The sequence below is a fragment of the Plantactinospora sp. KLBMP9567 genome, assembly GCF_033446045.1.
In the GTDB taxonomy this organism is placed as follows: Bacteria; Actinomycetota; Actinomycetes; order Mycobacteriales; family Micromonosporaceae; genus Plantactinospora.
The window spans coordinates 1-57,671 of record NZ_JAWQRR010000014.1 but is presented as its reverse complement, the minus strand read 5'-3'; the positions used below and the strand labels follow the sequence as shown (position 1 = coordinate 57,671).

General features: G+C 71.2%; 38 protein-coding genes (1 of these 38 running past the window's edge). 16 read left to right on the top strand and 22 right to left on the bottom strand.

The window, feature by feature from the left end; genetic code table 11:
• A protein-coding gene (locus tag R6Y94_RS11065; RefSeq protein WP_318395726.1) for a glycoside hydrolase crosses the window boundary here: on the top strand, positions 1-1,093 show its 3' portion. 374 nt of this gene lie to the left of the window's left edge; 1,093 of the gene's 1,467 nt are visible here — the last part of the coding sequence; its start codon lies beyond the left edge, outside the window; the stop codon is at positions 1,091-1,093.
• Between the two features lie 92 nt (positions 1,094-1,185).
• Entirely contained in the window at positions 1,186-2,703 is a 1,518-nt protein-coding gene (locus R6Y94_RS11060) for an RICIN domain-containing protein (protein ID WP_318395725.1), read from the top strand.
• A gap of 67 nt (positions 2,704-2,770) precedes the next feature.
• On the opposite strand, the gene R6Y94_RS11055 is transcribed toward R6Y94_RS11060, so the two are convergent.
• Positions 2,771-3,064, bottom strand: coding sequence for a hypothetical protein (locus R6Y94_RS11055; protein ID WP_318395724.1), 294 nt, complete (start codon positions 3,062-3,064; stop codon positions 2,771-2,773).
• On the bottom strand, positions 3,061-4,155 hold the full coding sequence (locus R6Y94_RS11050; RefSeq protein WP_318395723.1) for a type VII secretion target: 1,095 nt from the start codon (positions 4,153-4,155) through the stop codon (positions 3,061-3,063). Before R6Y94_RS11050 ends, R6Y94_RS11055 begins: the two co-directional genes overlap by 4 nt.
• 277 nt (positions 4,156-4,432) lie before the next feature.
• Here R6Y94_RS11050 and R6Y94_RS11045 point away from each other — a divergent pair, with 277 nt between their 5' ends.
• The 3 genes from R6Y94_RS11045 to R6Y94_RS11035 are packed head-to-tail and all read left to right on the top strand — an operon-like array spanning position 4,433 to position 7,348.
• A complete protein-coding gene (locus tag R6Y94_RS11045; protein WP_318395722.1) occupies positions 4,433-5,590 on the top strand; it encodes a sensor histidine kinase in 1,158 nt (385 codons plus the stop codon).
• A complete protein-coding gene (locus R6Y94_RS11040) occupies positions 5,583-6,707 on the top strand; it encodes a hypothetical protein (RefSeq protein WP_318395721.1) in 1,125 nt (374 codons plus the stop codon). The genes R6Y94_RS11045 and R6Y94_RS11040 overlap by 8 nt, the downstream gene beginning before the upstream one ends.
• Before the next feature lie 5 nt (positions 6,708-6,712).
• Complete coding sequence (locus tag R6Y94_RS11035; RefSeq protein WP_318395720.1) at positions 6,713-7,348, top strand: response regulator transcription factor; 636 nt, start codon at positions 6,713-6,715, stop codon at positions 7,346-7,348.
• A gap of 101 nt (positions 7,349-7,449) precedes the next feature.
• Here the strand turns inward: R6Y94_RS11035 and R6Y94_RS11030 are convergent, their stop codons facing one another.
• The 3 genes from R6Y94_RS11030 to R6Y94_RS11020 form a co-directional block, all read right to left on the bottom strand.
• On the bottom strand, positions 7,450-8,682 hold the full coding sequence (locus tag R6Y94_RS11030) for a cytochrome P450 (protein ID WP_318395719.1): 1,233 nt from the start codon (positions 8,680-8,682) through the stop codon (positions 7,450-7,452).
• 298 nt (positions 8,683-8,980) lie between these two features.
• Entirely contained in the window at positions 8,981-9,637 is a 657-nt protein-coding gene (locus R6Y94_RS11025; RefSeq protein ID WP_318395718.1) for a response regulator transcription factor, read from the bottom strand.
• Positions 9,637-11,001 carry a sensor histidine kinase gene (locus R6Y94_RS11020; RefSeq protein ID WP_318395717.1) on the bottom strand — a complete coding sequence of 455 codons (1,365 nt, stop codon included), beginning with the start codon at positions 10,999-11,001 and terminating at the stop codon, positions 9,637-9,639. The genes R6Y94_RS11025 and R6Y94_RS11020 overlap by 1 nt, the downstream gene beginning before the upstream one ends.
• A 108-nt stretch (positions 11,002-11,109) precedes the next feature.
• Here R6Y94_RS11020 and R6Y94_RS11015 point away from each other — a divergent pair, with 108 nt between their 5' ends.
• Together R6Y94_RS11015 and R6Y94_RS11010 are read left to right on the top strand one after the other, a co-directional pair.
• A complete protein-coding gene (locus R6Y94_RS11015; RefSeq protein WP_318395716.1) occupies positions 11,110-12,039 on the top strand; it encodes an ATP-binding cassette domain-containing protein in 930 nt (309 codons plus the stop codon).
• Positions 12,036-12,824: an ABC transporter permease gene (locus tag R6Y94_RS11010; RefSeq protein WP_318395715.1), complete on the top strand. Its 789-nt coding sequence runs from the start codon at positions 12,036-12,038 to the stop codon at positions 12,822-12,824. Before R6Y94_RS11015 ends, R6Y94_RS11010 begins: the two co-directional genes overlap by 4 nt.
• Positions 12,825-13,366: 542 nt before the next feature.
• On the opposite strand, the gene R6Y94_RS11005 is transcribed toward R6Y94_RS11010, so the two are convergent.
• The 6 genes from R6Y94_RS11005 to R6Y94_RS10980 form a co-directional block, all read right to left on the bottom strand.
• Positions 13,367-14,380 (bottom strand): alcohol dehydrogenase catalytic domain-containing protein, encoded by a 1,014-nt coding sequence (locus R6Y94_RS11005; protein WP_318395714.1) that lies wholly within the window; start codon positions 14,378-14,380, stop codon positions 13,367-13,369.
• A 228-nt stretch (positions 14,381-14,608) separates the two neighbouring features.
• Positions 14,609-15,340: a tetratricopeptide repeat protein gene (locus R6Y94_RS11000; protein ID WP_318395713.1), complete on the bottom strand. Its 732-nt coding sequence runs from the start codon at positions 15,338-15,340 to the stop codon at positions 14,609-14,611.
• A gap of 267 nt (positions 15,341-15,607) precedes the next feature.
• Positions 15,608-16,369, bottom strand: coding sequence for a GNAT family N-acetyltransferase (locus tag R6Y94_RS10995; RefSeq protein ID WP_318395712.1), 762 nt, complete (start codon positions 16,367-16,369; stop codon positions 15,608-15,610).
• Between the two features lie 91 nt (positions 16,370-16,460).
• Complete coding sequence (locus R6Y94_RS10990; protein ID WP_318395711.1) at positions 16,461-16,919, bottom strand: hypothetical protein; 459 nt, start codon at positions 16,917-16,919, stop codon at positions 16,461-16,463.
• A 122-nt stretch (positions 16,920-17,041) separates the two neighbouring features.
• Complete coding sequence (locus R6Y94_RS10985; RefSeq protein ID WP_318395710.1) at positions 17,042-17,851, bottom strand: alpha/beta hydrolase; 810 nt, start codon at positions 17,849-17,851, stop codon at positions 17,042-17,044.
• Between the two features lie 59 nt (positions 17,852-17,910).
• Entirely contained in the window at positions 17,911-18,846 is a 936-nt protein-coding gene (locus tag R6Y94_RS10980; protein WP_318395709.1) for an AraC family transcriptional regulator, read from the bottom strand.
• 87 nt (positions 18,847-18,933) lie between these two features.
• Between R6Y94_RS10980 and R6Y94_RS10975 the strand changes: the two genes are divergently transcribed.
• From R6Y94_RS10975 to R6Y94_RS10965, 3 genes are all read left to right on the top strand, one after another.
• On the top strand, positions 18,934-19,593 hold the full coding sequence (locus R6Y94_RS10975; protein ID WP_318395708.1) for a class I SAM-dependent methyltransferase: 660 nt from the start codon (positions 18,934-18,936) through the stop codon (positions 19,591-19,593).
• 189 nt (positions 19,594-19,782) lie between these two features.
• Positions 19,783-20,619: a class I SAM-dependent methyltransferase gene (locus tag R6Y94_RS10970; RefSeq protein ID WP_318395707.1), complete on the top strand. Its 837-nt coding sequence runs from the start codon at positions 19,783-19,785 to the stop codon at positions 20,617-20,619.
• Positions 20,620-20,662: 43 nt separating this feature from the next.
• The gene (locus R6Y94_RS10965; protein WP_318395706.1) at positions 20,663-21,301 is read left to right on the top strand and encodes a TetR/AcrR family transcriptional regulator; all 639 of its coding nucleotides are present in this window, start codon (positions 20,663-20,665) and stop codon (positions 21,299-21,301) included.
• Between the two features lie 215 nt (positions 21,302-21,516).
• Here R6Y94_RS10965 and R6Y94_RS10960 read toward each other — a convergent pair whose 3' ends face one another.
• On the bottom strand, positions 21,517-24,378 hold the full coding sequence (locus tag R6Y94_RS10960) for a helix-turn-helix transcriptional regulator (protein ID WP_318395705.1): 2,862 nt from the start codon (positions 24,376-24,378) through the stop codon (positions 21,517-21,519).
• 280 nt (positions 24,379-24,658) lie between these two features.
• On the opposite strand from R6Y94_RS10960, the gene R6Y94_RS10955 reads away from it, so the two are divergent.
• The 4 genes from R6Y94_RS10955 (at position 24,659) to helR (ending at position 32,887) form a co-directional block, all read left to right on the top strand.
• Positions 24,659-28,051: a glycosyl hydrolase family 18 protein gene (locus tag R6Y94_RS10955; protein WP_318395704.1), complete on the top strand. Its 3,393-nt coding sequence runs from the start codon at positions 24,659-24,661 to the stop codon at positions 28,049-28,051.
• Positions 28,052-28,259: 208 nt separating this feature from the next.
• Complete coding sequence (locus R6Y94_RS10950; RefSeq protein ID WP_318395703.1) at positions 28,260-28,481, top strand: hypothetical protein; 222 nt, start codon at positions 28,260-28,262, stop codon at positions 28,479-28,481.
• 719 nt (positions 28,482-29,200) lie between these two features.
• Positions 29,201-30,715 (top strand): MDR family MFS transporter, encoded by a 1,515-nt coding sequence (locus R6Y94_RS10945; RefSeq protein ID WP_318395762.1) that lies wholly within the window; start codon positions 29,201-29,203, stop codon positions 30,713-30,715.
• Positions 30,716-30,733: 18 nt separating this feature from the next.
• Positions 30,734-32,887 carry an RNA polymerase recycling motor ATPase HelR gene (helR, locus tag R6Y94_RS10940; RefSeq protein ID WP_318395702.1) on the top strand — a complete coding sequence of 718 codons (2,154 nt, stop codon included), beginning with the start codon at positions 30,734-30,736 and terminating at the stop codon, positions 32,885-32,887.
• Positions 32,888-33,016: 129 nt separating this feature from the next.
• Here helR and R6Y94_RS10935 read toward each other — a convergent pair whose 3' ends face one another.
• Entirely contained in the window at positions 33,017-34,132 is a 1,116-nt protein-coding gene (locus tag R6Y94_RS10935) for a MerR family transcriptional regulator (RefSeq protein ID WP_318395701.1), read from the bottom strand.
• Between the two features lie 102 nt (positions 34,133-34,234).
• Here R6Y94_RS10935 and R6Y94_RS10930 point away from each other — a divergent pair, with 102 nt between their 5' ends.
• Positions 34,235-35,521 (top strand): MFS transporter, encoded by a 1,287-nt coding sequence (locus tag R6Y94_RS10930; protein WP_318395700.1) that lies wholly within the window; start codon positions 34,235-34,237, stop codon positions 35,519-35,521.
• A gap of 167 nt (positions 35,522-35,688) precedes the next feature.
• Here the strand turns inward: R6Y94_RS10930 and R6Y94_RS10925 are convergent, their stop codons facing one another.
• The 9 genes from R6Y94_RS10925 to R6Y94_RS10885 form a co-directional block, all read right to left on the bottom strand.
• Positions 35,689-36,696 carry an alpha/beta hydrolase family esterase gene (locus R6Y94_RS10925; protein WP_318395699.1) on the bottom strand — a complete coding sequence of 336 codons (1,008 nt, stop codon included), beginning with the start codon at positions 36,694-36,696 and terminating at the stop codon, positions 35,689-35,691.
• Positions 36,697-36,708: 12 nt separating this feature from the next.
• A complete protein-coding gene (locus R6Y94_RS10920; RefSeq protein ID WP_318395698.1) occupies positions 36,709-38,445 on the bottom strand; it encodes a hypothetical protein in 1,737 nt (578 codons plus the stop codon).
• Positions 38,442-39,419, bottom strand: coding sequence for a hypothetical protein (locus R6Y94_RS10915; RefSeq protein WP_318395697.1), 978 nt, complete (start codon positions 39,417-39,419; stop codon positions 38,442-38,444). The genes R6Y94_RS10920 and R6Y94_RS10915 overlap by 4 nt, the downstream gene beginning before the upstream one ends.
• Positions 39,349-40,131, bottom strand: a complete 783-nt coding sequence (locus R6Y94_RS10910) for an alpha/beta hydrolase (RefSeq protein WP_318395696.1) — start codon at positions 40,129-40,131, stop codon at positions 39,349-39,351. Before R6Y94_RS10910 ends, R6Y94_RS10915 begins: the two co-directional genes overlap by 71 nt.
• Positions 40,128-40,415, bottom strand: a complete 288-nt coding sequence (locus R6Y94_RS10905) for an acyl carrier protein (protein WP_318395695.1) — start codon at positions 40,413-40,415, stop codon at positions 40,128-40,130. The genes R6Y94_RS10910 and R6Y94_RS10905 overlap by 4 nt, the downstream gene beginning before the upstream one ends.
• 31 nt (positions 40,416-40,446) lie before the next feature.
• Positions 40,447-44,919, bottom strand: coding sequence for a beta-ketoacyl synthase N-terminal-like domain-containing protein (locus R6Y94_RS10900; protein WP_318395694.1), 4,473 nt, complete (start codon positions 44,917-44,919; stop codon positions 40,447-40,449).
• Positions 44,920-44,921: 2 nt separating this feature from the next.
• Complete coding sequence (locus R6Y94_RS10895; RefSeq protein WP_318395693.1) at positions 44,922-51,662, bottom strand: SDR family oxidoreductase; 6,741 nt, start codon at positions 51,660-51,662, stop codon at positions 44,922-44,924.
• Between the two features lie 317 nt (positions 51,663-51,979).
• Positions 51,980-53,143, bottom strand: a complete 1,164-nt coding sequence (locus R6Y94_RS10890; RefSeq protein WP_318395692.1) for a hypothetical protein — start codon at positions 53,141-53,143, stop codon at positions 51,980-51,982.
• A 590-nt stretch (positions 53,144-53,733) separates the two neighbouring features.
• Positions 53,734-55,356 carry a sigma-70 family RNA polymerase sigma factor gene (locus R6Y94_RS10885; protein WP_318395691.1) on the bottom strand — a complete coding sequence of 541 codons (1,623 nt, stop codon included), beginning with the start codon at positions 55,354-55,356 and terminating at the stop codon, positions 53,734-53,736.
• Between the two features lie 718 nt (positions 55,357-56,074).
• Here R6Y94_RS10885 and R6Y94_RS10880 point away from each other — a divergent pair.
• Positions 56,075-57,511 carry a non-reducing end alpha-L-arabinofuranosidase family hydrolase gene (locus tag R6Y94_RS10880; protein ID WP_318395690.1) on the top strand — a complete coding sequence of 479 codons (1,437 nt, stop codon included), beginning with the start codon at positions 56,075-56,077 and terminating at the stop codon, positions 57,509-57,511.
• Positions 57,512-57,671: the final 160 nt, after the last annotated feature.

Here is a 57,671-nt window from a genome sequence, read left to right as displayed (position 1 = left end):
CGAGGACCCGGCGTCGTCGGCGTGGAACTGGAACGTCGACGCCAAGCAACGCGCCGCGCTGGCCAAGGCGGTCCAGCGAGGGGCGATCGCCGAGCTGTTCGCGAACTCCCCCATGTGGTGGATGTGCCTCAACCACAACCCGTCCGGCGCCGCGAACGGCGGTCTCAACCTCCAGTCGTGGAACCACCGTCAACACGCCCTGCACCTGGCGGTGACCGCACGCTACGCCCGCGACCGCTGGGGCGTCACCTTCCGCACCGTGGATCCCTTCAACGAACCGTCGTCGAACTGGTGGCGGGCCGACGGCACGCAGGAAGGATGCCACATCGACGCCACCACGCAGCGCAGTGTGCTGGCCAACCTGCGCACCGAACTGGACCGGCAGGGCCTGACCGGTGTCGCCATCTCGGCGTCCGACGAAACCAGCTACGACCTGGCCCGTAACACCTGGAACAGCTTCGACGCCGGCACCAGGGCGGTGGTACGGCAGGTCAACGTGCACGGATACCAGGGCGCCAGTGGTCGACGCGATCTGCTGTACAGCGACGTACGGGCCGCAGGGAAGATTCTCTGGAACTCGGAGGCCGGCGACAGCGACGGTACCGGTATCACCATGGCGCGCAACCTGTGCCTGGACTGGCGCTGGCTACATCCGACCGCGTGGTGCTACTGGCAGGTGATGGACCCGAGTGCGGGCTGGGCGGCCATCCAGTACGACTTCAACACCCTGCGTGCCGGCGCCGTACAGCCGAAGTACTACGTACTCGCCCAGTTCACCCGGCACATCCGCCCCGGCATGCGGATCATCGACACCGGCGTGGACCACGCCGTCGCCGGGTATGACCCCGGCGCTCGCCGGCTGGTCATCGTGGCCGTCAACCCGGGGGCCGCCCAGACCCTCACCTTCGACATGTCCGGCTTCGGCCAGGTGACCGGTGGCTCCGGCGGCCTGGTACCGCGCTGGTCCACCGTGCCGGCCGGCGGTGACCGGTACACCGAACGCCAGGACACCCGGGTCGACGGCAAACGGGTCAGTGTCGCCTTCCCCGCGGCATCGGTGCAGACCCTCCAGGTCGACGGCGTCACTGAGTAGCGCGCGACCGGACCCCGACCGGTCACCTGTCGCACCGCGACGAGATCTCAGGGATTTTCCATGGACCTGTTGCAGCGGATCAGGAGTTGAACATGTTCGTCGTTGAACGGCCCGCCGGGCTGGGCCGTCGTCCCCGTCGCCTCGGCGCCGCGCTGGTCGGCACGGTACTCGTCGCCGGGCTCACCGCGCTCGTCCCCAGCCAGCAGGCCAGCGCCGCCACGATCGACCCGTTGGCGTACTACCAGATCGTGTCCCGGCACAGCGGAAAGGCGGTCGAGATCGCCGGCCGGTCCACCGCGGACGGAGCGGCCGTTCAGCAGTGGGCCCGGACCGGTCAGACCAACCAGCAGTTCCAGTTCGTCGATGCCGGCGGCGGCTACCACAAGCTGCGTGCGCGGCACAGCGGCAGCCTCGTCGACATCTCGGGCTCCTCCACCGCCGACGGCGCCGATGTCGTGCAGTGGCCCGACAACGGCGGTACCAACCAGCAGTTCCGGGTCGTGGATACCGACAGCGGGTACGTCAAGCTCGTCAACCGCAACAGCGGCAAGGCTCTGGAGGTGTGGGACTGGTCGACCACGGACGGCGGCCGGATCTCGCAGTACACCGACACCGGCGGCGCAAACCAGCAGTGGCAACTCGTCCGCACCGACGCGCTCCCGCCCACCACCTACGCCGGCTACCTGTTCAGCTACATGACCGGCGAGGGTAGCGCCAACGGCGAGCAGATCTACTTCGGGTTGAGCCAGGGCAACGACCCGGTCCGGTGGCGGCAGCTCAACGGCGGACAGCCGGTCCTCACCTCGAACGTCGGCACCAGGGGTGCGCGGGACCCGTTCATCATCCGCGCTCCGCAGGGCGACCGCTTTTACCAGATCGCGACCGACCTGCGCATCTACGGCGGCGGCGACTGGGACGCCGCGCAGCGCACCGGCAGCAAGTCCATCGTGGTCTGGGAGTCCACCGACCTGGTGACCTGGAGCGCCCCCCGGCTGGTCCGGGTCTCGCCCGACACCGCCGGCAACACCTGGGCGCCGGAGGCCTACTACGACGACAGCATCGGCCAGTACGTGGTCTTCTGGGCTTCGAAGCTCTACGCCGCCGACGACCCGAACCACACCGGCAGCAGCTACAACCGGATGATGTACGCGACCACCCGCGACTTCCGCACCTTCAGCCCCGCACAGGTCTGGGTGGACAAGGGCTACTCCACCATCGACTCCACGCTCATCAAGGACAACGGCAGCTACTACCGCTACACCAAGGACGAGCGCAGCTCCTCCCAGTCGGCGTGCGGCAAGTTCATCCTGGCCGAGCGGTCCGCCACGGTCCTCAACCGAAACTACTCGTTCGTCCGGGAGTGCATCGGCCAGGGCTCGCTGAGCCAGGGCGAGGGGCCGCTCGTGTTCAAGTCGAACACCGAAAACCGGTGGTACCTCTACATCGACGAGTACGGCGGCCGGGGCTACATCCCGTTCACCACGACCGACCTGGCGACCGGCCAATGGAGCATGGTCTCCGGCTACACGATGCCCGGTCGGCCTCGCCACGGCACCGTCCTCCCGCTGACCCAGGCCGAGTACGACGGCCTCGCACGACGCTGGGGGTGAGTGGCGCGGAGCCGTCGGATATCTCCGGGCACCGAGGTAGGCCGACGCTCTGGGGCACGACGCCGGCTCAGCGCTGGTCCTGGCGGACGCCACGCTCACGGTCCTCGCTGGCCGGATCGACGTCCTGGACATGATCGCGCCAATCGGTCAGGTGATCGAAGTGCCGGCTCAGTACGCACGCGTACGCCTCGGACCGGGCAACCTCGCGTAGGCTGACCTGTCCCTCCAGGACCTCTCGGGCGAACCTCCGCATCTCCTGGTCCGGCGCACGGTCCCGGAGTTGGCGTAAGCCCGCCAGCAGCACTCGGGCGGCCTGCTGGTCGCCCCCGGTCATCGTCACCAGCTCGTCGTAGACGGTCACGGTTGCCTCGGGTGGTCGTACGGTTGGGCGGGCAGCTTCAACGACTTGAGCGCGTCCAGGTCGGTCAGGGCCTTCACCGCTCCGGCGATGGCCTGCAGAGCGGTGGTGGCGGCCTGGATCTTGCCGGATGCCTTCTGGATCAACTGCTGGATGCGCAGCACCTGTGAGGCGGCCAGCGTGCCGCCGGCCCAGCCGCCGATCCCGGTCCAACTCGTCAGCGCACCCAGGCCGGCGCCGAGTCCGCCGACCAGCACCGCGTCGGTGATCGCGCTGATGATCCCGGCAACCTGGTTGGCGAGCAGCCACACACCCTGCGCGGCCTCCTGGTACTGCGCGGACACCTCGCGCAGCACGGACTGCGCTCGGTGGCATGCAGCCGCCACCTCGGCGAAGTACGCCGTCGCGCCGCTCGCCGCGTTGCCGGTCCAGTACTGGTCGACCTCGTCCGTGGCGTGCCGGATATTGCGGCCCACCTCGGCCAGACACGCACCCAACCGGTCCAGGGCGAGGCCGTAGCGGGCCAGCGCTCGCCAGTCACCGGTGAACGGTGTGGTCAGCGATCTGATGACGTCGTAGCCGAGGGTCTCGCGGAGCAGCCAGTTCAGCCAGGATGCCGGACTGACAGGTTCGAAGACCGCGTTCAGGTCGAGGTACCCGTTGCCGACGCTGGCTTCCGGCTCACCGGGGTCGGTCAGGTGGTGCGTGGGGTCGCTCCCGGCGTACAGCGGCCCGTGCGGGACCGTGGCCGTCTCGCGCCAACCCGGCGGCTGGTACCACGCCACAGGCGCGGCGTAGCCGCGGTCCAGTTCGGCGGCGGCGGCAATGTCGGTGTTGACGTAGTAGTGCGCGGCGGAGAACAGCTCGAAGGCCGACTCGCTCAGCAGGTCCTCCAGGTGGCGCAGCGCATCGACGAGGTCGTCGCTCGCGCTCTCGTGGGCGGAGCGGAAGAGGCTGATCAGTCCCTCTTCCTGCCAGCTGAAATCGGCGTATCCGTAGATGTAGGACCGGGCCGCAAACACATCCCGGCCGAGGTCGCCGATGCGCGAGGCGAACGATTCGAGACCGGTTGCCTCAACGCGCAATGTGCTCATGCCGCTCCCCGCGTCGCCGTGCCTGGTTCGTCCTCGCGTGTCGAGTCGGCGCCGTGAGCCGGCGCACGGTGCCAGCCAGCGCCTCCGCATCCGGTACAGCACCGTCCGGGCGGCGCAGTCGGCCCGGCGGCAGCGCCGCCGGGGAGGCGTATGACGGCTATCAGGGTATTGACGTACGGACCTGAGCTGTGTCAGGTGAACACCCCACACATGTTCGTTCTCAGTACCGCTGGCGGCGTTAGAGTGTCTGCCGGCCATGCCTTCAAGCTGAGGGGCGGTGGGCACGGTTCCAGGCTTCGGTGATGTGGTGAAGGCGACCGACGGTCGGGAGTCGTTGGTGCTCCTGTCGCGGTTCGGCCGGCGCTTCGCGGCCGTTGTCCGGGTCGCGATCTTCGGGCCGGTCGCCGTCATCGGGCTGCTTCGTGCCACGGACGAGCACGTGGCGTCGACAGCACTGGTGGTCGGCGGCGCCGCGGTGTGGAGCGCAGTGTACGTGTGGTGGCTGCTCCGACGGACGGACCTGTGGGGAGCCGGGGTGGACGCCGCGGTCATGGCCCTGGTGTGCCTGAGCATCTTCTGGACGGACGCGGCGGAGCACGAGAACATCGGTTGGATACGCCTGCTGGTCAGCTTCGCCTGCGTGACCTATCAGTGGTATACGCCGCTGGCGTACGGCATCGCGGCGACCGCGGTGGCTGCCGGGACGTTGCTTGCCGTCGTGCTGAGGTCGGATGCGGCGGCGAACGTGGTGCACGCCGCGATCTGGGTGCTGGCGATCGCGACGCTGTCCCGGGTGGCGTGGCTGCTCGTGGAGCAGGGAGCCCGCAGCGCGGATCGTCTGGCCCGGGACGCGGAGAACGCGCGCAGGGCGCACCAGGTCGCGGCCGCGGTCCGGGCCGACGAGCGGGAACTGGTCAACGCGCTGCATGACACCGCTGCCACGACTCTGTTGATGGTGGGCGGCGGTGAGGTGCCGGCCGGGAACGAGTGGCTCGCGCCACGGGCCCGGCGGGACCTGGAGATGTTGCGTGCGTACGGCGAGCAGGTGGGTTCTCACGCCGATCTGGTGCAGTTCCTCGGCGCGGAGGTGGAGGCGGTGAACCGGCTGCCGGTACACCTCTCGACCCCCTCGGACCTGCTGGTGCCCTACCGCGTCGGCCGCGCGCTGGCTGACGCGGCGCGCGAGGCGATGAACAATGCCGTCCGGCATGCCCGCGCACAGGAGATCACGGTGCGGCTGAGTGGAGGGCCGGCACGGTTGCGGCTGGATGTCGCCGACGATGGCGCGGGCTTCATCCCCGAACAGGTGCCTGCGACCAGGCGAGGCCTGCGGGACTGCATAAGCGGCCGCTTGGCCGCGATCGGCGGTACTGCGACGGTCACCTCCCGGCTCGGCGAGGGCACGCTGGTGCGGCTGGAGTGGCACGGTGGATGACGATCCCCGGGAGGCGATCGAGCGAGCCACCCGAGCCCAGCTGATCGCTCGGCTGCGGTTCGGGGTCCTGGCCGTCGCAGCGAGCGGTCTGCTGCTGCTGAGCCTGCCCAACATTCTGCGGCACTGGACGTGGTACGAGCCGGCGTGGGTGCAGATATGGGCGTTCGCCTTGCTCGCCGGGCTACTGTCCGTCGAGGCGCTGCTGGTGGCCCGTGGCCGACTGTGGCCGGTGGCGTGGCGATGGCCGGCCGTGGCGGTGGTCCTGCTCTGTTCAGCGCTGTCGTACGCGGCGCTGCCCTACGGCCACGCGGCCTTGGCCGGTGACTGGATCTTCGGCGAGGCGACCTGGGTCGGCCTGGTGATCCTGCTGAGTCAACCGCTGCGGGTCCATCTCGGATTTCTCGGCGCCCACTGGAGCGTGGCGCTGGTGAACGTCCTGTTGTCCAGCGACGGCGATCGGGCCATGCTCCTGCGGTTCGCCACGGGGTCGATCGGGGTCATCGGCTACCCGATGTGCATGGCGATAGCTGCCGCCGCGTTCCGGAACATCGCCGCGTCGGCGGCCGCCGCCAAATGGGAAACCGAGCGGATATCGGTCGCGGAGGCCGCAGCGGTCGAATCACACCGACGGCGGCAGCAGCGGCTGGCCGACCTGGGCCACAGCACGATCCCGTTGCTGGAAGGGCTGTCCAGCGGACGGCTCGACCCCCTCGACCGACAGGTCCGCCGCGCTTGCGCGATCGAGTCGGCCCGGATGCGGCGGTTGTTCGCCGAGGTCGACAACGCGCAGAACCAGCTCTTGCACGAGCTGCGGCACTGCGCGGATGTCGCGGACCGCAAAGGCGTACTCGTGGAGCTGGACGCCCGAGGCCAATGCCCGGACCTTCCGCTGCCGGTCCGTCGCGACCTCACCGAGGCCCCGCTCACCATGCTGGCCACGGCGGCGTCGTGGGCGCGGGTCACCGTCATTGGCACTCCCGACCTGGTGTCGGTCAGCGTCGTCGCCGACTGCGGCCAGGTCGACCTGCCGCCGCCCGAGGTGCCGGGGGTACGGCTCGACACGTTTCGCAACGAGGAGAAGCTGTGGGTGGAGGTGCGATGGCGGGCGGGCCCATAACGGCAGTGATCGTTGACGACCATGTAGCGATCGCCGCAGGCGTGCGCTTCTGGTGCAGCCAGGCGCGGCCACCGATCGAGCTGATCGACGCGGAGGCCCGATTGGCAAACGTGTGGACGGGCCCGGGCGCAAAGGCCGACGTGGTCATCCTCGACCTGGAACTGATGCCCAAGACGCCCGCCTTCGGCGAGCTGAGCCGGCTTGTCGACCACGGTCGCCGGGTCATCGTCTACTCCCAGCACACCGACAGCCGTACGGTGCTCAAGTGCGTGAACCTCGGCGCGCTCGCGTACCTGACCAAAACCGAGGGCCAGGAGCACCTGGTACCGGCCATCCAGGCGGCCGCGAACGGCAAGCCGTACACCGCGCCTTCGCTCGGCGGAGTGCTGATAACCGACGATGATCCGGGCCGCCCCCGGATCTCCCGTCGGGAGGCCGAGGTGTTGCGCGCCTGGTTCGCCTCCTCCTCCAAGGAACTCGTCGCCGCCAGGCTGAACATCAGCGTGAAAACCGTGGACACGCACATCGAGCGGGTACGGGTCAAGTACGCCAATGTCGGCCGGCCGGCCCGTACCAAGAGCGAACTCGTGACCCGAGCCCTCCATGACGGCCTGATCACACTCGACGAGCTGGACGAGTAAGCCGTCACGAACTGGACCGGCCGACGTACCGCGACCCGCCCGGACCTGCCCGGCAAGGTTGCCGGCCGACACCTGTGCAGACTCTGGAGTTGGCTCCGGGGTCAGGGGGCGAGCCGGACGGGCAGCGTGCGGTACCCGTTCGAGACGAAGGACTCCAGCGGAAGCAGCTCGCCCGGCTCGGCGGCCAGGGTCAGATCCGGAAAACGCTCGAAGAGCGCGGGGAGCGCGATCGCGGCCTCCAACCTGGCCAGCGGCGCGCCGAGGCAATGATGCACGCCGTGGCCGAAGGCCAGATGCTCCTTGGCCGCGCGGGTGACGTCGAACCGGTCGGCGTCGCCGCCGTGTACGAGCGGGTCACGTCCGGCCGCCCCGTAGCAGGCGAGGATGGCCTCGCCCGCGCGTAGCCTGACGCCGTCACCGACGTCGATGTCCTCGACGGCGAAGCGCAGCGGCAGGTTCGGCACCGGCGCCTGGTTGCGTAGCGTTTCCTCGATCACCTCCTCCCAGCTGACCCGCCCGCTGCGGACGAGGCCGAGTTGGTCGGGGTGGGTGAGCATCGCGACAACCGCGTTGCCGAGCAGGTTGACGGTGGTCTCGTGGCCAGCGCTCACGAACAGCCCCAGCGTGTCGACCAGTTCGTCCTCGGACAGCGACGACCTGTCGTCGCGGGCGGCGATCAGGGCCGAGGCGAGATCGTCGCCGGGTCGCTGGCGCTTCTCGGCGATCAGCTCCCGGAGGATCTGCTGCAGGCGTGGGAAGGCGGCGACGGTCTCCTCGGGCGCCTTACCGATGTTGAACAACGCGTCCACGCACCGGGACACCTCCTCGCGGGTGGCGTCGTCACTGATGCCGAACAGCTCGCAGATCACCGTGACCGGCAACTGGTAGGCATAGCGTTCGCGCAGGTCCACCGGCCCATCCGGGGGTAGGTCGGCCAGCTCGGTCAGCAGGTCGCCGGTGATCGCCTCGACACGCGGCCGCAGCGCGGCGATCCGGCGTGCGGTGAAGGCGCCGGCGACCAGCCCGCGCAGCCGCCGGTGATCGGGACCATAGGCGCTGAGCATGTTGCGGACGGCCACCCACGGGAACAGTGGCCAGTCTGAGGAGATCTCGCCGTTGATCCATGCCGGCCAGTGCTGGTAGGCGTCCTTGGACACGCGCGGGTCGACGAGCAGGCGCTTGAGCAGCCCTTGGTCGCTCACCGCCCAGGCCCGCACGCCGCCAGGCATCTCGACGCGGGCGACCGAGCCGATTCGGCGGATGCGCTCCGCGTCGCCGAGGATGTCGCGACCAGTGGGGTCGATGGCGAAGGTACCGACGTCAGGGGCGTCCATAAGCCCTCTCCAGGATGATGGTTGGCGGGGGGGGTGCTGCTGACCCTCGTGCGGCGCGGGGTCCCGAGCGGCACGGTGCCGGATCCTGCCGGCGGAGGACGCCACGTGCGCATCGGTCACATCGACAAGTATCGACCGAGTTGCACCGGTCATCCAGGGAAAGGTTCCTCCGGAATGAAACGGACCCGTTCCAGGCGCGCGGCAGTGTACGCAGCGGTCATGCCGAACCCGGTCGACCGCGGCAAACCGGGCAGCACGATCCATGTCATCTGGGACGCAGGCCAGGCGCGGAACGTGGTCACGACAGGCCGGCCTGGTGGGCGAGGACGGCGGCCTGGACCCGGTTCTGCGCGTCGAGCTTGATGAGGATCGAGCTGACGTGCGCCTTCACGGTTCCCTCGACGACGTGCAGGGAGCGGGCGATCTGGCCGTTGGAGTGTCCGGCGCCGAGCAGCGCGAGTACCTCGCGTTCCCGCTCGGTCAGCGACCCGACGCGCCGTGCCGCATCGGCGGCCCGGCGGCGGTGGCTGTCGCGGTAGGTCCCGATGACCTGCCGGGCGATGGCCGGCGAGAGGAAGGCGGCTCCGTCGCTGACGGCGTGCACCGCGGCGATCAGTTCGCGCGGGTCGGCGGCCTTGAGTAGGAACCCGGCGGCGCCACCGCCGAGCGCCCGCGCGATGTACTCCTCCTCGCCGAAGGTGGTGAGCATCACGATGCTGGTGGTCGGTACCGTGGCGGCGATCGCGTCGGCCGCGGCGAGTCCGTCGAGAACCGGCATCCGGATGTCCAGCAGCGCGATGTCGGGACGGTGGGCGCGGCACAGCTCGACGGCTCGGCGTCCGTCGGCGGCCTCGGCAACGACCTCGATGCGGTCGTCGGTGTCCAGGATCGCCCGGACACCGGCGCGGATCATGGCCTCGTCGTCGGCCAGCAGTACCCGGATCGGGGTCACCATCACACCTTTTCCATCCGGTCCTTGGCGACGAGTACGTCTTCGTCGCTGAAACAGAGTCGGTAGACGCCGGCGGCGTCGCTGAACAGGCTGGCACCGGCCTGGAAGTAGCTGCAGGTCGAGCCGGCCGGTTTCGGCGGCTCGTTCAGGATTCGCGGCAGCGGGTCGATCTCGCGTGGCGGCAACCGCGGCTGGATCTGTGCCCGCGTCTGGCCGAGCCGCAGGTGTTGGTACAGCTCGTCGGAGAGCCCGACGCGTGCGACGGTGTACATCTGCAGGATGGCGAGGGCCGCGACGAGCAGGAGCGCGGCGCCGAGCGGAAGGGCGGCGGACTGCATCTGCCGGCGGCGGGTGAGCCGCCTCGTGCCTTGCAGTTCGAATCCGGCGGGACCGTCGTCGAGCCGCGATCCGGCGTCGTCGGGCAGCACCGCGGTGACGGCCCAGCCGCCGTCCGGCCGAGGCCCGGCTTCGAGCCGGCCGCCGACCAGCCGGACCCGCTCGTCCAGCCCGATCAGCCCCTGCCCGCTGCCGGTACCGTCGCCCGGCCGCGCCGGTGCCTCGTTCACGACGTCGATGCGGGTGCCAGCGTGCTGGCGGGCGATAGTGACGGTGACCTGCGCTCCGGGTGCGTGTCGGGCGGCGTTCGTCAACGACTCCTGGACCACGCGGTGCACCGCCTGGCTGCTCATCGGCAACCATGTCGGGCCTGATCCGTCACGGCGAAGCCGCACCCGCATGCCGGCCGTGACGGCGCGGCGGACCAGATCGTCGACGCTCTCGTCGGCGGGTTGCAGCTCGGCGGCGGCATCGGCGCTGCCGAGTACCCGGAGGATGTCGCGCAGCCGTTCGGTGGCCCGGACCGCGCTCGCCCGCAGTTCGCCGGCGGCGTGACGGTGCTTGTCGGTGAGGTCGCCGGCCAGTTCCAGCGCACCGCTGTGCAGCGCGATCAGGGCCAGTTCGTGTCCGAGCGAGTCATGCATGTCCCGGGCGATCGTCGTCCGCTCGCGCAGCCGGGCCTGTCCCGCGACGATCGTGCGCTCGCGCTCGCTGTGCTCGGCACTCAGGCGCCGGTAGCGGCCCACCCACCACGGCAGCACCGAGACGACGAACAACACCAGGACCAGCGTGAGCCAGTACGACAACGGATTGGTGGAGCGCCACAGCGCCACCGCGAGCCCGGCGAACGCCGCCGCCGTGAAAACCCACAGCGCGACCGAGAGCGAGGCCATCCGCCGCCCGGCAACGAAAGCCGGCACGATTGCCACCAGGGGCAGCCAGCCGCCGGTGCTGAAGACCTCCGAGACCGACGCCCCGGCCGACACGATCAGCAGCGGTGTCCACGCCCGGTCCGCCCGGTCGTAACGCACCAGGCCACGATACATACGCTGGTGCCGGCGGCACCCTTGACGAAAGTCAGGGGCAGCCCTGACGACGGACCGATGTCCGGCAGACCGGTTCCTCGTAGCGTCCGGGACATGATCAGAGCTCAAGGACTGCATAAACGGTACCGCGAGAAGGTCGCCGTCGATGATCTCTCGTTCGAGGTACTTCCGGGTATGGTGACGGGTTTCCTCGGTCCCAACGGGGCCGGCAAGTCCACCACCATGCGCCTGATGCTCGGTCTCGACCACGGCGGCGGCGAGACCCTGTTCGACGGACGCCGGTTCGGCACGATCCGGCATCCGATGCGCCAGATCGGTGCCGTACTGGAGGCCAGGGCGTTCCACCCGACCCGCACCGCCCGGAACCATCTGCGGATGCTGGCCGCCGGCGGCGGGATCCCGGCGGCCCGGGCAGACGAGGTGTTGGAGTTCGTCGGGTTGGCGGAGGTGGCCCGGAAGAAGCCGCGGAGCTTCTCGCTGGGCATGGCGCAGCGGCTGGGGCTGGCGCAGGCCCTGTTGGGGGATCCGCAGACGCTGATTCTCGACGAGCCGGCCAACGGGCTGGACCCGCACGGCATCCACTGGCTGCGCGACATATTGAAGTCGCTTGCGGCGCAGGGGCGCACCATCCTCGTCTCCAGTCACCTGCTGTCGGAGATGGAGCTGATGGCCGACGAACTGGTGGTGATCGGCCGCGGAAGAATGATCTACAACGGCGACGTGGACGGGTTCGTGCGGCAGTTCACCCAGGCGACCGTCCAGATCCGCAGCCCCCGGTCCGACCGGCTCGCCCAGGCGCTGAAGGGTACCCACGGCGTCGAGGTCGAGGTCGCCGATGACGGCGCGCTGCGGGTGTCCGGGGCCGACGCGGCCGCCGTGGGCGAGATCGCGTTCGCCAACAACATCCCGCTGCACGAGTTGACCACCCTGACCGCGTCGCTGGAAACGGCGTTCATCTCCGCCACCGGCTCCTCGGAGGAGTACGTCGCCCGTCAGCTCAGCACGGCTGGCGGTGCCTCATGATCGACGCGTTGCGCTTCGAATGGGTACGCCTCCGTACCATCCGCTCGACGTACTGGCTCATCGGCCTGGCCCTGTTCCTCAACGCCGCGGTGGCGTTCCTGGTCAATCTGGCCACCCGGAACAATCCGCTGGACACTGACATCGTCGGGGCTACCGTGACCGGCGGAGGCACCGCCTCGCCGCTGCCGCTGCTGGCGGTGTTCATGGCCGCCGTCGGCATCCTCGCCACCGGTCACGAGTACCGGTACGGCACGATCCAGCCAACGCTGACCACCATCCCGCGCCGAGCCACGGTCCTGACCGCCAAGCTCGCGGTCGTGGCCGCCGCGGCGGTGGCGGTCACGGTCGCGTCCATGCTCGTCAACGTCGCCGTCGGCCTCGTCTTCTGGGGTGAGTTCCCGGGGCTGACCGAGCAGCCTCTCGATGCGGCACTGCCCGGCTACGTCCTGCTCGTCGTGCTGTGGGCCGTGCTGGGCGCCGCACTGGCCCAGTTGTTCCGCAGCGTGCCGGCGGCGCTGGTGGCGATCCTCGTGACGCCCCTCGTCGTGGAACAGATGATCTTCAGGCTGTCGCTCGTCCCCGCGCTCGACTGGCTCGCGCCCATGATCAAGTTCCTGCCGTTCTCCGCCGGCCTGCGGCTGGTCGACCTCAGCGGAACCGCCGCTCTCACCGACGCCGACAACTTCGACCTGTTCGGCCGCTGGGCGGCCGGTGGCGTCTTCACGGCCTTCGTCGCCATCGTCCTGACCGCCGCCTGGACATTGTTCGCGCGCCGGGACGCCTGACGGGAGCCGTCGGGAGGAGCAGGACGCGCGACACCTCGCCCAGGTCGTACCCCGGCACCGCGACTGCGCCCGGCGCCTCGCGCCGCACAGCAACTCGACGCCGATATCGGCCGGACCGACCTGCGGCCGACCGCGATGTGCGGGCAACTGCTCACGGGAAGGACAGCCGCCTCGCCCGGGGACACTCGGATGCGACGGACGGAGGTCACCGTCCCGTGGACAACGAGCGGCGGCCCGGCGGCTGGCGGAGTCCGCCGCGGCTCGGACGCCAGTCCGCCCCGTCCCGACTGTCCACCGTCAGACCAGTCGCCGAGGCCAGTCCGAGCCCGAGCAGGAACAGCAGGAGCAGGAGAAGTGACATAACATTGCCTACCTCAGTTATTTCATTGACTCAGTCAACAGTATCACTGAACGGCGCCGACCGGCGCCCGGGCACGGGCCTGACCTTGGGAAGGGCCTGTGTGGTCGAGGGGGCAACAGTGTCAGATGGTGGCGGGATCTCGGGCTCGGTCGATGTCCGGCCATGCGGTCACGGGTGGCGTTCAGTCGAAGGTGATGACCGACCGCTTGCCGGAATGGCCCTTGGCCATGTTGTCGAGCACCGTGTTGGCGTCGCGCAGCCCTATCGGGGTGATCTCGGGCAGGATGTCGTGTGCCGCCGAGAACGCGAGGGTGTCGCGGAGGTCGTGCGGGGAGCCGGACGGATTGACCATGACGTGCAGTCGGTTGAGGACCATCGTCCGGGTGGGCAGGGTCAGCGGCTCGGGGTCGTACCCGCACAGCACGAGCCAGCCGTCGGGCGCCAGACCGGGGAGCGTCGCCGCGGCAGCCGAGGTGGACGGCGTGGCGTTGAGGACGAGGTTCGCACCGCAGCCGTCCCATGCCTTGAGCGCCTCGGCCGGGTCGGTCTCCTGGGTGGCGATGAAGCGCTCGGCGCCCATCTTCCTCGCGGCCGCTTCGCCCCGGTTCGACCGGCCGATGACGGCCACCCGGGCTCCCATGGCAACGGCGTAGCGGGTCGCCAGCGCCCCGACGCCCCCGGTGCCGATGACCGCGACGCGCGAGGTGGCGGTGATGCCGCCCTGCCGCAGGCTGTTGAAGGCGGTCAGGCCCGCGCACATCAACGGGGCCGCGGCGACCGGGTCGAGTCCGTCCGGCAGCGGGGTCACGAAGTCGGCCTTCAGCACCGCATACTCGGCGTAACCGCCGTCCAGCACGATGCCCGTGATGCGCTTACGGGGGCAGAGGATCTGCTCGCCGCGCACGCAGTAGTCGCAGTGGCGGCAGGAGTCGCCCAGGAACTGGGCGCCCACGGACGCACCGACCTCCGGCCACGACACGCCGGGGCCAGTAGCGGTCACCACGCCGGTGATCTCGTGACCGGGGACGACCGGGAAGCGGGCGATGGGCCAGTGGCCCTGGAGCAGGTCCAGGTCCGTGTAACAGATCCCGCACGCGCTGATCTTGACTAGGACCTCGCCCTGTCCAGGTTCGGGTACCCGGCGTTCGGTGACCGCGAGCGGCTCACCAACTGCGGTGGCAATGGCCGTAAGCATGGGCAAACCTCACTCCTATCCGCATAAGCGGTCGAACATCCCCTCCCTCACGGCGACGGGCCGAGCACAGGACATCCGGCCACCCCCGCACGAAGCTCACGCCTACCCGGCCGGCCAGCCGAGACACCTGGACCGCCGCCGCTTCATGTCGCGCCAAAAACGCTGTGCGGGTTGGTCGCAGCAGAGATGGACGCAAGGTCAGCACCATCAATACTTCGCCACCTCCCCTCACTCCTCGCGGTCGTCGGTGAAGGCCGCGGCCGGGTCGAGGAGCTGACCTCGTGCGTACTCCTCGGTGAAGGCGGCCGGTCCGAGCGCCTCGGTCGCGGCGGCGCGGGCCTTGGCCAGGTCGGCCGCGTCGTCGGGATCCGGTACCTGGCCGAGCGACGCGAACGCGGCGTCGGCGACGCCGATCATCCGCGCTGTCCGCGCGTGATCGCCCTCGACCGAGGCGAGCGCGGCGCCCGCCACGCAGACGTACGGCACGAAGTCGGCCCAGCCGTTGCGGAACACCCGCTCACGGCCCTCGGCGAACAGCTCTCTCGCCACGTCGAGATTGCCCAGACCCAGCTCACAGAAGGCGAGGTTGTGATATTCCGAGTTCACCATCCTGGGCTGGCCGAGCGCCTCGTTGAGGGCGATGCTCTCCAGGTACAGCTCCCGCGCACGGAGCAGGTCGCCGGACATCCGGGCCACGGCTGCCAGTACGTGCCTCGGCCGTTCCTCAAGGCTCCGGTCACCGGAACGCACCGCGACCGCGAGCGCCTCCCGAGCCCGAGCCTCCCCGCCCGGCAGGTCACCCCCGCGGATGGCCACCCGCGCCAGGCTGTACCGGGCCTCCACCTCGCCCGCCGGGTCGCCGGCCGCCCGGGCCCGCTCGATCTCGGCCTCGCTCATCCGTACCACGACATCGCTCTCACCACGCCGGAAGGCCGCACGCACGTCCGCGCTGAAGTTCATGACTCGTATCTCCCACATATTTTCACGGCGCGCTCAGAAAAGTCCGGCGCTCGACCTCTGAACCCGCTGTTCGACCTCTGAAACCTGCTGGAGCGGCGCGGGAACCGGTCCAGGCCGCCCGCGGCCGAGCCCGGACAAGCCGCCTCCATGCCTGCGTCAGGGGCGTCACACAGAACCGTTCGGGTGTCCAGGCGCCCCGCCCACCACCTCGACAGCCGGGTCGGCAGCGGGCGGCCCGGCTCGTCCTCGACCCGACGGTCTCGTCCGTCACCCCGCGGTGAACACGGTCCAGTTCTCCACCAGGCGGAAGCCCATCGACTCGTAGAGGGGCCGGCCCATCGCGCTGGCGTGCAGGTAGGCGGCGTCCGCGCCGGACGCGACGCCGTCGAGGAGTACTGCCTCGGTGACCGCCCGGCCCAGGCCACGGCACCGGGCGGACGGAACGACGGCGATGTTGAACACACCCACCACGTCACGGGTTCGGATCCCGAGTCCGGTGGCGGCGGGCCGGCCGGACTCCTCGGCCAGATAGCCGGTGACGGGTTCGCTGTCGAGCACGCCACCGCCCATCAGCGAGCCGAAAGCCCCGTCGGGAACCTCGAAGCCCTGAGCGAGAACCGCGGTATAGCGGTCGCTCTCGGCCGCGCCGACCCGGCGCACCAGATCCCGCGGTGCGGTGCCGGCCCGGAACACGAAGTCGCCACCGGCGCAGGCCAGAAACGGCAGATCACTACGTTGGACCAATCCGTGCCGGGCCGCGAGGCCGGCGACCTCGTCGCCCACCCCGGCACGAACCATGATCGACCAGTACGCGGCCTGCCTACCCACCTCGGTCGCCAACTCCCCGAGCGACCCGAGATCCGGCTCGAGTGACGTGTCACAGGCCACGTTCAACGTCGCGATGTCGGCACGGGTCACCGCCGCACGGGCGGTCCCCCGTTCGGCGTACCAGCCCTTCGGGGTCACCCGACAAAGGAACTCGATGGCGTCGAAATACGCCGCCGCCATCCGGTCAGCGGTGGTGTTCATGGCTGTCTCCCTCACCTGTCCGGTAGCCAACCTAACCCGGGCGACTTGACAGACTCTTACCGCTGGTCAGGGGCGGCGGTCGAGCAGCGGTTCAGCCGGGGAGGCGATCGCCACCCAACGCCGGGCTCCGGGTCGGCGATGAAGCCGGCCACGCAACGTCGTCGATGGCGAGCCACGGCGCCTCGGCCACGGCGGTGGGCGTGAGTTCGTCCCACGACGCGGCGGCCCGCAACCTGTCCTCGACCCGCCCGGCGTCGCGGCCCCAGACATCCTTCAGCGCGGCCATCGTCCCGCTGAGCTCGGCCGACGCGCCGAGCACCGCGGCCGCCGCGACCGGCTGCAACCGGATCTGGAGGCAGTCGCCCCTCCGGCCGGCCGCCCGAAGATCTCCGGGGAGGAGCCCGACGACGACACTGCCGCGCTCGTGCCGGCCGTGGGTGTCGCAGACGAGGCCTTCTCCCTCGCTCAGGTCGAAAAGCAGGGTGACCGACGGATGCGCGACCATGGCGATGTCCACCAGTGCTGGGGCACGGTGGCGGAATCCCGCCATGCTGACCCCCGGCAGTCGATTCGACGGGCGCGGAACTGCGACGTCGACCCACGCCCAGTCCAGCGGTGTCCCGGTCGACAACACGTGGCCAGTCTATGTTTCGGGGTCCACAGGCCGGACTGTCAGTGTTCCGTTGCCGTGAAGCCCAACAGCAGCTCGCTGATCGCCTCGGGCGCTTCGAACATGGGTACGTGCCCGACACCGGGCAGCATCTCGACCCGCGCGGCCGGCACCGCGTCGTACTGGTGCGCCGACGACGGCTCCCAGCGGGGGTCGGCAGCGCCGAAGATCACCAGCAATGGGACCTTGAGGTCGGCGAGACGCTCGGGCACGTTGCGTTCGGCGAGGTACGCGGTGTTGCGCCGCAGCACCGCCCTGACCGTGCGGTACGTGATGCCCCGCAGGTCGGCGACCGCGTCGTCCGGGATGTCCACCGGGCGGGCGCACGTCGCGCTGATCCCTCTGCGGATCATCGCGTCGGAACGCCTCGACCAGACGAGCGGGCCGAACGGTGGGGCCAACAGAATCCGAAGGATGAGCGGCTGCCGGAGCAGCGCGCCAGGACTCGGGCCGGTACTGATCAGCGCGAGCGACCTGACCAGCTCGGGGCGCTGTTCGACAAGGGCGGTGGCCACGTAGCCACCGCTGGAGTGCCCCACCACGACGACGCGACGGAGGCCGAGTTCGTCGAGCACCGCCGCCACCCGGCCAGCCTGGTCGGGCAGGTCGGATGACGGCGGTGGCGGGGACTGGCCGCAGCCTGGGAGATCGACCCGGATGACGTGATGGTGGGCGGCCAGTGCCGGGACCACCGGGCGCCAGGAAGCGCCCGAGGCCCCCGATCCGTGGATGAGCAACAGCGGCGGCGCCTGCCGCGGCCCGTCGTGGACCACGTGCATCGCGTGCGACTGCTCGACGTCGTACTCACTCATGCCGGAAATGATGGACGGGCCGCGGGCCATCGGTCTTGGACAAATGTCCGTGGAGTGTTTCACCGGGTGGGAAGGGCGGTGTCGCGCCACTGCCCCGGGGTCACCCCGTGGTCGGCGCGGAAGCGTTTGATGAAGTAGCTGACGTCGGGATAGCCGACCCGGCGGCTGATCGCCGCCACGGTCAAATCGGTCTCGGTGAGCAGCAGGCGTGCCTGCTGCATGCGGCGCTGCGCGATCCACTGCTGAACGGTCCGGCCGGTCTTGCGGCGTACCACGGTGGTGAGATGGCCGGCGGTGAGCGCGAGTTCGGCGGCGACGTCGGCGAGCGAGATGCCCTCGTGGTAGCGCTGCTCGATGGCGTCGAAGACGGCCGCGAGCAGCGGCTCGTCCGAGGACCGCAACTGGTCGGCGACGCCGGTCGACAGCCGAGCCGCAGCCACGAGCAACAGGGTCAGGTGGGCGAGGGCGGCTTCCTGGTGGCCGTCGCGCCGGGCCCGTAGCTCGGCATCGAGCACGGCGAAGCGCTCGACCCACCCCGCCCGGTCGGCCGCTGGGATGCGCAGCCGCTGCGCCCGATCGGTGCCCTGTGCGAACGGGAAGAGCAACGGGTGCGCCCGCCACGACGAGTAGGCCCCGGACATCCCGGGCCGCACCACGTCGGCGGGAAACCACACCACCCAGCCGTCGGTGGCGACCTCCTCGTGCGGGTCACGGAGCGAGACGACCTGCCCCGGTGCGATGACGAACACGTCGCCGTCGGTCACCGTCCATCTCCGGCCGTCGATCAACACCGCGCCGTCGGCACGATGCGCGTAGAAGAGCGCCAGGAAGTCGTGCGTGTGCGCGCCGCCGCCGGCAGGGCCGACCGGCAGGTTCTCGGGGACCCGGGCCACCGCGACCGGGGCAACGCCGGGCACGTGGCCGAAGCCGATGACCGGTACGCCGTGGCCGGTCACTCCGACAGGGCGGGACCCGGGACCCAAGTTTTGTCGCATCTCATCCACAGTTTCGCCATTGTCCATGTCCTCATGCCGGATGAGGCTGAGGGTACGACCAAACTTCATCGGATATTGGAGCGTGACATGACCGGACCGGCCGACGCCAGTCGCGAGCAGCACTACCTGCCCGCCATGGGCAAGCACTGGCTGCTGCCCCTGTACGATCCGTTCGCCCGCCTCGCGGGCGTCGGACGCGTTCACAAACAGCTTTTGGACCTCGCCGACCTCCGACCCGGCCAGCGGATCCTGGAGATCGGCTGCGGCACCGGCAACCTGCTGCGGGCGCTCGGGCGTCGCCGCTTGGACGTCGACGCGCTGGGCATCGACCCGGACCCGGCCGTGCTGCGCCGGGCCCGCCGCAAGGCGGCCCGGGCCAAGCTCCCGATCCGGTACCAGCGCGCCTTCGCCGGCGCGCTGCCGTTGCCCGACGACAGCTTCGACCGGGTGCTGTCCGCGTTCATGCTGCACCACCTCGACGAGGACGATCGGACGCGCGCACTGCGTGAAGTCGGGCGGGTGCTGCGTCCCGGCGGTGAACTGCACGTGGTGGACATCGACGGCACGCCGTCCGGGCGGGGAGCGGGCCGGGCCCACCGCGATCCCCGGCTGGCGGGCAGCCTTCCCGAGCGGGTGCTGGCCGCGCTGACCGATGCCGGCCTGACCGGTGTCACGGAAAGCGGTCGTGGGAGGAGCCGGCTCGGCGGCGTCGTCTTCTACCGCGCCGCAGCAGGCGGAGCGGGGTAGGGCTGGCCGTCCTCCGGGTCGACAGTCCCACCCTTGGCCGTCAACCGTCGCGGCGCGATCGCAGTGTCGGCACGGTGTCGGCGGCAGTATCGGTCAGTTGGAACGGCCCGCCGCGTTGACGCATGCTCCCCGATGGGCCATTCTGAACACACATTCATGAACGACTGTTCATATCGGACGGGAGTACCGGTGGCAGGCATCGTCAACACCGCCCAGGCGCAGGCGTGGAACGGCTACGAGGGCGAGCACTGGGCGGCGCACGACGACCGTTACGACGCGGTGAACGGCGGCTTCAACGAGTACCTGCTCGACGCGGCCGGAATCGGCGTGCGGGATCGGATACTCGACGTCGGCTGTGGGAACGGTCAACTGACCCGGTTGGCGGCCGGCCGAGCCCCGCACGGGTACGCAACCGGTGTCGACCTGTCAACTCCCATGCTCGCCCGGGCGCGGGCCCGCGCGGCGGCCGAGCTTGTTCCCAACGTCGCCTTCGAGCAGGGTGACGTGCAGGTCCACCCGTTCCAGGAGGGCGCCTTCGACGTCGCGGTCAGCCGGTTCGGGGTGATGTTCTTCGCCGACCCCGTCGCCGCCTTCGCCAACATCCGGCGCGCGCTGCGCCGGGCGGGCCGGCTCGGGTTCGTGTCCCTGACCGAACTCACCGGCACCGACCTGGGCACCGTGTTCGACGCGATGGCCCCGTACCTGCCGCGCCCGACCGGCGCGGATGGCAGCGGACCCACGTCGTTGGCCGATCCCGCGCGGATCCGCCGCCTGCTGGCTGATGCCGGATTCCGGGAGATCACCTGCACGCGCGTCGAAGCGGACCAGATCTGGGGTCGAGACGTCCCCGACGCAGTCGAGTTCCTCACCGGCTGGGGACCGGTCAGGTACCACATGACGCAGGTCGGCCCCGAGGCCGCGGTGCACGCTCGGGACGCGCTCACCACCGCGCTGGGCTCCTTCGCCCAGCCCGAGGCCGTCCGGCTACGCGGCACGGCGTGGCTGGTCACCGCCGCTACCCCGTAACGTTCTCCTGCCCGATTGGTTCGACTGACCACGACGAGGCCGGATGTCACCGAGAAACGCGGCAGCACTGCGCCGCAGCGACGATGGGCGAAGCCTGCGTGAGCATCTGATCGCCATCACCGAACGCATGATCTCCACCCAGGGTACGGCGGGACTCACCGTGCGGGCGATCGCTCGGCAGGCGGGTGTCGCCGACGGGGTGCTCTACAACTACTTCGCCGACAAGGAGGAGTTACTGGCCAACGCCCTACGCGCGCATGTCCGCACTGTCGAGCGAGGGCTGGGTGACCTCCCCGAACCCGGTACCGACACCGTCGAAGCCAACCTACGCGGCTACCTCGGCCACGGCCTGGCGCTGCACCGGGCGATCCTGCCCGCGTTCGCCGGGTTGCTCGCCCAGCCCACGGTCCTCGCCAAGTTCGCGGAGCTGGACGGGCACGGCGAGGACTGGCGCGATCGGTTGGCCCGTTACCTGCACGCGGAAAGAGACCTGGGCCGGCTCGCCGCGGACGCCCAGCTCGACGCCGCCGCCGCAATGATCGTGGGGGTCTGTCACGAGGCAGTGCTACCGGCGTTGTTCCGGCACCAGGCGACAACCGCGGAGCCACCTTCCGTCGAATCCATCGTCACCACCGTGCTGGCCGGAATCGGGCACGGAGAGAGCACCTCCGGACCCGGCTGAGGTCCAACCCACTGAACTCACCCGACCGCGGCGGCGGAGCGTTTCGGCTTCGGCATGCCGTCGATGACCGAGCACACGCCCGTCGCCGACGTCAGCCGTCGCCCGACGAGCCCGCGAAGACCCGGGCCGGCACGCTGAGGACTCCGTCGCGACGTCGCCGGTCGCTGCGGGTGCGTAACCGGGGACCACCGAACACGGCCGGAGCCTGGCTGGGTTCAGTGCTGGACGGCGTCGGCTTCGCGGCGCAGCACCTCGCGGGCGATCTCCAGTCGGCTGCGCATGCCGAGCTTGCCGAGGATGTGCGAGACGTGGGTCTGCACGGTGCGCCGGGACAGGTACATGTCCTGCGCGATGACCGGCGTCGAACGGCCTTCGGCGATCATGGCGGCCACCCGGCGCTCGGTCGGGGTGAGGGCCTCCCAGCCCGCGGTGGGGCGCGGTGGGCGTACCCCTCGGATGCCTCGCCGGATGCCGTGCCGGCGTAGCCGGCTCTCCGCGCGGCGGATGTCCCAGGCGGCACCGAAGCCGTCGTAGAGGTCGACCGCCTCGTTGAGGACGAGCCGCGCCTCGGCCGCCTCGCCGCGGCCGGCGAGCACGTAGGCGAGATCCTCCAGGGTGCCGGCCAGCGGCACCGGCGGTCCGACCGCCCGGTAGTGTGTGGCGGCCGCGCGCAGCGGCGCGGGGTCCCGGTCGAGCAGTCCCCGACAGCGGTGGCTGGCTGCGGACGCCCGTGCCGGCGGGTCCTCCGCCGAGGCCTCGGACTCGCAGGCGCGCAGCGCGGCCGCCGCTGTCGTGTGGTCACCGACGTCCAGGGCGATCCGTACCAGATCTGGCAGCCACTGGTGGGCCAGCGTCATCTCACCGGGCCGCCGGGTCAGCATGCCCGACAGGATCGACAGGGCGGTGCCCGGTTTCCCGTCCTGCTCGGCCGCGAGCGCGTGCCCGGCGAGCAGGAAGTCGGAGTTCTCCCGGTCCGAGATCGTCACGACGGGGAGGTCCAGTCCGGCGCGCAGGTGCTCGTCCGCCGCCGACCGCTCGGCCCGCCGGCCGGTGATCATAGCGGCGACACCGTGCCACAGCAGCATCGGCCCGCGCTCGCGCAGACCGGAGTACGTGAGTGTGGTGGCGTCCAGGTCGACCGGAGCCAGCGTGGCCATCGCGTCGTCCCACTGACCCAGCCAGTAGAGCAGCACGGCCGCGGTCAGCGCCGAGGTCACCTGGCCGGAATCGTTCGTATGCTGGGTCAGCGCCCGACCGCGCCGAAGGGCCGCCTCGGCCTCTGGCCAGCGGTCGAGGTTCTGCAGGGTAAAGGTCCGGGCGTCGAGTGCGTACGTTCGCAGGTTCGCGTGCTCTGGGTCCTCCGCCAGCACTTCCAGGGCACGATCGACGTAGTGCAGCGCGGCGGCGTGGTCCCGCCGGACGGAGTGGCTCAACCAGAGATCGATCAACGCGTAGCCCATCGAGAGCGGGTCGGCCGCCTTCTCGCCCACGTCCAGAGCCTGGCGGGCGGTGGCGTCGGCGGCGTCGAGGTCGCCTGTGCTCGCTCGTTGGAACATTGCGAGCGACGCGAGCAGCCGAGCGCGCCACCGGTCGGGTTGTTCCGGCCAGGCGAGCGCGCGCCGCACAGCGGTCACGGCTTCGTCGTTGTCGCCCGCGCTGAACAGCGCCCGGGCCAGCACCCAGTGCATCTCGGCGCGGTGCTGCGGCTCGACCGTGATCGCCAACGCCTGCCGAGCCCGTGCCGCAGCATCCACGTGCCGGCCCATCCGGAGCAGCGTGCGGGCGAGGCCGACGAGGAGGGTCTCCCGGTCACTTTGGTTGGGCAGCGCCGGGTCGAGCGCTCGCTGGAGCAGGTCGACCGCGATGCCGGGGGCCCGCGCGGCCAAGGCCGGAGCGGCCGCAACGAGCCAGCCGCGCGCCCAGTCGCGGCCGGGATGGTCCGACGCGAGTAGCTGCTGCGCCACCCGCAGCGGGTCGGCACCGGCTGCGGCCAGCGCCTGGGCCGCCTCGCCGTGCAGCGCCGATCGCAACGCGGCGGGCATGCCCTCGTAGAGAGCCTGCCGGATCAACGGGTGCCGGAACGCCAGCTCGCGGCCCACGCCGACGAGCAGCCCGGATACGACCGCGTCCTGCACGCCCGCAGCCAACTCCGAGGCGGGTACCCCCAGCACCGCCGCCAGCTCCGTAACCGTGAACTCGCCACCGAGCAGGGACGCGGTGCGCAGTATCCGTGCGGTCTGCGCGGGGAGGGCGCCGAGCCGGTCGCTCAGCGCGGCCGCGTACGAGGGCGGGACGCGGTCGAGCACGGTCTCCGGCACGTCGCCGGAAAGCCCGACGAGCTGCTCCCGGACCAGCGCGTCCACCAGTTCGCGTACGTACAGCGGGTTGCCCATGGCCCGTGCGGTCAACCGGGTCAGGCTCGGCCCTGGCAGCACGCCGATCAGGGCGGCCACCAGGGCCGCGACGTCGGTATCCGGCAGCGCGCCGAGCGAGATCACGGTGCCGCGGCGCCCGGCGGCCGCCCGCAACTCCCGCACCTCCTGCCGGCCGGGCCCCATCCGGCACACACCGACCAGCAGCAGCGGAAGCTGCTCTGCCGCGATGGCCAGACGGTGCCACACCAGCAACGACGCCTCGTCCGCCCACTGCACGTCGTCCACGACCAGGACGGTGGCGGCCGCCGTACACATCTCGTCCACCAGCGACACGAGCATCTCGACCGCGGTGTGCGCGATGTCGTCCGCCTCGAACAGTCCCGGTCGCCGGTCCCGGAGGAATTTTGCGATACCCGCCCGACGGGGATCCGGCGAGCCTGTCCGGATCTGCAGGCAATCCACCATCACGCCCAACGGGAAGCGCTGGGAAAGCTGATCCGCCGTGCCCCACAGCATCTCGTGCCCGCTGTCGCCGGCGGCGCCCAGCGCCGCCGCCACCATGGAGGACTTGCCGATGCCGGCCTCACCCTCCACCCACACCACCGAGCCTGCACCGCGCCCCAGGCCCTCGACCGCGGCGCCGAGGACCGCCAGTTCCTCGTCGCGCCCAACCCAGACATTCGGTCGATCGACGGGAATCACTTCGATACGATAGCGCCTCACTCATGATCAAGGCGTCCCTCGCGTCGCGAGCACGGACGCGGGAGACTCCTTGATCGTGAATGAGGACGGGTGCGTCATCTGACGTATGGGCTTATCAGACCGGTCGAGGTTTCGGCAAACCAGTGGCGTCACCGTGCCGATGTCTGACCCGTGGTGCTGCCGGCACGATTCTCAAATGTTGAGCAGCAGCGGGCGGTCGCCCGGAACGATGGCGACATTTCCCCACCGTGTGCAGTCAATTCCGAGAATTCTGGCGGTAGTGCTCGTTCTCGCCCTGCTGGCCGTGTCCTGGCCCGTCGGTCTGGCCCGTCCCGCCGCAGCCGCGTCGACAATTCCGTCGACGGCGGCGGAGCGGGCCGAACTCGCCCGGTGGTGGGCTCCGGTGCACTTCCAGGACGTCGATACCAGCGGCGAGACCTCATTCGGTGGCGAGTCCGACTACATCACGTCGTACGACTTCGACGGCGACCTCAACGGCCGCAACAACTGGGAGAACGCCAGCGAGCACCCGCTGCCGGCCCACGTGTACTACTCGGTGGTCCAGACGCCGAGCTTCTCCTACCTGATCTACATGTTCTTCCACCCCCGGGACTGGGCGGACGCCGCTCTCGACGACTACGAGGAGGACGCGACCGAGCACGAGAACGACGCCGAAGGCGCCCTGCTCGTCGTGGCCAACGACGGCACCGCGCACGGCACGCTCAAGGCCGCCATCACCGTGTCGCACAGCGACTTCTACTCCTGGCTGCCCGACGGCAGCGACTTCGCCAGCGGCGAGGAGGACGTCGACGGTGTGATCGCGACGACGAACAGCCCGCACGACGACGACGATCATCAGCGCCCGTGGACGGCCCAGCAGGCCGGCACCCACGCCGCGTGGGCCATGGGTGCTGAGCGGAAGCCGTCCCCCGACCTCGGAGACCAGTACCGGAACGGCGACGGCATCCTCTACTACCCTGGCTCCACCGCCGAGGTACCCGACGGGCCGAACGACCGGGACGTGCAGTACACCCTGATCGACATCTTCGCCCCGGACGGCATGTGGGACAACCGCAACCTGACAACGTTGTTCGCCACTCCGAACAATTTCGCCGGCGACGACGGCGGCAACCCGCACGGCGCCGTCTGCGGCGAAGGCGGGGTGGCAGGACCGGCGGACGGCGATTGCCCTACCGACGCCGCCAACCCGGCGTGGGCCTGGGACGACGCCGATGACGTCCCGGGCAGGGGGTATCTGGCCACCAACCCGGCTGAGCTCGTCCACAACTACTTCAACTGGCCGGGCAAGCCCGACTCCGCCGACCTCGACTACACCTGGAACGCGTACAACGGGGTCACCCCGCCCGACCCCTCCGAGCTCAACGGCGGGGTGGGCGACCCGATGGAGGCGCACGCCGGTGGCGACGACGGCGGCGCCAAGCCGCCGACCGGCGCCCATCACACCTGCCGACCGGACGGCCTGCCGCCGACCGCGGGCGTGGACACCCCGTACTGCGACGTCTACGACTCCGCTGGCCGGGAATGGCTCGGCCAGGGCCGGTCCCGGCGGGTGATCGGCTACTTCAACGGTGGCCGCACCGGCGCCGACGGTACGCCGCACTACCTGGTCAAGAACATCCCATGGTCGAAGGTGACGCACCTCAACTACGCCTTCGCGCACATCGAGAACAACCGGATATCCGTCGGCGCCGCCGGCCCGGACAACCCGGCCATCGGCATGACGTGGCCCGGCATGCGGGGCGCCGAGATGGACCCCGGACTGCCGTACCAGGGGCACTTCAACCTGCTGACCAAGTACAAGGGACTGCACCCGCGGGTGAAGACGCTGATCTCGGTCGGCGGCTGGGCCGAGTCACGCGGCTTCTACGCGATGACCACCAACGCCGACGGCACGGTCAACCAGGGCGGGATCAACACCTTCGCGGACTCCGTGGTGGACTTCCTGCGCCGGTACAGCTTCGACGGGGTGGACATCGACTACGAGTACCCGACCATGCTGGACCAGACCGGCAACCCGAACGACTGGGACGCGGCGCGGTCCCGGCGGCCGGGACTGCCGGCCAGCTACACCGCGCTGATGAAGACGCTGCGTGAGAAGCTGGACCGGGCCGCCGCCACGGACGACAGGTACTACCTGTTGACCTCCGCGTCATCGGCGTCGGGCTACCTGGTGCGCGGCATGGCCAACCAGGAGGCGCTGCGGTACCAGGACTTCACCAACCTGATGTCGTACGACTTCCACGGCACCTGGAACGACGTGGTCGGACCCAACGCCCCGCTCTACGACGACGGCAAGGACGTGGAGCTGAAGGAGCTCTACGAGACCCCGGAGTACGACGGCATCGGCTACTTCAACACCGACTGGGCATTCCACTACCTGCGCGGCGCGATGCAGGCGGGGCGGATCAACATCGGTATCCCGTATTACACCCGGGGCTGGCGGGGCGTCAACGGTGGCGAATCCGGCCTGTGGGGCACATCAGAGGGGACCGACTGCGCACCCGGCACCGGCCTCGTCCGGCCGTGCGGCAACGGCGCCGTCGGCATCGACAACATCTGGCACGACAAGACCGCCGAGGGCGAGGAGTTGGGTGCCGGCGTCAGCCCCATGTGGCACGCCGAGAACCTGGAGCGGAACGTCATGCCGGGGTACGCGGACAACGTGGGCCTGACTCCGGACGACGACCCCTCCGACGAGATCAAGGGGCAGTACGTCCGGCACTGGAACGACACCACGAAGACGTCCTGGCTGTGGAACGACAGCAAGGACGTGTTCCTGTCCACGATGGACGGGCAAGGCATCGACGCGGTCGCCGACTACGTGATCGACAAGGGCGCCGGTGGCGTGATGATGTGGGAGCTGGCCGGTGACTACCACTGCCCGGCGAGCGTGACCGGCACGAACCCCTGCCGCATGGGCTACACGATGACCGACAAGCTGCACCAGCGGCTGGCCGGCGTGGACCCCTACGGCGGCAGCCGCAACACGGGCAGCTCCGTGACGATGCCGTCGTCGGCGATCGACGTCACGGTGGACCTGGTGGAGTACGGCTCCACGGCCACGGACCTGTGGCCGATGCAGCCCACGCTCCGGATCACCAACAACACCGGCGTCACGATCGGCGGCGGCAAGGACGTCGAACTCCGTTTCGACCTGCCCACCTCCACCCCGCCCCTGGTCAAGGACGGCAACTGGCAGACAGGGCCGCAGGGCGGCAGATGGCAGGTGGAGCCGGGGCACACCGGCCCCAACGTCGGCAGCGGGCTGAGCGGTGACTTCCACCGGGTCGGCGTGAAACTGGACTACTGCCAGATCATCCCGCCGGGAAAGAGTCTGGACATCCCGATCATCTACTACCTCCCGGCCACCGGACCCGTGAACACCACGCTCAGGGTGGCAACCCAACGGTTCGCGCTGCAGTCGGAACACAACCGGGGGGCATCCCAGACGGCCCCACCGGCGGGCGGCTGCTCCGCCTCCGCATGGGACGCGAGCAAGGTCTATGATCCGGCGACCCAGCCGATCGAACAGACCACCGTGAAGTACGACGGCATGGTCTGGCAGGCCAAGTGGTGGACCCAGGGCAACATCCCGGGTACCGGGGTGGACGCGGACCACGAGCCGTGGAAGCTGATCGGCCCAGCCGGCTGACCCCGCCACCGTGATCTGCGAGGCGTCCCCCAGGCCGCACAGCTACTTGGGGGACGCCTTGATCATGGGGTGCCCCGGTGGGATTCGTCAGCACGGCCCTGGGTCGACGCGAGAGTGGCCGGCTGACGTACTGATCGTCCTTCGGTCGGGGCGCGTTCGAAGCCATGCCGTACCTGCCGGCCCGCCTGCGCGTCGACTAGGTGACCGGATGGATGTCGAGGTCGTGCAGGGTCCGCTCGTGGAGGTGCCGACCGCCGCGGTCACCGGCATCACGCGGGCGCCGAGGACGAACGACAGCCCAGAGGCTCCGATCGCGCGTTTGTGCGCCTCGGACACCATCCCGGCGTCGGCCACCACCATCATGTCGGAGTCCGCCCTGCCACACACCACCCGATGCGGTACCACAGCCATCACCGACCCGCACCAGTAGCAACTCCAGCAACTCAACGACCCGGATCAGCACGCAGTTCCTGCTCCCGCGAACCGGAGTTCCTACTCTCGCAAACGGAAACACGCAGGTCACAGCCTCAAGCCGACCCAGAACCCAGAATGGCGAGCCAAGTCGGGTGAAGCACGTGCATACGGGCTTTCTGCTTCCTGGACGGCATGAGTGGCGGAGCCGCGCGTCGCGCGAGGAGCAAACCTGAGGACTTTGAGCTGATACGCGCCCGGCGACGATAGAGCGGGTCCGGGGAGTCGGAGAACGGGACCGGAGAGTCGGCAAGGAGGACTGGACACTCCTTGCCCTTCTTAACTTATAGCGCACCCCCGGGCTTGCCGCAAGACCCAGGTCGTGCTGCAGAATCGCTGGTCGAAGCCGGAGTCCGCGGGAAACGGGGGTCAGAGATGCGGATGTCGGCGCCGAAGCTCGGGTCGCACGGCGACCGCGCAGGAGGAGTGACACGGGCGCGGGCGACCTGACCCCGCACAGCCCTAGTCCGGCCCGAAGCAATGAAGCCCCGCCACCGGGCGGGTACCAACAGCGCCTTCGTCCCGGCCGCGTGACCGCGCGGCCGTGATCCGTCGCGTCCATGAAACACCTGACCGTCGGGAGAATCGATGACCGTTCCCTCCGAGCTGGCCTCGTCCGGCACCCCGGCGGCGGCCACGCCGGACGATCCGCCCGAGAGGATCGAGCCGTCCCGGCGGATGTCGCACGCCGAGGTGATCCAGGCACTGTCCGGCCTGATGCTCGGCCTCTTCGTCACGATCCTGGCATCCACGATCGTCTCCAACGCGCTGCCGCGCATCGTCGCCGACCTCGGCGGTACCCAGTCGGTCTACACCTGGGTGATCACCACCGAGCTGCTGTCGATGACCGCGACCGTGCCGCTCTGGGGCAAGCTGGCCGACCTCTACAGCAAGAAGCTGCTGATCCAGTTCTCGCTGAGCCTCTTCGTGGTCGGCTCGCTGATCGCCGGCCTCGCACCAGACGTCACGCTGCTACTGATCAGCCGGGTCGCGCAGGGGGTGGGCGCCGGGGGCATGGGCGCGCTCGCGATGATCGTGATGGCCGCGATGATCCCGCCACGTGAGCTGGGCCGTTACTCCGGCGTCTTCGGCGCGGTGTTCGGCGTGGCCACGATCGCCGGCCCACTGATCGGCGGGATCCTGGTGGACACCTCGTGGCTGGGCTGGCGCTGGTGTTTCCTCATCGGCGTGCCGTTCTCCCTGGCCGCGATCGCGCTGCTGCAGAGGACGCTGCACCTGCCGGTCGTCCGCCGGCCGGTCACCATCGACTGGCTGGGCGCGTTCCTGATCATAGCCGGCGTCTGCGCCCTGCTGATCTGGTCGAGCCTGGCCGGTCAACATTTCGGGTGGGGCTCATGGCAGAGCGCGGCATTCGCCGGCGGCGGTCTGCTCCTGCTCGCGCTCGCCGTACGGACCGAGTCGCGAGCCGTGGACCCGATCGTCCCACTCGGCCTCTTCCGCAACCGCACGGTCACCCTCGCCGTGGTGGCCAGCACGCTGGTCGGCGTGGCGATGTTCGGCAGCACGGTCTTCCTGTCCCAGTACTTCCAGGTGGCGCTCGGCAAGTCCCCGACGGTGGCCGGTCTGATGAGCCTCACGATGATCTTCGGCGTCCTGGTGTCCTCGACCGTCGCCGGACAACTCATCACCCGATTCGGCCGGTGGAAGGCGTATCTGGTGGTGGGCTCACTCGTGATGACCAGCGGATTCCTGCTGCTGAGCACGATCGGCGTGCGGACCGGCATGGTGCCGCTGGCGGCGTACATGCTGGTGCTCGGGATCGGCGTCGGCATGCTCATGCAGAACCTCGTGCTCGCGGCGCAGAACGACGTGCCCGCAGCACAACTCGGCGCGGCCACCTCGACGCTCACGTTCTTCCGCAGCATGGGCGGCGCGATCGGGGTGAGCGCGCTCGGCGCCGTGCTCACCGCCCGGGTGACCTCGCTCTCCGCCGACCACTTCGGTGCGGCCGCGACGGAGGGCGGCGCCAAGGTACCCGACCTCGAGACGCTTCCCGCACCGGTCCTCGCCGTGATCCGCGACATCTACGGCACGGCAACCTCGGACCTGTTCCTGGTCGCCGCGCCGATCGCGTTCCTCGCCGTCCTCGCGGTGGTCTCCATCAAGGAGAAGCCGCTGTCCACCCTCACCGGCGACGAGCGCCTCGCCCGGGAATCCGCCGCCCGCGACTGACCCACTCGGAGCCAAGACATGAACCATCTGACCACCGTCGTGTTCAACCTGCCCGGCAACCTCGCCGCCAAGACCGACCCGACGCTGATCGCCGACGACGAGCAGCATTTCAGGGCCATGGCGGAGAGCCTGGAGCAGACGTACACCGACCTGTCCGCCCGCCTGGACGCCGCGCGCAAGGCGCCCGCCGGCAAGGGCCGGCAGGCGGTGGACCGAGACCAGGAGGTCCGCCGGCTGACCGCGCGGCTGCGTACGCTGCGCCGTTTCAGCCTGGACCTGTGCCTCGGCCGCATGGTCGGCGCGGACGACGCCGAGCCGGTCTACGTCGGGCGGCTCGGCCTCACCGACAGCGGCGGCCGCCGGTTGCTGGTCGACTGGCGCTCCCCCGCGGCCGCGCCGTTCTTCGCGGCGACCCACGCCAACCCGATGGGCCTGGCGAGCCGCCGCCGGTACCGCTGGACCCGTGGCAGGATCACCGACTACTGGGACGAGGTGTTCAACCCGGACGGCCTGCAGGGGCACGCCGCGCTCGACGACCAGTCCGCCTTCATCGCCAGCCTCGGCGGCAACCGGTCGGCCCGGATGCGAGACGTGCTCGGCACCATCCAGGCCGACCAGGACGCGATCATTCGGGCCGGATCACCGGGCGCGCTCGTCGTCGACGGCGGTCCGGGTACGGGCAAGACCGTCGTCGCCCTGCACCGCACCGCGTACCTGCTCTACTCCGACCCCCGGCTCCGTGACCGGCGCGGCGGCGTACTGCTCGTCGGCCCGCACGAGCCGTATCTGGCGTACGTCACCGACGTGCTGCCCAGCCTGGGCGAGGAGGACGTGCAGACCTGCACGCTGCGGGACCTCGTACCCGAGGGCGCCGCAGCGGTCGCCGAGACCGTCCCGGAGGTGGCCGCGCTGAAGTCGTCCGCGGACATGGTCAGGGCGATCGAGGCGGCCGTGCGGTTCTACGAGGAGCCGCCCGCGCAGGGGATGACGATCGCGACCGAGTGGTCCGACATCCGGCTGAGCGCCGACGACTGGGCAGCGGCGTTCGAAGCGCCCGATCCGGGCACGCCGCACAACGAGGCGCGCGAGCAGATCTGGGACGCGCTGCTCACGATCCTGCTGGAGAAGTACGACGGCGACGAGCCGGAGGCCCAGTTCCGCGCATCGATGGAGCGGAACCGGGAACTGCGCGCGGTTCTCCACCGCGCGTGGCCGCTGCTCGATGCCCCGAGTCTGGTCGGCGACCTGTGGTCGGTCCCCGCCTACCTGCGCAGGTGCGCCCCCTGGCTCAGTACCGACGACATCCGCAAGCTGCAGCGCGCGGACGCCCAGGCATGGACGATGTCCGACCTGCCGCTGCTGGACGCCGCGCGGCAGCGGCTCGGCGATGCGGGGGCCTCCGAGCGCCGGCGCCGGCATGATGCCGCCGTCTCCGCCGGCCGGGACCAGCTCGCCCGGGTCGTCGACGACCTGATCGCCTCCGCCGCCCACGACGACGGCGAGGGCCTGATGACGATGCTGCGCCAATCGGACCTCCAGGATGCCCTGGCCGACGGCGTCGCGCCGCCGCCCGCCGATGCCCGGGACCTGCTCGCCGGCCCGTTCGCGCACATCGTCGTGGACGAGGCGCAGGAGCTCACCGACGCGGAGTGGCAGATGTTACTGCTGCGCTGCCCGTCGCGCAGCTTCACCATCGTCGGCGACCGTGCCCAGGCCCGGCACGGGTTCACCGAGTCGTGGCAGGAACGCCTCCGGCGGGCCGGTCTCGACCGGATCGAGACAGCGTCGCTGAGCATCAACTACCGGACGCCGCAAGAGGTCATGGCGGAAGCCGAGCCGGTCATCCGGGCCGTGCTCCCGGACGCCAACGTGCCGACCTCGATCCGCACCAGCGGCATCCCGGTCGTGCACAGCTCCGCCTCGGAGCTGACCCCGATCCTCGACACCTGGCTCGCCGCGCACGCCGAAGGGATCGCCTGTGTCATCGGCGACCCGGCATTCCGTGACACGGCCCGGGTCCGGTCGCTGACCCCGGAACTCGCCAAGGGTCTCGAGTTCGACCTGGTCGTCCTCATCGACCCGGAGAGATTCGGTGACGGTATCGAGGGAGCGGTCGACCGCTACGTCGCGATGACCCGGGCGACCCGGCAGCTCGTCATCCTCACCACGTGACCGCAGCCCGTTGAGTGATCTCGCCTACCCACGACAGCAGGCAGCCGGGGCCGACTGGTGTCGGCCGGGACCGCGGGTCCGGGGGCCACCGCAGCTCAGGCACCGCTTGACGGCGTTATCGCACGGTGGTCAGGCTACGAGGAGACGGAGACCGAGCTCTGCCGCGTCGAGGGCGGCGAGTTCGCGGTTACGCTCGGCCCACCGGCCTGAGGAAAGGTCTTGGCGGAGCGTGCTTATCGCCCGCTGCTCGGCCTCCGGTCCGACTCTGGTCCATACCGATACCGCGCGACGCACATGTTCCTGCAGGTACGCCTCGGGCCGACGCCAGTAGGCCTCGAAGAAGCCGTCAGCGCAGTCCCACGGGATGAGCACCGGCTCCATGCGGGCCCCGATCGCGCGGGCCAGTTGGTCCACCGAGGGCCGGCCGGCGACCAGGCCGGCAACCTCGGGCAGGTAGTCGCGGGTGAGCCAGAACCGGTGACGCCAGCCGGCGTTACTGGCGTCGTGTGTGAACACCACCACGCGGCGGGCCACGCGCCGCATCTCGCGCAGCCCGGCGATCGGGTCGTGCCAGTGATGCACGGTGCTGAAGGCCACCGCGGCGTCGAAGGACTGGTCCTCGAACGGGAGGCTCTCCGCAGCGGCGGCCACGCACGGCGCCGCGCCCGCGGGACGCTGTGCCCGCATGACCGCCGACGGTTCCACCGCCGTGACATCGCGGTCGGGGGGCTCGTAGGAGCCGGTGCCAGCCCCGACGTTCAGTACCGTCCGGGCGTCGCCCAGCGCATCCCAGACGCGCGCGGCGATCCGCGGCTCGGTGCGCCGCGTCGCCGGGTATGCGGACCCGATGGCTTCGTACAACTGCGCGCCGAACACCTTGAGTTGTTCCTCCGGCGTCGTCCTGATCCCCATTGCCCGTGCCTCCAGTTCCCTGTCTATGGCCGTCACCATGGCGGCAGCGCGGTCGCGCTGTTCCAGCAGCAGGCCGCGCAGCCGGTGCAGATGTGCGACCGCGTCGGTGGTCGGGTCGTCCACCAGATCCGCGATCTCGCGCAATCCGAAACCCAGCCGCCGGTAGGCGAGCACCTCCCGCAGTCGCTGCACGTCACCCGCGGAGTAGGCCCGGTATCCGGCCGCGGTCCGCGCGGACGGCTGCACGAGGCCAATCTCGTCGTAGTGATGCAGCGTGCGGACGCTCACGTCGGCCAACTCCGCCACGCGTCCCACGGTCAGGTGCTCTTCCACGTCACCGACAATGCGGCATGACGCCACGTGAGGGTCAAGCGCAGCGGTAAGGCCGTCTTGCCGCCGGGTCGACGCCTTGATCCCGCGCCTTAGCGTGGCAGGGTGGCAGCACCCCGAGCGGTACCGCCGTCGAAGATGAGCCGCCGGCTGACGTTCCTGTTCGCGGTGGCGGCGGGCGCGGCCATCGGGAACCTGTACTGGGCGCAGCCGCTGCTCGGCTTCATCGCAGGCGATCTACGTGCCACGACCGCGACGGCTGGCTGGCTCGTCACCGCGACGCAGCTCGGGTACGCCGTCGGCGTGCTGCTGCTCGTGCCGCTCGGCGACGTCGTCGACCGCCGCCGGTTCGTCCCGGTGATGCTGCTGACGTCGGCCGCCGCGCTGCTGCTGTGCGCGCTGGCGCCATCGATCGGGCTACTCCTCCTCGCGCTCGGCGTGCTCGGCGTGACGACGATTTCCGGGCAGGTCCTCACACCGCTCGCCGGGGACCTCGCCGACGAAGCCCGACGTGGCCGAGTCGTCGGCGCCGTCGGGTCCGGGACCCTCACCGGCATCCTGGCCTCCCGTACCATCAGTGGGTTCGTCGCCGGTGCCGCCGGCTGGCGTACGATCTTCGCCCTCGCCGCGGTCGTCGCCGTCCTGCTCGCGGTCCTGCTGTACCGCGCGATCCCACCGCTGGCACCGCGGACGCGCATGTCGTACCCGGCGCTGATCGCGTCGGTCGGCGCGGTGGTCATGCGTGAGCGGGCGGCCCGGTGGACACTGGTCCTCGCGGCCATCGGGTTCGCCGTGTTCTCGTTGTTCTGGACGGCGTTGACGTTCCTGCTCAGCGGTCCGCCGTTCCGGTACCCGGTGCCGGTGATCGGGTTGTTCGGGTTGGCCGGCCTCGCCGGTGCCCTCGCTGTCCAGCATGCCGGTCGGCTGCACGACCGCGGTTGGTCGCTCCCGGCCACCGGCGCGGCATGGATACTGGCCCTCGGCGCCTTCGTCGGCGCGGCGTTCGCCGGCCGGTCTGTCGTGCTCGTCGTCATCGTGATCATCATGATCGATATAGCCCTCCAGGGGCAGGCCCTCCTCAACCGGGCGCGGCTGTTCGCCCTCTCCCACGAGGCCCGCAGCCGGCTCAACACGGCGCTGGGCACCGGCAACTTCATCGGCGCTGCGATCGGCTCCGCCGCCGCGACCGCGCTCTGGTCCGCAGGCGGCTGGACAGCGGTCACGATCGCGGGAGCGGCGCTCTGTTGCTGCGCGCTCACCGTGTGGGCGCTGGGCCGCCGGGGTCCGCTCGTGATCCGCGTCGCCGTGCTGGACCGCCCCGCTGGGACTTCCCTCAACCGCGCGAAATCCGCCCGTGACGCGCGATCTGCTCCAAAGTCAGATCCGCGATGACGCCCTCGTACGCAGTCCACGCGTCCGCTTCTCGGCATGACGTCATCCCCCTCGACAACCCCGCCCACGTCGTCCAGGGTGACCGTGTGACGCACCTGCTCCACGACGTCCCGCGCCCGTCCGCATGATCCATGGCGCGGCACGGCCTCCGCGGCGGGCGGCGCTGTTCAACGTCCGGGATGGGCACTGAAGAACGCCCAGATCACCGCCGTACCGTCCAGTGCCGGTGACGGCGGGTCGAGCAGCGCCCGTGCCGCCGCGCCGTCCGGCCCCGGCTGGCCCGGCCACTGGTGGCCAGCCCCGGCGATGGTGACCAGGGTGACCCCTCGCCCCTCCGGACAGGTGGCGGCCGAGGTCGTCACGGCGCCCGCGACGCTGACCGTAGCTGCGCCGCAGCCGGCTGCCCGCCGCCAGATGTCGATCAGCGCCGGTACTGCCGGGCCGGCGGTGTCGGCCGGCATCGCCCCCTGGCCGCCGTTGTCCCGCCGGCCCGGCCCGCCACCGTAGGGGACGGTGCGGTCCGCCGTGCCGTGGAGGTGGATGACCGACGTCGGCGCCGGCGCCGGACACGGGCCCAACAGGGTGGCCGAGGTTACCCCGATCGCCGCGAACAGGGTCGTGTCGCAACCTAGGCGGTACGCGAGCATTCCGCCGTTGGAGATCCCGGTGGCGTAGATCCGGGCCGGGTCGACCGGCGTCCTGGAGGCGATCGCCGACACCGTCCGCTCGACGAACCCGACGTCGTCCACGTTGGACCGGGCGGGCGGGCCGCAGCAGCCGGGACTGACCGCCCAGGCCCGCCGTATCCCGTCCGGGTACGCGACGAGGAAACCCCCGCGGTCCGCCTCGGCGTTCCAGCCGTACGACGACTGCGCCTGGCTACCGCTGCCCAGGGCGCCGTGCAGCATCACCACGAGCGGTGCCGGGGCGGACCGGGCAAGGGTGGCCGGCCGGTACACCCGGAAGGTGCGCCGCCGGCCGTCCACGGTGAGGGTGTGCTCGCTGGTGCCGGCGGGCAGGCCCGCCAGCGCCGCCCCGCCGGACGGTGCCGGCGGGGATCCGCCGGGCCGGCGGGGCGGGTCCGCCGACCAGCAGCCGCCGGCCAACAGCAGCGCGACGAGCACCGGGGGCAGCACGGACCGGACCCGCCGGTGCCATGCCGGTCGGCCGACCATGCCGGTCCCGCCCTATCCGACGGTCATCTCGATCAGTTCCCAACCGCCTTCCGGAACGGCGTCGTTGGGGTCGGTGCGCAGATTCATCGGGTTGGCCATCCCCAGATACAGCCTGGACCCGTCGGCGAGCATGTTGCGGATCCCGTAGTTGAGGTAGTTGCCGACCCCGACCGTGTCGACCGGCGTCCCCGGCCCGTCCGGGGTGCTGAACATCCACAGGTCGCCGCCGTAGTCGTTGTACTCCCCCATGTCGTGGCCGCACCGGCCGCTGCCGAGTCGTCCCTTGAGCAGGTAACTCCAGTCCATCGTGCCGATGAACAGTTTGCCGCCGGCCACGGTCATCTTCCAGAGGTAGTTGTTGTACCCGTTGCCGATGCCCTGCGAGCCGTACAGCGGGGTGTAGTTGGTCGGCCTGTTCACCCAACCGCCCACGCCGGCGTTCGCGGCCGGGTCGTACGTCGACAGCTCCGAGGCGCCGTAGAGCAGGTCGACCTGCTGGTTCGTGGCACCGAAGTTCCGTCCCCGGAACACGACGGCGGCCCGCAACGAACTCTTGAGGAGCTGGCAGGTGGCCTCGTCGTTCGGCGGCGGGTACCGCAACCGCAGCGCGAACGCCGACTTCAGCGGCACGTGCATGGTGCCCCAGTAGAGGTAGTCGCCGAACGCGGCCAGGCCACCGAGGCCGTAGGTACCGGCGATCACCGGGTCCGGCTCGTACATCCGCGCGTGCCAGACCTGCCGCCAACTGCCCGCGTCGCCGACGACCAGCCCCGGCTGGCCGTCGGCCAGCAGCGGGCTCATCCACAGACCGGCCGTCTGCTGCGGGGTACTGGCCAGCGCGGTCGACCACGAACTGACGTAGATCCGGCCCTTGAAGTAGGTGAGGTCGGCCGCCTGCGCCGGCAGGTTCGCCACGGTCACGAAGCTGAACGGGTTGGTCAGGCTGCCGGTCCACCGCAGCACCTGGCCGCCGTCCTCGCCGTTGCGCCCGATTCCGACGCCCGCGTAGAGGGCGCCCTCGGCCGCCACGAAGTGGCGGATGTTGCCGTACGCGGTGAGGTTCGTCGACCCGAGGAAGGCCCCCGTGGTGCCGTTGAACGCAAACAGGTTGATGCTGTTGTTGAGCCCGGGGCCGCCGAAGAGCACCACGTTGTTGAAGGCGCCACCGGCCCGCAGTCCGAGCGTCGCCCGCAGCCGGAGCTGGTCGGCGGCGGACGCGTTCTCGATGTCGGTGGTCTTGCGCACCACGGTGCGGGTCGACTGGTCGAAGTAGAACACCTCCGGCCGGCGCTGGTCGCCGACGGCCGCCGGCACGATCGGGTTCTGCTTGACGATCTGGCTCTCCCCGTACTCGCAGACGTAGTCCGGGATCGCGACGGGTTGCGGCTCGCCGAGCGTGGCGCCCTGCACCACGCAGTGCACGTTCGCGCCGGTGCCGAACCACACCCGGGTGCCGACCTGGGCCAGCCCCCAGACGTACGCCTGGTTGACCTTCGGCTGTCCCTGTGCGCACGGCGGCCCGGCCGGATAGACCACGCCGATCCCGTTGAAGCACTCGTCCGGGCGCGCCTTGGCGACGAGTTGGTACGGCAGCGTGCTCGTCACGGAGGCGCGCTGCCCCGCCTCGGGCTCGGCCGTGGCCGGGGTGGCCGTGGCCGGGGTGGCGGTGAACGGCAGTGTCAGCAACAGCACGGCCAGCACCGCGCCGAGCCGGTGTCGTCGGGTCGGATATCTGCGACGGATGTTCATGAGACCGTTGCTCCTCCCTCGATCTGATGGCGGGTGCCGGGTGCCGGCGCAACGACCCGTTCCGAGGCGACGTCCGCCCAACCGGCCCAGTCCGCGAACTCCAGGAACCGGCCCAGCCGGCCCAGTTCCTCGACCGGTCGGGCGACCAGGTCCTCGTACCGCATGGTGAGCAACCGTCGGGGCGCGACGTCGGCGAGGGCCTGCTCCACCTGGTTGGTCAGGAACGCGCACAGCCAGAGGTAGCGGCGCACGTCCTGACCCCGCTCCCGTAGTGCGGCGGCGGTCAGCCGGTCGGGGAGCAGCGGCGCGAGATCCGCCGGCACCGCCTCCGGCTCGGCATAGAACGGGTCGACCCCGCAGCGGCCCAGGAACTCCGCCCGGAGCTGGATCATCTGGAACGACGAGTGGCGGCTCATCGACCGCGCCGTGTCGGGCGTGTTGCGGGTCAGATAGACGAACCCCGCGTCCGGGAAGGCCCGCAGCAGGTACGGCGCCAGATAGCTGGAGCCGCCGGAGCGCTCGACCCAGCGCCGCCGTCCGGTGAGCACGGTCAGCAGGTCGAGGAACATCTCGTGGTGCCGCCCCACCGGCTGGCGCGGAAAGCCCGGCACCCGCGCGGCCAGCGCGTCGAACAGCGCGTCCGGGTCGTCGGAGATCTTCGACAGGGTCACCGCCAGGATGCCCGGCAGCGCGGTCAGCTCGCCGGCCCAGCGGCCGTCCGCCGGGTACCGCACCTCGCGGGGCAGCAGGCCGATCCGGAACAGCGCGGCCAGGTCCGGCTTGGGGCTGCTCAGCAGCGCCCAGTACTCGGCACCGGCGAGCACCGCGTCGCTCTTCGTCGCCGGTACGGTCGACATGAAGAACTCCTGCACCGACAGCGTGTCGGGATGATCGGCGATCAGGTCAGAGAGCAGTGTCGAGCCGCAGCGGCCGTTGCTGATGATGATCCAGCGCCCCGAGATCGGTGCGGTCATCCGGATGCCTCCCCTCCAGGGTGTCCAACCAGGGCAGGACGAGCTCGCGTACCGCTGCGGGCGCGTCGACGAGGACGGTGTGTCGCTGCCCGGGCACCACCGCGATGCGTGCCTGCGGCAGCCAGTTCCGGATCCACGGCAGGGCTGCGGCGAGACCGGACTCCGCGCCGTACACGCAGAGGACCGGGCAGGTGATCCGGGCCAGCTCCGCCGGATCGGCCGGCCGGCTGCTGCCAAGGTCGGCGGCGAGCGTCGAGGCGCCGTACCGCTCGCGGCCGGCGGGCAGCTCCAGCCTGCGGCGGGCCCGCGACAGCCACTCCTCGACCGGTGGTGCCGACTCGATCGCGACGATCCCGCTGACCCGGTCCGGGTGCCGCAGCGCGTACCCGAACGCGACCGTCCCGCCGAAGGAGTTGCCCAGCAGGCAGACCGGGCCGATGACGCCGAGCGCCGCCAGCAGGCCGGCCAGGTCGTCGACGAAGTCGTCGAGCCGGTACCCGGTCGCCGGACGCTCGCTGCGGCCGTGTCCCCGCAGGTCGTACATCACCACCCTGCGTCCGGTGTCGTTGACCGCCCCGGCCAGGGTGAAGTACCAACTGGCCAGCGTGTCGACGCCCAGGCCGTGCACCAGCACCGCCGGGGCAGCCCGCTCGGCCACCGGCGCCAGCACCTGGACGTGCAGGGAGATGCCGTTCACCCGCAGGGTGGTCATGTGCGTACCGGCCGGTCGAGGGCCGCCGCGATGTAGTCGACGAGTTCACCGACCCGCAGGTCGCGGATTGAGGCGAGGTCCAGGCCGGCGACGAACTGGGCCAGGTTCACCGCGTTGCCGTACCGGGCCTGCAGCCGGCCGGCGAGTGCGACGATCTCGATGCTCTCGATGCCGAGGTCCTCCCGGAACGTGGTGTCCATGGTGACGTCGGCGTCGATGTCGTCGCGGACGGCGCGCAGCATGTCCGTGACCTCGGCGAGGATGGCGACCTGTGCCGGCATCATCGGGTACTCCCCCCTGTCGTTGGCTCGTCCGTCATCCCGACACCGGCCCCCAGGTCCAGCTCACGACGTAGCGCCGCGCCGGAAGGTCGTCGGGGTTGGTCACCGTCCGGTGGCCGACCCGGTAGGTGCGGCCCGAGACGGCGATCGTGGTCTCGTCGGGCGTGGCCGCCACGACGGTGCACCGGTCCGCGGTGCCGTCCGGACCGGTACCCTCCGCCCTGGCCACCGCCTCCTTGGCCGTCCGGGCCCGGGCCAGCCAGGTGGCCCGGTCCCCCGTCGCCACCACGGCCTCCCGCAGCGCGGACTCTGCCTCGTCGAACCCGGCGGTACCCTGCGGCGGCTCGACGATCTCGGCGACGTCGATGCCCAGCCCCGGGCCGCCGGGTGATGCCGTCCCGGCGCGTGGCCGGGCGATCGCCACCGCCATCTCGGCGCAGTGCGCCAGCGACACGTCGCACTCGGGCATGCCCCGGCCCGGTCGCGGGTCCACCCAGGACCGCCCGTCCGGCTCGTCGCGGACGGTCAGCTCGATCGGGTACACGTCGACGTGGCCGTCCTCCCACAGGCGGAACCGGACCGCGTCCTTGGCCGCGATCCGGCCGAGCAGCCAGCGCTTACGGGTCGCGGGGGGCTGCCGCTCGAACTCGGCGTACGCGGCGCCGCCGAGAATGCCGCGGGCGGCCATCGCGAGCGTCACCGGGTCGGTCCAGGCGTCGAAGGCCATGGCCCAGCCCTCCGGCTGCCGCTGCGACATCGGGTACCGCTCCGGGAAGCGCTCCGCCGGGCGGGCCGAGGGGTGGCTGTCGAAGCGCCGGTCGACCGCGCCCTCGATCACGGCGTAGACCCGGTCGCCGTCGACGAGCTGGGTGTCCGCCACGAGCTGGGTGTCGTCGATGGAGCGGACCCGGGCGACGCAGGTGAACGCCTTTCCGGCCGGCGGCGGTGGGCCGAAGAACCGGACCCGGCCCAGCGCCACCGGCAGCGCCACGGTGCGCCACGGCTGGGTGGTGATCAGCCAGTTGCCGATGAGCTGGAGCGCGTTGTCCAGCAGCGCGCCGGGCGGCGACGGGGTGGTCACCACGCCCCGCACGTGCATGTCGCCGAGCGCGTGCACCTCGCTGACGCCCTGGAACATCGGCCCGTGGAACATCAGCCGCTCGGCGTACATCTGCGCGGCGCTGACCGTGGGCGGCCGTTCGGTGCCCGGGTCGTGGCGCAGCGGCGGGGGCGGGTCCGTGGGATAACCGTCGGCCACCTCCACCACGGCCCTGGCGAACGCGCCGAACGAGACCGCGTACCGGCCGGGGCCGTCCGGCTGGACGGTGACCTCGACGTCCTGCGGGGGTGCGGCGATCACCCAGCGGTGGAATCGGGCGTCGCGGACCGCGACCGCTCGTACGCCGGGCGCCGCCCGCTCCACCGCGTCCATCATGTGCTGCACGACGGTGGTCGCCGGTACGACCGGCCAACGGTCCTCCGGGTGCGGCCAGTCGTCGGGCTGGACGAAGAAGCAGTGGTGTCGCAGGTACGGCATGTCGTCCAGGGACACCCGGAGGGTCTCCCGGTACGACGATGTCCGGCTCGCGGCGTCCAGGACGCTGACCGCACTGTGTGCCGTGTCCTTCAGCAGCGCGGCCAGCTCGGCGGCGGCGCTCGAACCCCCGGCCAGCCGTTCGAGGGTGCTGAGCACGTCCGCCCCGCCGGACGTGGCGGCGCTGTCGTCGGAGGCACCGACCTGCCCGGTGCGGTGTCCGGCGACGCCCAGCAGGCCGTTCGCGGCGGGGCCGAGCCGCACCAGCGGTCCGCCGAGGTCGAGCCGGACCGGCGCGCCGCGACGTACCGGCGGGTTGCCCGCCGCCGGCCCGGCACCGGGGGCGGGCGGGGTCGGCCGGGTACCGGACGCGGAGCCTGCCGGCGCGGACGGGAGCGCGGTCAGATCCGGGTCGGCGCCCTCCACCCACAGCGCGGTGGCCACCCGGCGGAGCTGGGCCAGCCCGGTCCGGGCCGGCACGTTGACCGGCATCGCGAGGTGATCGCGCCCGCGCAGGTTCTCCGCGATGACCGAGCTGAGTTGTCCGACTCCGACCTGTAGGAAGACCCGGATTCCGGCGTCGTGCATGGCCTCGACGGTGGCCCGGAACCGGACCGGTTCGATCATGTGTCGGGTGAACAGCGCCGACACCTCGGCCGGATCCGACGGGTACGGCGCGGCGATGGTCGCCGACCAGACCGGGCGGGACGGGGTACCCACCTCCCAGCGGCGCAACGCCGCGCCGATCGCCTCCAGTCCGGGCGCGAACGCCGGGGTGTGGAACGCCGACCGGAACGGCAGTGGCTGGCAGATGACGTGGTTACGGCGCAGCTCGGCGACGAGCCGCTGCACCTGCGCCTCCGGCCCGTTGACCACGCACTGGCTGGGCGCGTTGTCGTGCGAGATCCGTACGCCCGGGTAGTCGCGGAGCAGCGGTTCCACCTGCTCGACGCCGGCACCGACGTACGCGAAGAGGTAGTCGGCCAGCTCGACCGCGTCGGCGTTGAACAGGGCCAGGAACTCCTCGACGGACGCGGTGCTCATCTGCCCGGTGGTCGCCGCCGCCGCCCACTCGCCCAGGCTGTGCCCGGCGACCGCGTCGGGTACCACGCCGACGCGCCGCAGGGCCGCGTCGAGCAGCCGGCCCACCTCGATCACGCAGACCCCGTGCTGGCCGAGATCCGGTACCGACCAGTCCCGGTCGGGGAGACCGAAGTGTGCCGCCACGTCGTCCACCCGAGGGGTGAACTCCGCCTCCAGGCCGGGGAAGACGAACGCGAGCTGCCCCGGGGTCGGGCCGGACAGCAGCGGTTCCGGACTGAACCAGACGTCGCGACCGCCACGCCACGCCCGGCCCAGCGCGACCGCGCGCCGGGCGGTGCCGAGCCGGTCGGCCGTGGGGCCGACGATCCCGATCCGGCACCGCTGCCCGGCGGGGCCGGCGGCGGCCAGGGCGCGGACCCCGGCGTCGTCGGCGTCGAGCAGCCGGCGCAGCGCCGCCGGGTCGGGTGCGGCCAGCCGGAGTACCTGCTCCGGCTCCTCGACGGTCACCGTGGCCGGGGACGTGCGGCGCCGCAGCGGCGGGTCCGGTGGTTGCTCGACGATGATGTGCGCGTTGATGCCGCCGAAGCCGAACGCGTTCACGCCGGCCCGGCGCGGGCCGGTGCCCTCCCACGGAGCCGCCGTCGGCAGCGGCCGGAACCGCGTCCGTTCCAGCTCGGGCCGGGGACGGTCGCAGTGCAGCGTGGGCAGCAGCACGCCACGGTGTACGGCCAGCACCGCCTTGACCAGCCCGGCGACCCCGGCGGCCGGCATGGTGTGGCCGATCATCGATTTCACGGATCCGATCACCGGCCGGGTTCCGCCCCGGTCCGGGCCGAACACCTCGGCCACGGTGGCCAGTTCCGCCGCGTCGCCGGTCGGAGTACCCGTGCCGTGCGCCTCCAGCATCGCCAGCGCGTCCGAAGCGGTCGGGTCCAGCCCGGCCGCCTGCCAGGCCCGCCGGATGGCGAGTACCTGGCCGGAGGTGGCCGGGTTGAACATGCTGGCCGACCGGCCGTCGCTGGACACCCCGATGCCCCTGACCACGGCGTAGACCCGGTCACCGTCCCGGACCGCGTCGGCCATCCGCTTGAGCACCACGATGCCGGTGCCCTCGCCGATCAGGAGCCCGTCGGCGTCCCGGTCGAACGGCCGGATCTCGCCGCGCCGGGACAGCGCCCGGAGCTGGCTGAAAACCGACCAGAAACTGATGTCGTGCACGTGGTGCACACCGCCGGCCAGCACCACGTCCAGCCGCCCGCGGTACAGCTCGCCGATCGCCTGGTCCACCGCGATCAGCGAGGAGGCACAGGCGGCGTCGAGGGTGTACGCGGCGCCACGGAAGTTGAACCGGTTGGCGATCCGCGACGCGGTCAGGTTGGGGACGAGCCCGATCGTGCCCTCCGGCTGGTGCGGCCCGAGCCGCTCGTCGAAGAGCTGCCGCACCAGGTCCAGCCGGCCGGGCTCCAGGTCGGGCAGCAGCTCACGGAGTGCCAGGGTCACCTGGCTGGACATCCGTACCCGCTGGGCGTAGCGGGCCTGTGCCGGGCTGAGGATGCCACCTCGGCCGAGAATCACCCCGACCCGGTCGCCGTCGGGGAGCCGGTCGAACCCGCCGGCATCCTCGATCGCCGCGGCGGCGACGTCCAGCGCGATCAACTGGTCCGGTTCGATGTCCGGGACCGACGCGGGCATGAGGCCGTAGCGCAGCGGCTCGAACGTGGCGAGTTCGTCGACGAACCCGCCGCGCCGGCAGTACAGCCGGTCCGGCCGGTGCGCCTGGTCGGGGTCGAAGAACTCCGCGTCCCACTTGTTCGTCGGCACGTCGGTGATGGCGTCCACCCCGTCGACCAGGTTGCGCCAGTAGTCCTCCAGGGTCCGCGCCCGGGGCATCAGCACGGCCATCCCGACGATGGCGATCGGCCCGGTCACGGCTACCAGCCCGAGGCGGTGTAGACGACCGAGCCGACGGTGGCGTCGCCCCAGGCCAGCTCGCGCAGCAGGCTGAGCACGCCCTCCTCGCGGTCGATCAGCGCGATGCCGCGGCGGGCGTACTCCTGGCTCAGCTCGGCCGTCACCATGCCACGGTGCCCCGCCACCGGCGCCCACGGTCCCCAGTGCACGGTCAGGCAGCGGATGCCGGTACGGGCCGCCCACCGCCCGCCGGCCGTGGCCATCGCGTCGTTCGCGGCCGCGTAGTCGCCCTGGCCGCGACTGCCGAAGGCCGCGGCGATGCTGCCGTAGAGGGCCACGAACCGGGGCGCCCGGGGCAGGTCCTCCAGGGCCTCCAGCACACCGTGCACACCGTCCACCTTGGTGCCGAACACGCGGGCGAAAGACTCCGGGGACTTGTCCGCCAGCAGCTTGTCCTCGATGATCCCGGCGGCGAAGACCACGCCGTCGATCCGGCCGTACTCGCTCTGGATCTCCTTCAGCAGCCGGTGGGTCGCCTCCTGGTCACGCACGTCCAGGGTGTGGTAGCGCACCTCGCTGCCGAGATCACGCAGTTCGCGGACGGTGGCCTCGACCTCGCGTCCGGTGATGATGCCCTGCGCCATCCGGTCGATCTCGGCCGGTGAGCGCAGGCCGCGCCGGGACAGCGCCGCACGTACCCCGGCGAGGTCGGCGGCGCCGGCCGTGTCGGGCTCCTCGGGATGGTCCGGCGGCGAGGTGCGGCCGACCAACTGGAGGTGGCAGCGGGTGGCGGACGCGAGCAGCCGGGCGAACGACGCCGTGATGCCCTGCGCACCGCCGATCAGGACCACCACCGAGTCGCTGCCGAGACCGAGCGCCCGCGCCTCCGCCACCCCGTCGGCCGCCGGCCCGGCGCCCCCGCCGGACGGGCCGGGCAGTGGTTCCCCGACCAGGTCCACGGTGTACCGGGCGCCGTCGTCCCGGCAGACCACCGGCACCTGCCCGCCGAGCAGGATCTCCTCGACCAGTTCGGCGGCGAGCCGCTCGGCCGGCGCCGAGCCGTCCATCTCTACCAGCCGCGCCGACACCGCCGGGTACTCCCGGTTGATCGTCCGGAACAGACCCGGCAGGCCGTCGGCCCGGGTCCCGCCGGCCGCGGCGGCGGCCAGCAGCCAGCGGGGACCGGCGGCCAGGGCCTGCTTGACCAGCGGGAAGACCGCCGGCAGCAACTGCCACCCGGCGGTGGTCAGGCCGTCGAGCACGACCAGCCCGTCCAGCTTGCCGGCCGCAGCCAGCTCGTCCGCCGGGAGCGGCCGGTCCTCCTCCAGCGTTGCGGTCCGCGCGGTCGCACCACGCTCGCGGAGCAATTCCACCACCCGGTCCGGTACCGGCCCGGCACCGGTGACCAGGAAGGTAGCGCCCGACAGGTCGCTGTCCGCCGCCCCCGCCGGTTCCGTCAGGGCCAGCCGGCGGGCCACCATCCGGGTCGGCGCCGCGATCGGATGGTCGGGGCCGGTCCGCTCCGCCGCCTGCGGGGAGCGCGGCGACGCCGGTGGTTCCGGCGCCCGCAGGGACGGGCCACCCGCCGGTGCGGTGGCGGCGACCTTCTCGGTCAACCACTCCACCATGGCGCGGACCGTGCGCGCCTTGACCAGGTCCTCGAGCGCGGCCTGGTCACCGCCGGCCACCGGCAGCCGCAGCCGGGTGGCGACCTCTCCGGCGACCTCGGCGCGCTTGATCGAGTCGATGCTCAGGTCGGCCTCCAGGTCGAGGTCGAGGCCGACCAGGTCGACCGGGTAGCCGGTGCGTTCGCTGATGACCGCGAGCACTGCTCCCTGGAAGTCCAGCTCGACCGGGGGTGCCGCCTCGAGCGGCTCCGGTGCGGGTTCGGTCGGCGCCGGTACGGCGACCGCCGGCGATGCCGCCAGCTCCGCCTGGGCGGGCTGCCAGACCAGCCGGCCGGTGTTCCCCGGCGCCCCGTCCGAGAGGTACGCGAGCATGACGTCGCGCTGCGAGGCGATCAGCTCGCGGGCCGTCCTGAGATATTCGGCGACCAGATCGTCCCGTCCGCCAGCCGCTGTGGTCATCTGCAACTCCTCGACGCGTCGGGGTGGTCTCATGCCACCGGGCAGGCAGTCGCCGTTGGCGTCCCGGACGAGCTGACCGTCGACCGTCCAGATCGGCCGGGCCGGGGACCCGTGCTCCGGGACACCGTCCGCGTCCCGCCCCCGGAACAGCCAGCCGGTCTGCACCGGTACGCCCGCACAGGCCAGCTCGGCGAGCGCGAGCAGGAAAGCCCGCAGCCCCGCACCTGGCGCACCGTCACACGCGACGGCCAGGTGCGGGCGGTCGCCCAGCACCGCACCGACCAGCCGGGTGAGCGCCTGACCCGGACCGGTCTCGACGAAGGTCCGCACCCCGCTGGCGTACATCGCCTCGATCTGGTCCACGAACCGCACCGACGCGCCGACCTGCGCGGACAGTTCGCGCCGGATCCCGTCGGGGTCGTCCGGGTAGCGCCCGGCGGTCCGGTTGGCCCAGACCGGAATCGCCGGCCTCGCCACCGGGGTCCGGGCCAGCACCTCGGCCAGCCGCTGGCCGGCCCCGGCGACCAGCGGACTGTGGAACGCGCACCCGACCTGGAGACCCCGGGCCGACAGTCCGGCATCGGTCAACGTCGCGACCGCGGCCTGGATGGCCGGGCCGGGTCCGGAGATCACGACCTGGTCCGGCGCGTTGTGGTTGGCCACGACCACGTCGTCGACGGCACCGTCGGCGAGTATGTCGCCGACCTGCCGGGCGGTCCCCGCGACCGCGGCCATCGTGCCCGGGTCGGCACCGGCGGCAGCCAGGATGGCGTCCGCCCGCTCCCGGCTGAGGTCCAGCAGGGTCTGCTCGTCGAAGGCGCCGGCCACGCAGAGCGCGACCAGCTCGCCGTAGCTGTGCCCGGCGGCGGCGTCCGGCTGGACGCCGAGCCGGCGTAGCAGATGGTCGACGGCGAGACCGCAGATGCCGAGGATCGGCTGCGCGGCACGGGTGTCCCGGACCCGGTCCGAGAGCTCGCGCCGGGCCGGCTCGCCGAACGCGCTGGGCGGGCAGAGCAGCCGGGACAGCTCTCCGCCGAGGTGAAGGTAGCGCCGTAGCTCGGGAAAGCTCACGAACAGGTCGGCCAACGCACCCGGCCGCTGGCTGCCCTGCCCGGGAAACAGGAAGGCCAGCGTGCCTCCGGTGGGCGGTCGGGACGGCTGGACCAGGCCGCTCCTCGGGTCGTGCTCACCGGCCAGCGCACGCCGCAGCAGGGTCGCCAGCTCGTCCAGGTCACGGGCGACGACCGCGACCTGGACCGGCCCGCGCCGGCAGTCGGACTCCCGGGCCAGCCGGGCGGCCAGGTCGCGCAGCCGGACGGCGGGTACCCGCGGCGCGGCCAGCTCGCCCGCCAGTGCCGACACCGAACGGTGTGCCGCGGACCGGTCTGCGCCGCGGAAGCAGAAGAGCTCCGCAGGCCACTCGTGCCGGGTGTGACGCGGCGGCACCGTGCCGGCGTGACCGCTGAGTACGGCGTGGTAGTTGGTGCCGCCGAAGCCGAAGGCGCTCACCCCGGCCAGTCGATCCGCTGGGGCCGCCAGCCATGGACGCGACTCGGTGTAGAACGCGAACGGGCTCAGCTCGGGCTGCCAGGCCGGGTTGGGCCGGCTCAGGTTGATCGTGGGCGGACGGACTCCGTGGTGGAGCGAGAGGGCGACCTTGATCACGCCGGCCAGACCGGCGGCGCACTTGGTGTGCCCGATCTGTGACTTCACCGAGCCCAGTGCGCACTCTCCGGCCGCTGCACCCGCGTCCGTGAAGAGCCTGGTGAGGGTCTCCAGCTCGGTACGGTCGCCGACGACCGTGCCGGTACCGTGCGCCTCCACCAGCCCCACCCGGCTCGGCGCGACCCCGGCGCTGCGGTACGCCCGGTCCAGCGCCCGCCGCTGGCCCTCCGCACGCGGAGCGGTGAGGCCGAGCGCCCGACCGTCGCTCGATGCGCCGACGCCCTTGATCACCGCGTAGATGCGGTCGTGGTCGCGCTCGGCGTCGGCCAGCCGCCGCAGCACCACGCAGGCCACTCCCTCCCCCAACGCGATCCCGTCTCCGGAGCTGTCGAAGGTGCGGCAGTGCCCGGTCGGGGAGAGCGCGTGGGCCGAGGTGAACATCAGGAAGTCGTTGATGCCGTTGTGCAGGTCGGCCGCGCCGCAGACCATCACGTCGCTGTCGCCGGTCAGCAGTTCCTTGCAGGCCGCGTCGAGCGCGGCCAGCGAGGATGCGCAGGCGGCGTCGACGGTGAGGTTCGGCCCGCCCAGGTCCAGCCGGTTGGCGACCCGGCCGGCGATGACGTTCGCCAGTACGCCGGGGAAGGAGTCCTCGGTCACCGTCGGGAGCTGACCCTCCAGCCCGGCAGGCACCTCACCCAGATAGCCGGGGAGCATGGTACGCAGCGTCTGCGCGTGCCCCATGTCGCTGCCGGCCTCGGCACCGAAGACCACCCCGATCCGGGAGCGGTCCACGGTGGACGACTCCGGCGGGTATCCCGCGTCGAGCAAGGCCCGGTGCGCGACCTCCAACGCCAGCAGTTGGGTCGGGTCGATGCTGCCCAGCGCGGCCGGCGGGATGCCGTACCGGATCGCGTCGAAGGGTACCGGCCGGAGGAAGCCGCCCCACTTGGACACGGTGTACCGGCCGGCCTGCTCGGGGCCAACCTCGGGCCGGTAGTAGGTGTCGACGTCCCACCGCTGTGCGGGTACCTCGGTGATCGCGTCCTCGGCGTCGAGGATCGTCCGCCAGAAACCGGCCAGGTCGGGCGACCCGGGGAACACGCAGGCCATGCCGACGATCGCGATGTCCAGCGGTGCGGGTTGCCGTGCCCGCCCGGCCGGCTCCGAGCTACCGAGTCCGGCGCGCAGCGTGCGGGTCCGCTCGCGGTGGAAGGCGGCCGCGTCACCGGTCACCCCGGCGTGCAGGTCGGCGATGGTGGTCGGCTCGTCGCGCAGCACGGCGACCTGGCCGGCCATGAACAGCCCCTCGGCGGCCTGGGTCTGCTCGTCGACCGCCACCAGGTCGTCGCCGTCGCGGCGGACGCCCTTGCTGGCGAGTCGTAGCCGGCCGACGTTGAGCATTTCCAGGTGCTGCCACACCTGCCGGCTGTCGGCTCCGGCGGCGGACAACTCGGCCTGGAGCCGGTGGAAGTCGTCCACGAACGGGCTGGGCAGGCACCGGGTGGCGTGCCCGGGCGCCGTCTCCAACAGGGCGGTGCCGGTCGCCGCCAACGCCTCGCGCTGGAACCCGGGCCGGATCGCGCCGCACTCGACCGCCTCGCGGGTGAACAGGTAGGCCGTACCCATCAGGACGCCCACCCGCACGCCACGGCGGGCCAGCGGCGCCGCCATGGTCGCGACCATCGCCGCGGACCGCGGGTCGTGCACGCCGCCGGCGAAGAACACCTCCAGCCCGGCGCCGTCGCCGCCCGCGTCGAGGTACTGCTCGATCACCGTGAGCTGGGCCTCCCACAGCGGGAAGCTGGCCCGGGGGCCGACGTGTCCGCCGCACTCCGCACCCTCGAAGACGAACCTGCGGGCACCGGCGGCCAGGAACTGGCGCAGCAGGCCGGGCGAGGGCACGTGCAGGAAGGTCGCGATGCCGTCGGCCTCCAGCACGGTCGCCTGTGCCGGCCTCCCTCCGGCGACGATGACGCAGGTCGGTCGAATCTCCCGGATCACCTCGAGCTGCGCCGCCCGCAGTTCGTCCGGGACGAACCCGAGGATGCCGACCCCCCAGGGACGGTCGCCAAGCGCGGCGGCGGTCTCGCGCAGCAGGCGCCGGGACCGTTCCGCGTCGGCCAGCGCCAGCGCGACGAACGGCAGGCCGCCGCCGTCCGCGACCGCTGCCGCGAACGGCGCCTCGTCGCTGACCCGGGTCATCGGACCCTGTGCCACCGGGAGCCGCACGCCGAGCGCGCGGGCCAGCGGCGCCCCGGAGGCCAGCAGATCGGGGGCGGCGTCGTCGGCGGTGGCGTCGAGGATCGCCGTCCTGACTCCGCGTACCGCGGCAGCGGCGTCCGGCCAGCGGCGGACGAACTCCGACGCCAGTCCACCATCCTGGCCGACCTGGAGCAGGTCGTCGGTGCCAGGTCGGGGCATTCCCCGAGTGTGTCCACGAAGGACGGTTTCCGAGCCGTCCATCCGGCGGATGGCGGCGATGGTGTCGTCCGGCAGGTCGGCCTCGGGCATGAGCGCGAGCTGGCTGTCCAGCACCACGCCGCGGGCACCGCCGATGACGCAGGCCGCGGCGGTGCGCGGGCCGATGCCGCCGCACACCCAGACCGGCAGGTCCAGGGTGTCGTCGGCGAGAATCCGCTGCATCAGGACGAACGAACTGAGTTCACCGACCCGGCCGCCGGCCTCCGAGCCGCGGACGATCAGCCCGTACGCGCCGGCCGTGGCGGCCCGGCGGGCCTCGTCGAGGTCGGTGACCTCGACGAGAACCCGGTGCCGGGCCGCCACCTCCGCCACGGGCCAGGGTGAGTCCGGTGCCACGACGACCGTGCGGAGCCGGCCAGCGGCCGCCCGCTCCACATCGGACAGGGCTGCCTCGCAGCCTGCTGCCACCCGGATCCCGAACGGTACGGAGGAGAGCGACGCGGTCTCGCGCACCGCCCGCAACCCGCGTGTGTTGTCGACAGCCAGGTCGAGTACGCCCAGACCGCCGCCGGCGCCGACGGCGGCCACCAGACGTGGACTGGGTTCGAAGACGGTACCTGGACAGATGGCGACCACTAGCTCATCACTACACACCGCATGCCCCCGAATGGTGTGATTACTTCAACGGCGATCCGCACTAGGTGGACAAAGATCCGCTGCTGAGCTGGCCATCACTTTATGGGCGTCAATATCAATCGGACAAGAGCAGTTGGCGACGCCCCTTCGCCGTTTTGGTGATCTTCCTCAATCCCCAGGCACCTGGGCATTCCCCGTCACGGGCGGGACGCCGCGGAGTATCTGCACCCGCTATGTAACATTTCGCAGATGCCAGGGCAGTCGGCTGCTCACCACGACACGGCGTTCGCCATGACGTGTCGCTGGTCAGGGTCGTAATAGGACAACATGAGCTGGCTCGCCGTACTTAGCTCCGGATGCCCGAAGAACGCGTAGCACCAGGATTCGGCACTCGACGCGCAGTCTGGGATCTGTCGCTCTTCGCCGACGGTCCAGGGGCCGGCCGGAGAACTCGCACGCCAGATCCGGTAGTGACCGCCGAGGCTGGTCTGCTCGATGGCGGCCAGCCCGTCGGAATAGGCGCGAACGTCGAGGAAGAACGGCCGGGCCCCGGACATCACCGAGTCGGCGGCGGTGATGTCGCTGGTCCAGCCGTCGGTGGTCCAGTAGCGGTAGGCCAGCGGGCGGGACCAGGCGGCGACGCCGCGCCACAGCGTGCGGGCCAGTACGGTACGACCGGTGCCGCACGTGCCGAAGCCCGAGTCGTCGCAGTGAAACGCGTAGACGTAGAGGAACCCGTCGTCGGCGAAGATCGGCGAGCCGAACTGCCGCTGCCACGCAAGGTCGTCGGTGGAGCCGGTGGCGAAAACGCGGTGGTGCGCCACGAACGTGTTGCTCGCCGGGTGGTAGAAGCTGATCCCCCAGGCCTGCGTCGTCCACACCCAGTTGCCGCGGACGCAGACGTCGGAGTAGGTGAGGGCGACGAGGTCACTGCCGTCGTACCCGTTGATCAGCCGGGCCGGGCCCCGGGTGGCTCCACTGAGCCACGACGCCGCGTACGAGCTGGTGCCGGCCGTACCGCACGGCCTGCCGTCCGGGAGCACCAGCCCGGTGGGCGTCGGGAGGAACGGGCGCGGGGCATCGGTACGCGGCGGTACCGCCGGCGTGGCGGGCGGGGTGGGCAGTTCACTCAACTGGTCCGGCACCGCCCCTGGGGTGTACGGGCCGGTGGCGGCCGTGGTCCCGCCGATGAAACCGAAGGCCTCACCCGCCGCGTCGAGGAACACGGTGTCACAGAAGAGCCAGAGCGCCTGGCCAGGTTGGTTCGACAGGGCGACGCTGTAGCCGCAGTCCCGTGCGGCGGTGTTACCGGTGGCCGTTTCGTAGTGCGAGGTTACCCGGGCCGGCGGTGCCGCCGTGGCGTTGGCGGACGCCGGGATGCCGGGCCAGAGCGGCAGGATGGCGGCGACGCCGACGACGATCAATCGCTTCACTATGGACTCCTTCCGTTGGGAGGGGCCGATGGTAGTCCAAACAATTGATCACGCTGCCCGTTGATCCGGAAGGCCTCGATCGATATGTCCGCGCCCGACCGGTCGAGCGGAAATGATCTCGTCCGGGTATCCGCGGACACCGCCGGGGGGCCGGTGCGGGCCCACCCCGCACCCGGGTACGCGGACCGGTCGCGTTAACGCTAACAAGGGCCGGCACCGTCGCCTCACCACATCTAGCGGGAATGGATGGAACCACTCGGGCAGACGTCCGCGATATTACGAGACCGCTTCACGCCCTCAAGAGGCAGGCGTCAATGCACACATCCGAACCGGCCTCCCGCACACCCAAACAGATCCTTACGACTCCGACTTCTGGCCGCGGCGACCGATAACACTTTTCACCGAAGAGGATCCGATCCACCACAATCACGAATCTCACACCGTTTTTCTGTTATCGGCGGCGGCACCGGACGGTCGCGACGGCGGCCGGGGCCGCCGAGCGGTCGACCGTCGCACCCCGCCGCACGGCCATCCGCCGAACGGCCGGCGACGTGACCGCCCGGAGCGAGGCCGACGGCGAGGGCGGGGGGTCACCCGGCCAGCGGAGGCCGGGTCCGGAAGGAGGCGTCAGCACGAAAGCCCGGGGTGCCGGTCGACTGGTCCACCCACAGCTGGAGGTTGCGGTGGCGCAGGAACCAGCCGGGGTAGTTGGACGACTCCAGTGACACGGAACCCGGTAGCACGCCCTCGCGCACGCAGAAGGTCGCGTCCCCCCGGAACAGCGGGGTGCCCACGTCCGCGTTCAACCGCACCCGCCAGTTCAGATGCCGCAGGTACCGCCCGTCCTGGGCCCGGAACGAGACACAGCTACTGTCGGCCAGGCCGGGAACCGCCTCGAACGTCGCACGTTGCCGGGCCGTCCCGTCGCTGTCCGGGCCGACCCGGGCCAGTACACCGAGGTCGTCGGTCGTGATGGCGAACAGCCCCACCTGGTTGACCGACTCCATCGACACGCTCCCGGACGGAAACGGCCGGGGTTCGACGCTCGACGGCGTGCCGCCGGCCGGGCTCGGGTGCCGGGGAGTCGGCGTGGTCGCGGGCGATGCCGACGTCGGCGCGACGACGACCGCCGGCACCGACGACGGCACGGTGGCGCCAGGTGCCGATGGCGGCGCGGCGATGCGCACGGGGGGCCGTGGTTCCGGCGCCGGCCAGGTTGCCGTGGTGACCGTGGCACCGGCGACGACGGCACCGGCGGCGACCGCCGCCACGATGGGATGCGCCCCGATCAGCTGACCGAGCTGTCCGACAAGCCCGGCCTTGAGGCTCGCGCCGACCGCCGCGGAACCGCCGACCCCGCTCCCGCCCGAGACGGCCGCCGTCGACAAAGCGCCGACGACCCCGGCCGTCACCGTGTTCTTGCCGGCCAGCGCCGCCGCCAGCGCGGCGGGAACCGGAACCAGCGCGAGGCCCACGAGCAGGCGCTCCAGCGCGACCGGATCCCCGGTACGGCGCTGGCAGATCGGGCAGGACCGGGTGTGCCGGGTAATACGTTTGCGCCACAGCGGGCTCGGCCGGCCGTCCCAGTCGACCAGCACAGCCCTGAGACGGTCGCAGCCGGGGCTGGCGTCCAACGCGGCCACCAGCGTCCGGCTCAGTTCCAGTTGCTGGCGCATCCGCTGGACGCGCACCCCGGCGTGCGCAGCGCCGACGCCGAGCGATTCCGCCAGCTCCGCCCTGCTCAACCTACCCGCGGTCTCCAGCCACCACAGCGACAGCAAGGCCCGGTCCGCCGGATCAAGCCAGCGACTGGCCCGTACCACCTGCCGGCGCTGGTCGGACAGGTCCAGACGCAGCAACGTCAGATCCTCGAAGTCCGCGTCGGCGTCCGGCTCCGCGGCCACCTCGTCCAGGGGTACGGCCCGCTCGGCGGCACGGCGCTGCCGCTGTAGTTGCGTGCTTACCTGGCGCAGCGCGACCGCTAGCAGCCAGGGCCGGAAGCTCTCCGGCGTCCGCAGCATCCGCAGATCGCGCAGGGCGCGGAGCATCGTCTCCTGCACGACGTCGTCGACATCCGGATCGCCGCTCATGGCCCTGCGTACCAGGGTGTACACGATCGGCAGGTAGGCGGCGGTGAGCTCGCCGAGCGCCTGCCGGTCCCCGGTCTGCGCGGCGACGACCAGGCTCGCCTCGTTGGTACGGGTAGCTCGCATATCCCATCGCTGTCGCAGGACCCGGGGTGGTGGTGGATCGGGGCCGGCGTCCTGGACCAGGGGACGGCTCGGCGAGCAGCGGCACGGGTCGAACCGCCACACGCCGAGCGCGTACCTGGCAGTCGCCGCGCCCGTGGTGTGGTGGTTGACTGTGATGGACGGCGGCGGCCGAGTCAAGAACCGGCCGCACCTGTCCGACCACCGGTCGCGAGGCACGACCCCGACCAGAACGCGGAACGCGGAACGCCTTATCCGGGATCCCGGGACGGATTCTCGGACTTTCTCGCTGTCGTTCAGAAACAGGAAGAGGCGATCCGAGGGCGACCGCCTGGTCCATCCTTCGGACGACGCGGCTGCGTTCATTCGACACGCCGGGAATCGCCTCTTGCGGTCCCTGTCCTGATAGCGATATGTTACCGCTCACATCGACGTCGACCCATGGGCACGGGTGCATGCCGCACCCGGGGAGGCACCGGTACCGCCGCGCGGACGCGCCACCGGTCGGGTCACCCGACACGCCAATCACGATCGAGCGGCCGGGCCCGCCCGGTGCCGGTCGCGCACCGTGTGCACCCCGGACCCACCGCCGGCGGTCGCACCGCTCGCGACCCCATCGCGGGCACGACGGCCGCTGGCTGGTACGGAGCCGACGCGGACACGCCCCGCCGTCCCGTGCACCACACGCGGCGGATACCAGCGCGACTGTAAGGAGTCTTCAGTGCGTCAGACAGCCAGACTACGAGCAGGGTTGCTCGTACCGGTCATCGGAATGGTTGCCGCCGCAGCGGCAGCGGTCCTCCCCGCGCACGCCGCTGCGGCCGGCTGCTCGGTGAACTACTCGATATCGTCCCAGTGGTCCGGCGGGTTCGGCGCGAATGTCACCGTGACCAACCTGGGTGACCCGATCAACGGATGGACCCTGACCTGGACGTACAGCGGGGGTCAGCAGGTCACCCAGGCGTGGAACGCGTCGGTCACCCAGAGCGGCGCCCAGGTCACCGCGAGGAACGTCGGCTACAACGGCGCGATCGCCACGAGCGCGAGCGTGTCGTTCGGCTTCAACGGATCGTGGACCGGCAGCAATCCGGTACCCTCGACGTTCGCCCTGAACGGCACGACCTGCACCGGCGGCGTCACCGACCCATCGACCGACCCGCCCACGAACCCGCCGACCGACCCGCCCACGAACCCGCCCACCGGAAGCCTGCCCACCAGCTTCCGGTGGAACTCCAGCGGAGTGTTGGTCGGGCCCAAGAACGACGGTCGCCAGATCGCCGGGATCAAGGACCCCTCGGTCGTCTACCACAACGGCCGGTACCACGTCTTCGCGAGCACGGCGAAGTCCGAGGGCTACAACCTCGTCTACCTCAACTTCACCGACTGGTCGCAGGCCGACAACGCCAGCTTCCACTACCTCGACCAGGCACCGCTCGGCACCGGGTACCGGGCCGCACCACAGGTGTTCTACTACGCACCGCACCGACTGTGGTACCTCGTCTACCAGACCGGTAACGCCTCCTACTCCACCAACCCGGACATCAGCAACCCGAACGGCTGGACCGCGCCACGGCACTTCTACAGCGACATGCCACAGATCATCCGGGACAACATCGGCAACGGCTACTGGGTCGACATGTGGGTCATCTGCGACAGCGCCAACTGCCACCTGTTCTCCTCGGACGACAACGGCCACCTCTACCGGTCACAGACCTCGGTGGCGAACTTCCCCAACGGCATGAACCAGCCGGTGATCACGATGCAGGACGCCGACCGCAACCGGCTCTTCGAAGCCGCCAACGTCTACAAGGTGGCCGGCCAGAATCAGTACCTCCTGATCCACGAGGCGATCGGCAGCGACGGCCGCCGGTGGTTCCGGTCCTGGACCGCACCTGCCATCGCCGGCCCCTGGCAGGCACTGGCCGACACCGAGAGCAACCCCTTCGCCCGCGCCAACAACGTGAACTTCCCCGCCGGCGCCTGGACCCGGGACATCAGCCACGGGGAGATGATCCGCGACCAGGTCGACCAGACCCTCACCATCAGCCCCTGCAACATGCGCTACGCCTACCAGGGCATGGACCCCAACGCCGGAGGCGACTACAACAGCCTCCCCTGGCGCCTCGGCCTACTCACCCAGACCAACTCCACCTGCTGACGGTTGTCCGCTGAGGAAGCCTCCGTACATCCCAGCGGTAAGCGCACAGCCGACCGCAGGTCCGCCGGCGGCCCCGCACCACCATGGGGCGGGGCCGCCGGCCCGCGCACCCGCGTAAGCCGTGAACCGGCTCGTTGACGTGCAGGGGCGCACGCCCACC

Bases quoted from the DNA above. Each gene is read 5' to 3' on its own strand.
- R6Y94_RS10990 (WP_318395711.1), bottom strand. From the start codon at position 16,919: ATGGCGGGATTCCGCCACCGTGCCCCAGCACTGGTGGACATCGCCATG.
- R6Y94_RS10995 (WP_318395712.1), bottom strand. From the start codon at position 16,369: ATGAACACCACCGCTGACCGGATGGCGGCGGCGTATTTCGACGCCATC.
- R6Y94_RS10945 (WP_318395762.1), top strand. From the start codon at position 29,201: ATGTCGCACGCCGAGGTGATCCAGGCACTGTCCGGCCTGATGCTCGGC.
- R6Y94_RS10915 (WP_318395697.1), bottom strand. From the start codon at position 39,419: ATGACCGCACCGATCTCGGGGCGCTGGATCATCATCAGCAACGGCCGC.
- R6Y94_RS10910 (WP_318395696.1), bottom strand. From the start codon at position 40,131: ATGACCACCCTGCGGGTGAACGGCATCTCCCTGCACGTCCAGGTGCTG.
- R6Y94_RS11005 (WP_318395714.1), bottom strand. From the start codon at position 14,380: ATGCTTACGGCCATTGCCACCGCAGTTGGTGAGCCGCTCGCGGTCACC.
- R6Y94_RS10975 (WP_318395708.1), top strand. From the start codon at position 18,934: ATGACCGGACCGGCCGACGCCAGTCGCGAGCAGCACTACCTGCCCGCC.
- R6Y94_RS10965 (WP_318395706.1), top strand. From the start codon at position 20,663: ATGTCACCGAGAAACGCGGCAGCACTGCGCCGCAGCGACGATGGGCGA.
- R6Y94_RS11060 (WP_318395725.1), top strand. From the start codon at position 1,186: ATGTTCGTCGTTGAACGGCCCGCCGGGCTGGGCCGTCGTCCCCGTCGC.
- R6Y94_RS11010 (WP_318395715.1), top strand. From the start codon at position 12,036: ATGATCGACGCGTTGCGCTTCGAATGGGTACGCCTCCGTACCATCCGC.
- R6Y94_RS11000 (WP_318395713.1), bottom strand. From the start codon at position 15,340: ATGAACTTCAGCGCGGACGTGCGTGCGGCCTTCCGGCGTGGTGAGAGC.
- helR (WP_318395702.1), top strand. From the start codon at position 30,734: ATGAACCATCTGACCACCGTCGTGTTCAACCTGCCCGGCAACCTCGCC.
- R6Y94_RS10905 (WP_318395695.1), bottom strand. From the start codon at position 40,415: ATGATGCCGGCACAGGTCGCCATCCTCGCCGAGGTCACGGACATGCTG.
- R6Y94_RS11050 (WP_318395723.1), bottom strand. From the start codon at position 4,155: ATGAGCACATTGCGCGTTGAGGCAACCGGTCTCGAATCGTTCGCCTCG.
- R6Y94_RS10925 (WP_318395699.1), bottom strand. From the start codon at position 36,696: ATGGTCGGCCGACCGGCATGGCACCGGCGGGTCCGGTCCGTGCTGCCC.
- R6Y94_RS11025 (WP_318395718.1), bottom strand. From the start codon at position 9,637: ATGGTGACCCCGATCCGGGTACTGCTGGCCGACGACGAGGCCATGATC.
- R6Y94_RS10920 (WP_318395698.1), bottom strand. From the start codon at position 38,445: ATGAACATCCGTCGCAGATATCCGACCCGACGACACCGGCTCGGCGCG.
- R6Y94_RS11015 (WP_318395716.1), top strand. From the start codon at position 11,110: ATGATCAGAGCTCAAGGACTGCATAAACGGTACCGCGAGAAGGTCGCC.
- R6Y94_RS10985 (WP_318395710.1), bottom strand. From the start codon at position 17,851: ATGAGTGAGTACGACGTCGAGCAGTCGCACGCGATGCACGTGGTCCAC.
- R6Y94_RS10980 (WP_318395709.1), bottom strand. From the start codon at position 18,846: ATGCGACAAAACTTGGGTCCCGGGTCCCGCCCTGTCGGAGTGACCGGC.
- R6Y94_RS10885 (WP_318395691.1), bottom strand. From the start codon at position 55,356: ATGCGAGCTACCCGTACCAACGAGGCGAGCCTGGTCGTCGCCGCGCAG.
- R6Y94_RS10950 (WP_318395703.1), top strand. From the start codon at position 28,260: ATGGATGTCGAGGTCGTGCAGGGTCCGCTCGTGGAGGTGCCGACCGCC.
- R6Y94_RS11030 (WP_318395719.1), bottom strand. From the start codon at position 8,682: ATGGACGCCCCTGACGTCGGTACCTTCGCCATCGACCCCACTGGTCGC.